Origin of the sequence: Azospirillum canadense (assembly GCF_025961225.1) — a bacterium.
Classification (GTDB): Bacteria; Pseudomonadota; Alphaproteobacteria; order Azospirillales; family Azospirillaceae; genus Azospirillum; species Azospirillum canadense.
The window spans coordinates 2,613,965-2,668,751 of the sequence record NZ_JAOQNG010000001.1; the positions used below are offsets into that span (position 1 = coordinate 2,613,965).

The following is a 54,787-nucleotide window of genomic DNA, read 5'->3' on the forward strand; positions in this document are numbered from 1 at the left end:
CGCCATGTTGCAGACGGTCATGCGGCCTTCCATGGACAGACCGCGGATCGCCTCGCCGGCGAACTCGATGACGTGGCCGGTGCCGCCGGCGGTGCCGATCTTGCCGATGATCGCCAGCACGATGTCCTTGGCGGTCACGCCCGCCGGCAGCTCGCCGTCGACGCGGACCAGCATGTTCTTGGCCGGCTTCTGCAGCAGGGTCTGGGTGGCCAGCACATGCTCCACCTCCGACGTGCCGATGCCGAAGGCCAGCGCGCCGAAGGCACCGTGCGTGGCGGTGTGGCTGTCGCCGCAGACGATGGTGGTGCCGGGCAGCGTGAAGCCCTGCTCCGGCCCGACGATGTGCACGATGCCCTGGCGGACGTCGTCCATCGGGAAGTAGCGGATGCCGAAGTCGCGCGCGTTCTTGTCCAGCGTCTCGACCTGGATGCGGCTTTCCTCCTCGACGATGCCCTTGGAGCGGTCGGTGGTCGGCACGTTGTGGTCCGGCACGGCAAGCGTCGCCTCCGGGCGGCGCACCTGACGTCCGGCAAGGCGCAGCCCCTCGAACGCCTGCGGGCTGGTCACTTCATGGACCAAATGGCGGTCGATGTAGAGGATGCAGGTGCCGTCGTCCTGGCGGTGGACGACATGGCTGTCCCAAATCTTGTCGAACAGGGTGCGCGGCTTGGACATAGCAATTCTCTCTTGCGGCAATTCTCTCTCGCGGACCACTGACCGGACGAACGAAGCGTGCGGTAAGAGGGCCGCACAATAGCGATCTCTTACCGTCAGGACAAGCCGCGGCTGCGCGGCGCGGTTGCCAAAGCGTTCCGCGCGGCTGGATGCGGACCCGCCCCTTGTGCTAGCGTCCGGTCCCGTCCACACCGCAAGAAGGGTCTTCCCGTGACGGACCGCACTGTCCGCTGTGAGCGCTGCGACACGCCCCACCCGGCCGACCTGCCCGGCTGCCCGAACTGCCGGCGCATCCGCCAGACCAACATCGCCATCGCCACCACGCTGATCATGCTGGTGGTCCTGGCTGTCGCGGGCTGGTTCGGCGTGCAGGTCCTGACCGGATTTTCTCTATGAAAAAGCTTTAATGCCCGCCGACGCCTGTCCTGGGCGAGAATGGGGCAACCTGTTCCACCGGGATTGCGGATCATGAGCGACGCCACGGGCTGCCCCTATTGCGGGGAGGAATACGGGCACGGCCCGAACGACTGCCCGCTGTGCCGTTCGGCCCGCCGCAAGGATATCGTCATCCGCTGCGTCATCGGGCTGATGTTCATCGTCCCGATGCTGACGCTGTTCGTGACCATCTTCCTGGACAGCGGCGTCGGCCAGAAGATCTTCTCGCTGGACTGAAGGGACGCGGATCAGCCGTCCCGGGAACGCAACCCTCCCCCGCCCGCCCGCGCCCTAGGATGCGGCAAAACAATGGGCGGGAGGGACAGCCATGGCCGACCAGGCCGTGCCGCGCGCTGCGGAGGGCCGCAGACCCGGAGTTACGGGCCCCGGCGCCGTGGTCTACGCGCAGCTTGCGGGCATCGTGCTGTTCTGGGGCGCCAACTGGCCCCTGATGAAGACGGCCCTGTCCGACATCGGGCCGCTGACCTTCTGCGCCCTGCGCATGATCGGCGCCGCCGCGGTGGTGGCCGTGCTGTCGCCCTTGCTGAAGTTCCCGCTGCTGCCCCGGCGGGGGGAGCGCTGGCCGCTCGCCCTCGTCGGGTTGCTGCAGATCGCGGCCATGATGGACTTCGGCGCCGTCGGCCTGCGCGTCGTGCCGCCCGGACGGGCGTCGGTGCTCGCCTACACCATGCAGATGTGGGCCTTGCCGCTCGGCGTGCTGCTGGCGGGGGAGCGCTTTACCGGCCAGCGCGTGGCCGGCGCGCTGCTCGCCTTCGCCGGCGTTCTGGTCTTCTTCAACCCGGCGCTGGTCGACTGGGGCAACGGGGCGGCGCTGGTCGGCAACGGGCTGCTGCTGACCAGCGCCTTCTGCTGGGCGCTGGGGGCGACATTCTACCGCCGCCGCGCGGGCGGCTGGCGGACGCCCTTCTGGACGCAGACCTTCTGGCAGATCGCGCTCAGCGGTGCGGTGACGGCACCGCTGGCGCTGGCGGCGGAGCACGCGCGGCCGATCCACTGGACCCCCGCGCTCGGCACCGTCCTGGCCTTCAACTGGCTGGTCGCCACGGGCCTCTGCTATTGGTGGTGGTCGAAATCGCTGACGGCGATGCCCGCGGCGCAGGCCGGGCAAATCGTCTGCCTCGTCCCCATCACGGCGCTGGTTTTGAGCGCCCTCTTCATGGGCGAGCCGCTGAGCGTGGGCGTGCTGGCGGCCGTCGCGCTGATCGGGGCCGGCATCGTCACCACGATGCGAGCCCCGCGCTAGAACCGGGTCTAATGCTTCAGCTTGGCCGCCTCCGTCACGAAGCTGCGCCAGATCTCCGCGGGCACGGTGCCGCCGGTGACGCCCTTCATGGGGCGGTTGTCGTCGTTGCCGACCCAGACGCCCACGGTCATGCCGTTGGCGAAGCCGACGAACCAGGCGTCGCGGTCGTCGTTGGTGGTGCCGGTCTTGCCGCCGGCCATGCCCCCGGCGACCGCGTTGGACACCCGCGCCCCCCGGCCGGTGCCGTCGCGCAGGACGCCGGCCAGCAGGGTCCGCATGGCCGCCGTGGTGTCGGCCTCGATGACCCGCTCCGGCGGACGCTTGCCGTAGGCGTAGATCTCGCGCCCGCGCGGGTCGGCGATGCGCTGGAACAGATGGCCGTCCACCTTGTAGCCGCCGTTGGCGACGGCGGCGTAGGCCTGCGTCAGCTCCATCAGCGACACCTCGCTGACGCCGAGCGCGAGACCGAGGTCGGCGTCCAGCGGCGATTCGACGCCCAGCCGGCGGGCCACCGCCGCCACCTCCTCCGCGTGGCCGCGAGTCAGGCGGGCCGACGCGGTGTTGCTGGAATGGGCGAAGGCCTCGGCCAGGGTCAGCTGCTCCGGGTAGCGGCCATCGACGTTGCGGATGGCACGGCCGTCGGTGAATTCCATGCGCGAGCCGTCGACGGTTGAGGCCGGCGTCATCCCCCGCTCCAGCGCCGCCAGATAGACGAACAGCTTGAAGGCGGAGCCCGGCTGCCGCTGCGCCTGGACCGCGCGGTTGAAGTGGTCGCGCCGGGCCGAGGAGTCGCGGCCACCGATCATCGCCAGGATCTCCCCATCGCCGTCCAGCGCGACCAGCGCCACCTCCGCGTCGCCGACCGCCTTGGCGCGGCGCGCCAGCACCGTCTCCACGCTGCGCGCGGCGGCGATCTGCAGATCGCGGTCGAGCGTCGTGCGCGCCGTGAAGGTCGGGCCGGGACGCGCCACATCGGCGTAGCGTTCACTGGCGAAGCGGTCGAAGCGCGCCTTCGCCGTGCCGCGGAAGTGGCCGGTGGACAGAGCCGCCGTCTTGTTCGCCGCGACCAGCATCACCCGCTGGCGCTTGGCCGTCTCCGCCTTGCGCTTGGTGATGAAACCGACGTCGGCCATGGCGTCGAGCACGATTCCGGCCTTGGCGTCCGCCTTCTCCGGGTCGGCGAAGGGGTTGAGGCGCGACGGGGCGGGCAGCAGGCCGACCAGCATCGCCGACTCCTTCAGCGACAACTGGGTGGCGGATTTGCCGAAATAGACGCGCGCGGCGGCGTCCACGCCATAGGCGCCGAAGCCGAAATAGGCGCGGTTCAGGTAGAGGTAGAGGACGTTCTTCTTGCCCAACTGCTCTTCGAAGTCGTTGGCGCTGTAGATCTCGTACGCTTTGCGCGCCCAGCGGTCGTAGTCGTTGAGAAAGATGATCTTCATCGTCTGCTGGGTCAGCGTGCTGCCGCCCTGGCTGAAATGCCCGGACGTCACCGCCACGGCCAGAGCGCGGGCAAGGCCCTGGTAGTCGATCCCGTCATGCTCCAGGAAGCGCCGGTCCTCCTTGGCGATCAGTCCCTGGATCAGGTGCTTGGGCAGCTTGTCCAGCGGCAGCGTATCGCCGTAGGTTTCACCGGCAGAGCCGATGAAACGCCCCTGCCGGTCGAGGAAGCGCACCCCCTGCCCGCGGTTGTGCGCCAGCACGTCGTTCACGGAGCGGTACTGCTCCCCGAACAGGTCGAAAGCGCGGGCGGGAGCAGACAGGAAACCGGTGATCAGGGGAATCGCCAGAGCCAGCGACAGGGCGGCGCGGCGAAGCGCAGGGAATGGTCGGAGAGATGGTCGGGGCATGGACCCGTGTGGGCCTTTCCTAAAGGCGCGTGAGGCGCCACAGGTCGGCCCGTGACACGGATTCCACAATCCTCCTACCCCCTAATTTCAAAACGGCGCCATCAGCCTTTGCAAGGCACCGATTGCGTGACTACGACAGCGGGACGTTCTTCTTCGGGTGAGGTCGTCGATGGTGGCGCGTCTGCTTGCGGTGCTGGTCCTGCTGTGCGCGGCGGCGCTGCCGCTTTCCGGTCGTGCGGAGTCGATCCGTCAGGATCCAATGCGCATTCCCGCAAGCTTCCCCGGCCTGCTCGGCACCAGCAAAGCGGTGCTGGAGGCGCTGGTGGTCCGGCCGGATGGCCCTGGCCCCTTCCCGCTCGCCGTCATCAACCACGGCTCGCCGCGCGATCCGGCGGTTCGCGGCCAGATGTCGCCGAATGGCATGCTGCCGCAGGCCCGCGAATTCGCCCGGCGCGGCTGGGCCGCGGTGGTGGTCATGCGGCGCGGCTTCGGCGGAACCGAAGGCGATTGGGCGGAGGGCAACGGGCCCTGCAAATCCCCCGACTACAAGACCGCCGGGGAGCGCGGGGCGGAGGACATCCGGCAGGCCATCCGCTTCCTGGCGCAGCAGCCCTACATCGACCCGAAGCGGATCATCAGCGTCGGCGTCTCGGCCGGCGGATTCGCCACGGTGGCGCTGACCGCCGACCCGCCGCCGGGCCTCGTCGCCGCGGTCAGCTTCGCGGGCGGCCGGGGATCGCGCGCCGACGACGAGGTCTGCGCGCCGGAGCGTCTGGTCGACGCCTTCCGCGGCTTCGGCCGGACCTCGCGCGTGCCCATGCTGTGGGTCTATGCCGAGAACGACCATTTCTTCGGGCCGCGCTTGGCCAGGGACTTCCACGCCGCCTTCACCGGCGCCGGCGGGCGGGCCGAATTCGTCGCCGCACCGGCCTTCGGCAAGGACGGGCATTCCCTGTTCTCCGGCCCTGGCATCCCGCAGTGGGCGCCCACCCTCGACCGCTTCCTGACGGAGCGGAATCTCACCCCGCGCAAGACCCTGATCGACCTGCCCACGGCCGCCCTGCCGCCCCCGCCGGGCCTGTCGGAGCGCGGCCGCGCCAGCTTCCAGGAGTATCTCGCGGCGGCTCCCAACAAGGCCTTCGCCGTCTCCACCGACGGCGCCTTCGGCTGGCGCACCGGTCGCCGCAGCGAGGAGGACGCCCGCGACGGCGCCCTGGAGAACTGCGCCAAGAACGCAAAGCGCACGTGCCGGGTGGTGTACGTCAACGAGGAAGCGGAGTGATGGGGTAGGTCGTCGCGTTGGGCCCCCACCCAACGCAACCACGCACCAGCCCCAATGTTCTGAACCAACAAAAAAGCCCGCCGTAACCGGCGGGCTCTTTTGAGATTCTTGGAGAGAGCGGCACCGAAGCGTCACCTCGGGGCGAGCACCATCACCATCTGGCGGCCTTCGAGCTTCGGCATCTGCTCGACCTTCGCCAGTTCGTCCAGCTCGTCACGGACGCGGACGAGAACGTTCATGCCCAGGTCCTGGTGGGCCATCTCGCGTCCGCGGAAGCGCATGGTCACCTTGACCTTGTCGCCTTCCTCAAGGAAGCGACGGGCCGAACGCATCTTCACGTCGTAGTCGTTGTCATCGATGTTCGGCCGGAGCTTGATCTCCTTGACCTCGATGATCTTCTGCTTCTTGCGCGCCTCGGCAGCCTTCTTCTGCGCCTCGTACTTGTACTTGCCGTAGTCGAGGATCTTGCAGACAGGCGGCTCCGCCTGCGGAGCGATCTCGACGAGGTCGAGACCCGCATCTTCGGCGGCCATCAGCGCATCACGCAACGAAACGACGCCCACCATCTCGCCATCGGCACCGACGAGACGGACGGAGCGTGCCGTGATCTCCCGGTTGACCCGCGGTCCATCGCGGGTGGGAGCGGCTTCGGACGGTATCCTGGCTATGGACGCTTCTCCATGACTGAAAACCCGCCGGGGCGCGACCCCCCGGAGGGAGGCCCGCCCGAACGGCGCGGTCTGTTAAAACGGCGAATCGAAAGCGGCGGCGCCCGCAGGGGACCTCGCCTCTTCCGCTAGTTTATTGAGCGCAGCGTCAAGGGCAAGAACTTCCTGATCCTTACCACCGAGAGTACGGAGGGCGACCGTCCGTTCTTCCGCCTCGCGCTTGCCCACGACCACCAGGACGGGAATCTTCTGAAGGCTGTGTTCGCGGACCTTCAGGTTGATTTTCTCGTTGCGGGTGTCGAGTTCGGCACGGATGCCGCGGCGCTTCAGGAGATTCAGCACCTCCTGGCCGTAGCCGTCCGCTTCGCTGGTGATGGTGCAGACCACGGCCTGGACAGGGGTTAGCCACATCGGGAACTTGCCGGCGTAATGCTCGATGAGCATGCCGATGAAGCGCTCCAGCGAGCCCAGGATGGCCCGGTGCAGCATCACCGGACGGTGCTTGGCCCCGTCCTCGCCGATGTAGGTCGCATCCAGCCGTTCCGGCAGCACGAAGTCGAGCTGCAGCGTGCCGCACTGCCAAGTGCGGCCGATGGCGTCGGTCAGGTGGAACTCCACCTTCGGGCCGTAGAAGGCGCCCTCGCCCGGCAGTTCCTCGAACTCCAGCCCGGCGGAGCGGAGCGCGGTGCGCAGCCCCTCCTCCGCGCGGTCCCAGGTGTCGTTGGAACCGGCGCGGACGTCCGGGCGCAGAGCCAGCTTCACCGCGATCTTGTCGAAGCCCAGATCCCGGTACACGCCGAGCTGGAGCTTGAAATAGTCCGCCGCCTCGGTCGGCACCTGGTCTTCCGTGCAGAAGATGTGGGCGTCGTCCTGGGTGAAGGCGCGCACGCGCAGGATGCCGTGCAGCGCGCCCGACGGCTCGTTGCGGTGGCAGGCCCCGAACTCCGCCATGCGGATCGGCAAGTCGCGGTAGGAGCGCAGGCCGTGCCTGAAGATCTGCACGTGGCCCGGGCAGTTCATCGGCTTGATGCCCAGCATCTTCTCGCCGTCGTCGGCGGAGACCTTGAACATGTTGTCGCCGTACATGTCCCAGTGGCCCGACGCCTTGAACAGCGAGCTGTCGATCAGCTGCGGCGTCTTCACCTCGACATAGTCCGCCTGCTGGAGCTTGGTGCGGATGTAGGTTTCCAGCGTGCGGAACAGCGTCCAGCCCTTCGGATGCCAGAAGACCGAGCCGACGGCCTCCTCCTGCACGTGGAACAGGTCCAGCTCCTTGCCCAGGCGGCGGTGGTCGCGCTTCTCCGCCTCCTCCAGCTGGTGCAGGTAGGCCTTCAGCTCCTTCTCGTCGCGCCAGGCGGTGCCGTAGATGCGCTGGAGCATCGGGTTCCGGCTGTCGCCGCGCCAGTAGGCGCCGGCCACCTTCATCAGCTTGAAGCCCTGCCCGACCTTGCCCGTGGTGGGCGCGTGCGGGCCGCGGCACAGGTCGAGCCAGTCGTCCTGCCGGTAGATGCTGATGTCCTGATCCGCCGGGATCGCCTCGATCAGCTCCGCCTTGTAGAGCTCACCAAGCTTCTTGAAATAGGCGACCGCGTCGTCGCGGGTCCAGACCTCGCGGACGATCGGGATGTCCTTGGCCACGATCTCGCGCATCTTCGCCTCGATCTTCTCCAGATCGTCGGGCGTGAAGGGCTCCTCGCGCGCGAAGTCGTAGTAGAAGCCGTTGGCGATGGCGGGACCGATGGTCACCTGCGTGCCGGGATACAGCTTCTGCACGGCGTCGGCCAGCACGTGGGCGGCGTCGTGACGGATCACCTCAAGCGCATCGGGATGATTGCGCGTGACGATCTCGATCTTCGCGTTGGTAGTGACGGTGGTGGTGACATCCTTCACCTCGCCGTCGATCTTGACGGCAAGCGCATCCTTGGCAAGGCGCGGCCCGATGGAGGAGGCAATCTCAAGCCCCGTCACCGGCCGGTCGAACTCCCGCACGCTGCCGTCGGGCAGCGTGATGGCGATGTTGGACGTCACCGAAGTCACCATTTGACTGTGTTGCATCGCACCCGGCACATGCCGGGAGGCGAAACTTCTAATGTCCACAGGTCGCCTGTCAAGCGCGGCAAGCCCTGTTTCAGGGCAAAATGGCCGTGAAAGCGGCGGATTTCAACGCGCTGTGGCGTCCCGGTCGAGGTCTAGGCTGGCTTGCGCGCCGGACGCGGCTCGCCGAACAGGTAGCCCTGGCCGAAATCGAAGCCGGCGCCGGCCAGTTCGGCCATCTGCTCCTCGGTTTCGATCTTCTCGACGATGACGTCGATGGCCTCCCTGTCCAGCCGGCGGCGCAGCGCCTCGACGCGCGGGGCCAGGGTGGGGTCGAGCAGCAGGGCACGGTCGAGCTTCAGGTAACGGAACTCGTGCCGCACCAACGTCTCCACGTCGATGTCCGGGTCGGTCACCTGGTCCATGGAGAAGCGGAAGCCGATCCGCGCCAGCTGCGACAAAATGCCCAGGGTCACCGCCCCGCCGGCGCGCAGTTGCTCCTGGCTCAGCTCGAACACCAGCTTGGGCACCAGCGCCTGATTCTGCGCCATCAGCTGCAGGAACTCCTTCATGAAATCGGCGTCACTGAGCGTGGCGGCGGAGATGTTGGAGAAGAAGCCGATGGCGTGCTGGCGCTTCTCCGTCTCGCGGATCAGCTGGACGCAGCGGACCAGAAGCAGGTTGTCGATGGTGGCGATCAGCCCCTCGCGCTGCGCGATGTCCAGGTAGCGGTCGGGCAGGATCAGCGCGCCGTCCGGTTCCCGCACGCGGGAGAAGGCCTCGTAGAAGCGGTGCTTGCGCTGCGGCAGGCTGACCACCGGCTGAAGGTGGATGTCGATGCGGTCGGCCTGCAACGCGTCGCGCACCGCCTCCAGCACCAGCGCGTCGTCCATCGGCGGCGCCTCGACGATGGACTCGGTTAGGGGCTCCCCAGGCGGCTCCTCATACCGCGCCTGCGGCGCCTGCGGGACCGGGAAGGGCGCGGGCGGCGGATCGGACCGGCGCTTTTCGGTCAGGCGGGTGACCAGCGATTGCAGGAGCTTCACCTCCTGGATCACCGTCTCGTACTGGCTTCCGTCGCCGGTCGCCCGCCCCTCCTCCAGCCGGGCGAGCCGCCGGCCGTGGTCCTCGGCCAGGGTGCCGACCACATGCTCCAGGATGTCCAGGCGGCTGGCCGCCGTGCGCTCGGCGCGGCGGTGTGCGGCGATCTCGTGGGCCAGCGCGCCGGCCAGCACGACCACGACCCCGGCGAGGCCGGCGACCTCCGGGCCGGCATCCGGCCGCAGGACGGCGACCGCCGCACCGACCGCGACTCCGGCGGCCAGCGTGGCGACTCCATAGAGGATGGCCGTCCGCATGCGCCCGTTCCCCCGGATCAGCGGTGGTCCGCCCCCACGGCGTCCGCCAGCCGGGCGAAGCCGTCGCGGCGCAGCAGGTCGGCCAGCCCGGCGTTGATCACCGGCACCAGCGCCGGCCCGGCGTAGACCAGCGCGGAATAGAGCTGTAGCAGCGACGCGCCAGCGCGCACCTTGGCGTAGGCATCGGCGGCCGACGCGATACCGCCCACCCCGACCAGCGGCAACTTGCCGCCGGTCAGCTTATAGATCTCCCCCAGCACCTTGGTGGAGGGAGCGAACAGCGGCTTGCCCGACAGGCCGCCGGCCTCCGACCGCAGCGGCTCCGGGATCGACACCGGGCGGGCGATGGTGGTGTTGGAGACGATCAGCCCGTCGATGCCCGACTCCAGCGACACCGCGGCGATGTCGCCCTTGTCCTCGTCGGTCAGGTCGGGGGCGATCTTCAGCAGGACCGGCGGCGCCTTGGCGAGTTTGCAGGACGCCCGCGCGTCGAGCACGCGGCCGAGCAGCGTGCGCAGCGGCTCCCGCCCCTGCAGCGCGCGCAGGCCCGGCGTGTTCGGCGACGACACGTTGACGACCAGATAGTCGGCAAGCGCCGCAACGCGCTTGACGCCCAGGACGTAGTCGTCCGCGGCCTCCACCGTGTCCTTGTTCTTGCCCAGATTGGCGCCGACGATGCCCGGCGCCTTGCGCCCGTGCGCCAGCCGGCGCTCCAGCCTCTGGGCGAAGGGCTCCAGCCCCTCGTTGTTGAAGCCCATGCGGTTGATGACCGCACCCTGCTCCGGGATGCGGAACAGGCGCGGCTTTGGGTTGCCGGGCTGCGGCCGCGGCGTGACGCTGCCGGCCTCCACGAAGCCGAATCCGAGCCGCAGCATGGCGTCCACCACCTCGGCGTTCTTGTCGAAGCCGGCGGCGAGCCCGACCGGGTTGGCGAAGTCCAGCCCGAAGACCGTGCTGCGCAGGATGGGGTCGTCCGTTCCCCGGACCGCCGGCATCAGCCCGGTGGACAGGCCCTTGAGGGTCAGGCTGTGCGCCGTTTCCGGATCGAAGCTGCGCAGGATCGGGCCGACGATGGGAAACAGGTCGATCACGGGACGATGTCCTCAGGAGACGTGGGAAAGCTCGGCGGGAAAATATGGCGGCCGTCCGGACCCAGCGGCAGCGGGTCGGCGCGCAGAACCGCCGGCACCGGCAGGGCGGCGTAGAGGTGCGGGAACAGCTGGCCGCCGCGCGACGGCTCCCACCGCAGGGCTTCGCCCAGCGTGTCGCCGTCCACGGTCAGCAGGACGAGCCCGTCCTGTCCCGCGCGGTGCTTGGCCGCGCTCTCCACCACTTGGGCGGCGGTGGAGAAGTGGGTGAAGCCGTCCGCCGCGTCCTGCGAGGAGCCGGGGTAGGAGCCGGAGGAGAGCGCCCGCTCCCACTCGTCGGCCCGGCACATATGGTAGATGATCCGATCGGTCATGGCGGCGGGGACATTACCCCAAAGCGCATCGGGCCAAAAAGCAAATCGAAGAATGGGGAGGCCGGCGCGGGAGGATGCCTTTCCGTCTGCGTTGCAATTTGCAAACGCCGTGGCGGAAACGCAGCGGCAAATTGCGGATGGCCGCGGCCCCGGCGCCCGCCGGATCCCACGGAATCCGCGCGAAACGGCGAGAAAGCGACAGATTTTCTAAAATGCCGGAGATTTTGGCGGGTTGGCATTGGGCTTGCTGTGATGGCAGCAATAAATGGAGGTCGCCATGAACGCAATCGCACTGACCGTGATGAAGGACCGGCACGCCGACGGCGCGCTCGACTCGTCCGTGAACATGCTGGGTGCCGCCCCCCTCGGCCCGATGGCCGAGGCGAGCCACACGCCGGTCCCGCTGAAGCCGACGGCGGCGATGCTGGCCGCGGGATCGCGCGCCGGCGGCGTTTCGGTGGAGACCGCCTGGAAGATCTACCTCGCGATGATCAAGGAAGCGGCCTGAGGCCCATCACGGTCCCGGTCATTCCACGTCGTTGTAGAACAGCAGGGCCCCGAACTCGGCGCAAGCGCTGCGGCCATGCGCCCAGTCGGGACTTTCGCCGGCCCGGTGGACGTGGGTCGCCCCAAAGGTCGGATCGGCCAGCTGGCCCGCCACCGCCCGGCGCGCGATGCGCCGGCAGGCGGCGAAGGCCGGATCGTCGGACGTGACGGCCTCATGGCTGCCACCCCATCCGGCGAACTGGCCGGGCTTGCGGCAGACGGCGACGACATCGCCGCCCCACCACCAGCCGCCGCGTTCCCGCGCCCGGCGGACGCGGTTCATGACCAGCGCCGCCAGCGCTTCCATGGCCCGCACGGGCTCGCCCCGCGCCGCGCCCCACAGGGCACGGGCCAGCGTGTCCACGGCCTCGGATCGGTGGTTGTCCTGAACGGCATTCACCGCGGCGATCGCCGGCTCCGGCCGCAGCGCACGGGCGCTCATCGGCGCCCCCCGTCGGAGAAGCAGCCGCTTTCCAGCTTGGTCTCGATGCGCAGCAGGTGGTCGGTCAGGCGCTGCTCCACGTCCTTCAGCGTGGCGAAGGACACGTAGGTCTTGGCGACCTCCAGCTTGTAGGCGGCCAGGCTCTCGCGCACCTGCGCCTGGGCGTTCTCGGCGCGCACGCGCAGGTCCTCCAGCGCGGATTCGGAATCGTTGCGCAGCCGGGTGATCAGCCAGAACAGCCCGCCCATCACGGGCAGTTCCACGGCCGAGATCCACCAGACCAAGTCGACGGTCTCATGCATTGGGTTTCTCCGGTGCATAGGAAAAGAAAAAGGCCGCCTCCCGGGTGGGAAGCGGCCTTGCGGTTTCTGGGGCGGTGTTAAAAGGCTGCATCACACCTCCCACCCCGACGACGGCGCCACCACTGGCACCGTGCCGCGCCAGTCCGGGCGGCGGTCCAGTGCGGTTGAGCGGTCGAAGCGAAAGGGTTCGCAGGACAGGGCGCCGGCCACTGCATCGAGCCCATCGTCCCTGCCCCCGGAACGACCGTTGTAGCGGGCATCCGGCGACCAATCGCGCATCTCGCGGACGAAGGCCGTCTCCCACACGCGGGCGTGGGCGAACAGGCGCTGGTCGGCGAGCAGCGCGTCGAAGGCTTCCTGGATGCGGGCGGCCTTGTTGCGGTTGCTGCTCCGCTCCACGACGGCGGCCGCGACCTTCGCCTTCTCCAGCGCCTTGCGCAGCAGGCCGGGCAGGAAGCGGCCGATGCCGTTGGTTTCCACGTGTATCGACGGCAAATGATGCTCCTCCAGGAAGCGGACCACCTGGGCGCACTGCTGCTCCGCCTCGGTGTCCGGGTTGCCGGGGTTCACCGTCAGGTACAGCACCCGGTGCAGGTAGAAGCGCCCGTCCTCCCCGCCGAAGACCGCGGCGACCACGCTGGAATCGCCGGGCTTGCCGCCCTCGGCCGCCGGCCGCGCGAAGGCCGGATCCCACCAGCAGGAGGCCGAGGCCAGCCGCACTCCGTTCAGCGTCAGCACGGCGCGGCCCAGCGATTCCCGATAGTCCAGCACCCCGTCGTAACGGCCGAGCTTGTCGAGGTCGAGGAAGCCCTCCGCCTCGTTTACGGGCCGCAACAGCATCTGGCTGGTGAATTTGTTGGGCCCGGTCGCCTTGCGGATGCGGTTGACGTGCGCCTCGTCGAAGCGCCGGGGCCAAGCGAAGGTGCGCTTGCCGTCCGGCCCCTCCGTGTAGACCGGCAGAACCAGCCGGGCGAAGCCGTCCAGGAAGGGCCGCATCTCCCCCGCTTCCGGCCGCGGCTCGTCGGCGTAGATGGAGTAGTAGCTGTGCGGCGTCCCGACGTAGAGCTGCACGCCGCCCGGCACCAGCAGGTATTCGATCTCCGCCAGCTTCTCCCGCAGGTCGGCGCGCTTGCCCGGGCTGCCGGAGCTGCGCGGCACCTCCACGTCGTCGCAGATCACCACGTCGGCGCGGCTGCCCGTGACGTTGCCGCCGATCCCCGCCGCGACCATCGAGGCATCGCGCAGCTCCTGCGGGCGGACCACGGTGAACTGGTCGGCGGCCCACTGGTCGCGCTCCTTCGCCGGGGGCTTCAGGTGGCGGGTGTCGGGGTGCCGCTCAATGATGCGCTTGACGTTGCGCACCATCTTCTTGGCGAGCTTCAGGTCGGCCGCCAGCACCAGCAGGCGCCGGTTCGGATCCTGGTACAGCATCCAGGCGGCGAACAGCCCGACCAGCGACGACTTGCCCGCCCCGCGAAAGGCCATCAGCAGCATCCGCCTGTCCGGACCGGCGCATTGCTGCTCCAGCCAGACGGCGATGCGGCGGTGGTGGCGCGGCGTGACGAGGTCGGACAGCTTGTTCCAATCGTGGACGAAGGCGAAGAAGCCCTTCTTCCTCTCAAGCGTCCCCTTCTCAGGCACCCCCGTCATGGCACCCGCCCCAGGATGTGCCAGGCCGCGCCATTGGACATCACCGTCACCGCGCTGCCGGTGGCGGCCAGCGTCACCGCCGCGTTGTCCGGCCCGCCGCCACCCGCCTTGGTGACGGTGACGGTGTTGCCGGAGACGTCCGACTTCTTGATGGTCAACGTGCGCCCCACCGCGTGCGACGCGCTGGGCGCCGGCAGTTGCACCGTCACCGCGCCGCCGTAGGCGCTGACCAGATACAGCGACTGGTTCAGGTCGGGCTCGAACGTGCCCGGCTGGTCGCGGAAGCCGGCGTTGCTGGGCAGGCTGTTGCCGGCGACGATCCACCAGCCGGCCCCGTTGGACACCAGCGTCACGAAGTCGTACCGGTTGCCGAGCGCCACGCGGCGCCCGTCCGGCCCCGGCCCGCCGTCCTCGGTGATGGTCAGGACGTGGGCCGACGCGTCGGTGCGCTTCACCGTCACCGTGTTCCCGTTGGCCGAGCCCGCCGCGGGCAGCCGGAACTCCACGTCGCCACCATAGGCGCTGACCAGATAGACGGAGCTGCCGAGGTTCGGCTGCACCAGCCCGCCGGCGGGCGGCTCCACATACTCCGTGTCGTAGCGCAGCGTTTCCACGACCAGCTCGCGGACGCGGCTGCGCATCAGGCGGTTCTTTTCCGGATAGCCGGCGTTGACCGCGGTGTATTGCCCGCCGGAAAGGTCGTAGATGGCCGGCCCGGCCGACATGGACAGCAGGTTGACGATGGCCGTCTCCACCGACCCGGCATCCAGCTGCACGTTCGGCACGCCGCCCAGCGACTCGGCGTAGAAGTTCAGGATCAGCGTCTTGTCCGTGTTGGCGCCGACGCGGAAGCAGGCCAGCGCCATGGTGGACAGGTTGGCCTCGCAGTCCTGGAACGTGTTGTTGTACTTGCCCTGCTCCACGTAGAAGCCGCAGCCGCTGATCGGGGCGGACAGCGAGTAGACCCGTACCATCGAAAAGCGGTTGGCGTTCGGCGTGTCGCCGTCGCCGCTGCGCGTCAGCCAGACCCCGTGCACCGCCGGCCGCGCCACCAGCACGCGCGACACCATGTTCCAATAGCAGGGCCGGTTGGGGTCCGTGTAACCGTCGAAGAGCAGCCCGACCCGCGGCTCCCACAGCGTCAGGTCGCTCAGCGTGTTGTGCACGCAGGGGCCGTCGCGCCCGAACAGCCGGACGCCGGCGTCCCCCTGCTCCAGCCGCAGCCCCGACACGGTCGCGTAGCCGTCCGGCAGGTGGATCAGGTCGAAGCCGTCCGAAGCCCCCTTGATGACCGACGACTGCCCGGCCCCGGCCAGCGTCTTGCCATAGGCCACGGTCAGCGTGTTGGTGATCTTGTACGTCCCCGGCGGCACATGGACCGCACTCGCGCTGGTCAGCGCCGCCTGGATGGCGATGGTGTCGTCCACCACACCGTCGCCGACCGCGCCGAAGTCCTTCACCGACACGGCGTCGGCCAGCTTCTCGCGGATCGGGCGGCGAACGGCGCCGGCCCCCGGCGCCACAAAGGTCGACAGCGCCTCCTCGTCCACCGGCGCGCGGGTGGTGGGGTTGCCCGCGCTGTCGAAGGCGAGCAGCCGGCCGGCGCGCACCGCGCGTTCCGGCAGCAGGTTGGAGGCAGGCAGGTCGGTGTCGGTGTAGCGCAGTATCAGCTCCTGGTCGCCGGCCACCTGCTGGAGCGCGGCGGTGAGCTGGTCGAACTCCCGGTTCAGGCTGGAGGCCGGCAGCGGCCCGCTTTCCAGGAAGTCGCTGGTGCGCTCGATGGGCAGGCGGCGGCGCAGCAGAACGGGCGTGTCGACGGCGGGCGGGGCCGCGAAGGTCACCGTCCCGCCGTCCGTGTTCCCGGCCCCGGCGACGGCATAGCCGGTCGCTTGCAGCGCAGCGCCCAGGAAGACCTGGAGATCGCCCGCCGCGAAGATCGGGAACGGAAAGGGGAATCTCACCTGCGCGCCGTCGGCGAGATACTGCACGCGCGGAGTCCCGCGCGGAATTTGAATGGTCGTGGGCATGAAAGGGCCCTTCTTGGCGGGGAAGGCCCCTCTCCCGCCGGGGGCGGGAGAGGGTTGTAGCGCTCAATAGAACTTGCTCATGAACTCCAGACGCTGGCGGTCGGCGAGCTGTGCCTGTTCGAGCAGGTTGCGGCGACGGGCGTTGTCCAGCTCCTGCTGGATTGCCTGGCGCTTGATTTGGTCGATCTGGCCAGCGTCCTGGCGCTCCATCGCGCTGTCGTTGACGGCGCCGAGCAGGATCGCCTCGCCGGAGCCGTCGGCGGCGCTGACACCGCTGGCCCCCAGCGTGGCACGGGTGCGGGCCATGGTGCGGCGCAGGGCGTCCACCCGCCGCCGCTCCTCCGCCGCCGCATTGGCGTTGATCTGGGCGAGCTGGGCCGGCGCGCTCCCCTGCTTGTCCGCCATATCAGTGGCTTGGTTGGAGCGCAGCTGGTCAGCGGCTTGGTTCTGACTCTGCGCCAGCCAGTCCATCTCGCGGGTGCGCTGCTGCTCCGCCTCGACGCGGGCCTGCTCGTCCTTCTGGCGCTGAAGCTCTTGGTCCTGGCGACGCAGCGCGTCCTCGCGCTGCCATTCCAGCTGCTGCTTCTGCGCCTCATAGGCGTATTTGCGCTCATCGACTTCCCGCTGCGCCTGCGCGCTCGTCGAGGAGTCGGTGAACTTGCCGACCGTGCCCGCGACGGTGCTCACCGCTGGCAGGGCCGTGGTCACGAGGGATGTGATGCCACCCATCAGTCGTTCACCTTCAATTCCATGGTCACGGACAGCAGGGTGAAGGGCAGCGGCGCGTCCTGGCGGATGCGCCACAGCGGCCGGTCGAAGTCGCGCCGCCAGCCGAGCGTGCGCAGCTTGCGGTCGCCGGAGATGCGCGCCGGCACGCCGCCCGCCGGCTGCGGCCCCGTCCGGTGCAGCGGCAGCTCCTGCAGGCCCCGCCCCAGGTCGGCGCTGAGCGCCGCCGTCTCCTCCAGCCGGAAGGTGACGGACACCAGCCGCACCGGGTCCGGCACGCTCCCCTGGCCGAGCAGGCTGACCGGCAGCGGCTCGACCAGATGGGTGTAAGGCAGCCCGGCCTCCACACGACGGGCCGGCGGGTCGAGCACGATCTTGCCGGCGGCGACGGTGGCCTGCCCGCGCACCACCCCGTCGGCCACCACCGACAGGGTCCGCCCCTCCAGGTGGTCAAGCCCGCTCCACACCGCGGTCGCCGTGTCGTGGTCGCCGACCAGCGCCGCGTCCAGGTTCAGGTCGTCGTCGAAGCGCTCGACGCTCCAGCGCCCGGCGCGGTCGATCAGCGCGTAGACCTCGTCCCCGACCACAGCGACGGAGCGCACAGCCCCGTCCGTCTCCAGCCGGGTCCAGGCGGTCACCTGCTCCAGCCGGTAGACGGTCAAGGCACCCAGCGAGCCGTCCTCCATCGCCACGAACATCAGCCGGCGGCTCTGGTCGTAATCCTGGTCGCGCGGGTTCACCACGAGGTGCCGCGCCAGCAGGGCGAGGTCGTTGGCTTGGTAGGCGGCCTCCGTGTCAGTGTAGAGGAACTCGCGGATCTCCTTGCCGTTGCGCGACACGAACAGCGTCGCGCCGTCCACATCGCGCGGCGGGACGGAGCGGTCGACCGGCGAGCCGATGCGCGTCTGCCGCGTCACCTGGATGTTCTGCGGCGTCAGCGGGTCGCCCGACACCATGTACTCCGCGCCCGAGGTGAAGAGCTGCAGGTGCCGCCCGGAGAAGACGGCGCGGATGGCGTTCACCTGGTCGGACAGGATGCCGAACTCGATGGCCTCGTCGTCCTTGCCGGTGCCGAGGTCGAAGTTCCACAGGTCGGCGGAGCGCGACAACCAGAGCCGGTTCGGCAGGTCGCGCGACCCGCCGACGACCAGCCGGTCCTGGTGGAACGCCGCCGACACCGGCCAGCCGCGCAAGGGGGAGAAGGACTGCTCGTCCCACACCGTGGCCACGTTCGTGTTGGGCAGTGCCTCCACCACCGTGGCGTTGACCTGGGTGGCGGAGACGACGCCGGTCACCCTCAGCTGCTTGCCTTGGATGCGCAGCCGCGTGCCGTCGTGCTTCGGGTCGAAGACGGCGGCCGAGGCCGTGACCGTGATGGCACCCGTGGTGCCGGACGGGGTCAGCGTCACGGCCGCGTCGGCGAAGCGGTAGAAGGGCATCAGCACCTTCTCGCCGTCCGTCCCATAGGACCAGTCCGACAGCGTCCAGTGCCCATCCGCGCCGCCGCGCGTCAGCTTGCGCGGCGGCACGTCGGGGTGGCAGACCAGCAGCGTATCCGCCGACTGCGTCCAGGTGATCTGGCGAAGCTGCGCCGCGGTCCAGGGGGCGTCCGCCGTAGCGACGCGCACGTCGTCCTCGTAGACGTCGATCTTGCCGTCGGAGAAGACCAGCAGGTAGGTCTGCTCCGTGTTGAACTCGAAGGCGACCAGCCGCCCGTCGCCCCGCGCTCCGTCCACGAAGGCGAGGCCGGAGCGGCGGGTGATCCCGCCCGTGGGGTGAATGAACAGGTTGCGCAAGGACAGCGCCCCATTGTCGTAGGCGCGCAGGTCGCCGCGCCCGAGCAGGCGGCGCGACACCTCGCCCGCCGTGAAGTTCGTCTTGATCTGGGTGACCCGCGGCATCAGCCCCTCGCGTCGATCAGGGTGAAGTCTTCGAAGCCCGGCTGGCTGTCCTGCTGCCTGTCGATCTGGCGGGCGCGGCGGAACTCCGCCTCCGCCAGCCGTTGCAGCAGGTCGGCGCGGCTGGAATTCTCGGTCAGGGGGATGCAGAACTCCGCGGCCAGACGGGCGATCAGCGCCTGGTCGAAGAAGGGAGGAAAGTCCTCCTCCGCCGGGCGGCCGATATAGGTGAGCGTCACCGTGTCGCTGTCCGCCTGCAGCGTCCGCCCGGCGATGCGGCAGTCGAGCCCCCGCCCCCGCCCGCCGGCCCCGGCGCCAAGCGCGCGCAGGAAATCGGCCGGCAGCTGGAAGGCGGCGGAAAAGTCCGCGACCGGCCCGTCGGCGAGCCGCGGCAGCGTGGCCTGCCGCGTGGCGAAGCTCCAGGGGTTGGCCGACAAGAGCGCGTCGCGCGCCGGCTCATAGAGGGCGTCGGCCACCTCCGCCTCGGCGGTGCCCTCGTCGAAGGCGGTGATCGCCGTCGCGCCGATCTTGATCAGCGCGCGGCTGCACAGCCCGACCGCGGTCAGTGCCATGGGTTCGATCCTTCGAAGGAATGAAGGGATGGAAAGGGGCGGCCCGCTGGAAACGGAACCGCCCTTGCCGGATCAGCTGATGTTGCCCATCAGTCGACGTTGCTGCTGCCGAAGGGCGTGATGTTGGTGGCGTCCACCACGCCGGCGGCATTGGAGCCGACCACGAACACGCCGGTGACCGGCGCGCCGTCGGTGTCGGTGTTGGCGAGGATCATGTCGCCGACCCGCAGCAGGTCGGTGGCGCCGTTGAAATAGCCGCGGGTGTCCACCTCGGTCGCGAGGTCGACGGTGGTGTAGTGCCAGAGCGTGAAGCCGTTCGCGTAGGCGAGCACGCTCAGGTCCTTCGAGGCGTAGGCCATGGGAAGAACTCCTGGAATGGGGGGATGAGTGCGCGAAAGCGCGAGGCGCGCGGCCGCGTCAGCTTTCCAGGCAGCGCAGCGTGACGACGCCGGCCGCGTCGATCAGGGCGGCGCCCTGGCTCATCATGTTGTTGACGAAGTGCGCGGCGCGGTCGCCGTGCCAGCTGATGTCGGTCTTCACGTCGGCGCCGGACGCGTGGCCGACCGCCGTCTTGTGGAACCAGTGGCACAGCCGCACGCCGCCCGCGGCCTTCAGGCCGGAATGCGGCATCCACAGCGTGCCCAGCCAGCGCTTGGCCTGGGTGCCGCGCCAGGGCAGCTCGTCGGGGCCCACATACTGGGTGCTGGCGAACTCCTCGATGCCGAGGAGCTGGCTCCACTGCTTCCAGCCGACGACGGCGTAGCGCTGGCCGTCGTCCGGCACGTCGGCCTCGCCCAGCAGCTCGAAGGCTTCCAGAACCTTGTTCTTGGTCAGGCCGTCGCTGGCGGAGCCGGCGTAGTTGGTGGACTTGTCCAGCTCCGCGATGATCAGCTCGTCGGTCTTGCGGCCCAGCGCGTAGGCGCCGGCGTTGGCGATGATCTGGCGCTCGTCGATGTTGGTCTTCAGCTCGTCCAGCCGGTCGACCCAATCGCCGGCGTAGAAGTCGTACAGCGTGCATTCCACCGGGGTGTGGTCCAGGTTCATGACCGGCACCGCGCCGTGGCGCGCCTTGGTCGAGGCCGTGCCCTTGCCGACCTTCTGGAAGACGGTGGACGCGCCCTGGACGTTGTTCTTGGTGCGCACCGTGTTGCGCAGCTTGGAGCCCATGCGCTGGTAGGCCTCGTGCACTTCGCGTTCGAACTGCTTGACGAAGGCCTGGGCGATCGAGGTGGACATGTGACTTTGATCCTTTCGCGTTCAGCGGGATCCCGTCCGGCGGGAAGCAGTCCGCCACCCGGTTGTCGGCCATGCCCAAGGGCATGCCCGGCCGCGGGCGAAGCGCGAAAAAGAAAAGGGCTGGCCGGGCCTTTCGGTTGTCCGGCCAGCCCTTTCCAGGACAGGCGTGAGGGGAGTTGGGAGGTGCCGCCGCCCGTCATGAGAGGGGAGACACTTCGGGCGTTGGCAAGTCCGTTTCTAGGACTTTACGCCATTCATGTCAAGATTTTTTTCCTGTTACGCCCGCTGCTTGATCCGCTTCACCAGCAGGTCGGCGGCCTGGGCGGCCGGGGCGGGGCGGCCGGTCAGCCAGCCCTGGACGAGCGTGCAGTTGTGGTGGCGCAGGAAGTTGGCCTGCTCCGGCTTCTCCACCCCTTCGGCCACCACGTCCAGGCCCAGCATGTCGGCCATGGCGATGATGGTAGAGACGATGCCGTTGTCCTCGCGCACGGACGGCACGCCGTTGACGAAGGAGCGGTCGATTTTCAGCGTCGTCACCGGCAGCCGCTTCAGGTAGCTGAGCGAGGAGTGGCCGGTGCCGAAGTCGTCCACCGCCACGCGGATGCCCATGGCTTTCAGCGCGGCCAGCACCTCCAGCGCGTGGTCCATGTCCTGCATCACCGCACCCTCGGTGATTTCCAGCTCCACGAGGTCGGGCGACAGGCCGTGCCGGTCGATGATGCGGCGGAAATCCTCCGCCGAATGGTGCCGCAGGTGGCGGGGAGAGATGTTGACGGCCACCGGCACCGGGTCCAGCCCGTCGTCCAGCCAGGCGCGCAGCTGCCGGCAGGCCTCGTCCAGCACCCAGTCGCCCAGCGGCACGATGAAGCCGGTGTCCTCGGCGACCGGGATGAACTCGCCGGGGGAGATCATGCCGTGGCCCGGCTTTTCCCAGCGCAGCAGCGCCTCGAACCCCTCCAGCGAGAAGTCGATCAGCGACACCTTGGGCTGGTAGTGCAGCTGGAACTGCCCGCCGGCCAGCGCCGTGCGGAGGTCGCGGTCAAGCGCCAGGTGGCGGTGCGCCTGGTCGGCCAGCTCCTTGCGGAAGAAGGCGTGGCGCCGCCCGCCCAGCCGCTTGGCGGCGTACAGCGCGGTGTCGGCGGCGCGGATCAGCTCCTGCGCGCTGTCGGCGTGGTCGGGATAGAGCGCGATGCCGATGGACGGGGTGACGTAATGCTCCGTCCCCATCAGCAGGACGGGCTCGTCGAAGGCGGCCAGGACGCGCCCGGCGATCATCGCCGCCTCCTCGCCGTCGCGAACCTCCTCCAGGATCACCGCAAAGTCGTCCGTGCCGATGCGACCGACCGTGTCACTCGCCCGCACCGTCACGGCAATCCGCGTCGCCACCTCCTGCAGCAGCAGGTCGCCGGCGTGGTGGCCCATGGTGTCGGTGATCAGCTTGAAGCGTGACAGGTCCAGGCACAGCACGGCGAAGCAGCGCGCGTGGCGGCGCGCCCGCTCGATCGCCGACTCCAGCAGCGATTCGACCAGCGCCCGGTTCGGCAACCCGGTCAGCCGGTCGCGCGTCGCCAGCCGCAGCAGCTCCCGTTCGTGGCGCAGGCGCTGCGTCATGTCGGCCAGCGCGCAGACGTAGCTGCGCCGCCCGTGCACGTCCAGGCAGGACACGGTCAGCGAGACCTCGGCCCGGCCACCCAGATCCTGGTCCCCGCGCTCGATGCCCAGTTCCTCGGCCCGTTCGGTCCGGCCGCACCCCCCTCCGCCGTCCTTTCCACCCTGCCCGCCCAGCAGCGCGGCGACGCGCTCGCGGTCCGCCTCGGCGAACAGGGTGGTGAAGCGCCGGCCCAGCAGCTGCGCGCCCGGCACGCCGAACAGCGCCACGGCGGCCGGGTTGTGCTCCTCCACCAGCCCGTCCTCGCCGACCAGCACGATGGCTTCGCCGACGTTGTTCATGATGCCGAACAGGCGCTCGTCGCGCTCGATCAGGGCACCGGCGGCCCGACGGAAGAACTCCATGGCGCGGGCCATGGCGCCGAACTCGTCGGCGCGCTCGCGGCCGGGGATGTCGATGGCGGTGTTGCCCTGGGTCAGCTGCTCCATGCGCGCCGACAGCGCCTCCACCGGGCCCAGCACCTGCTCCGACAGGAAGACGGACAGCGGCCAACTCAGCACCAGCAGCACCGCCAGGAACAGCGTGAAGGCCAGCGCCTCCACCGCGAACTCGCGGTCGATGTCCTCCGTCTCGGACATGGCCGCGACGGTCCAGCCCCACGGGGCGAACACCACGCTTCTGAGGATGGCCGCCTCGTCCGTGCCATCCGGCGACCAGTGCGCCGGCACGCGCCCGTCGGTGAACACGCTGACATGGAACGGGTCGCGCCCGAGCGCCCGCAGGGCCAGCCGCGCCTGGGACTGGGCCTCCTCCCGCCGCAGCGAGCCCGCCTCCACGGCGGCGTTCATTTCGGCGAGCATCGCGTGGGCCGAGTCGACCAGCGCGGTGGTCAGGCGCCCGCGTTCGGAGATCAAGCCGCTGCGCAGCATGTACAGTGCGGGGATCGCTGCCATCAGGCAGCCGATCAGCCCGATCCAGGTCAGCCAGCGAATCTTGCGGCGCAACGTCATGGGAAGTCCGGCAGCCCGTCCACGCGTGCGGCCGGTTGCATCCGGCCGGTTGTCTTTGCGTAACGGAGCCTCGCTTTTTTATGTCATATGCGCAACAACCAAGTGGCCGCCGCAAACGTTCGCGCCATTATTTTGCCGAATACCGCGGCATTTTGACACATTCGCCACATACCCCCCGGAGCGGCCGCCGCTCCGGGGGATGCGTCGGCAGCGTCAGCCCGCGTTGGGGTACAGGCGCTGGAAACCCTCCGTGACGCGCGCCACGACCGCCGGGTCGCGCTCCCGCCAATAGCGCGGGTCGCGCATCAGGGCCTGAAGCTCGCCCTCGCCGCCGCCGGGCGCCGGGGCGGCGGGCATCGACAGGGCCGACGGCTCGGTCCCCGACATCATGCGGTACATCGCCATGACCCCTTCGTAGGTCGTGGACAGCCCCTCCACCGCCGCCCGCGGCAGGGCCTTGCCGGCCCAGGCGAGAAGCTGGCGCGACACATCCCGCCAGCGCTCCTCGCCGCCGAACTGGGTGACCAGCCGCTCGATCTCGCGCTCCGCCTGGAACTCGGCGGCGACCTCCTGGATCAGCGGGACCATCCGCTCGGCGGCGAGGTCGTAGACCAGCTGCGCCTGCTCCGGCGTGAAGCCGGCCTCGTGCAGGCGGCCGTTGATCGCCGTGTCGGGGTGGAACAGCCCGTGGTCGCAGGCGATGCAATAGCCCTCCGGCCCGTCCGGCACGCCCAGCATCTTCAGCAGGGCCGGCCGGTCGGGCTCGACCGCGGGAGCGTCGGCCAGGGCCGCGGGAGCGGCGGGAGGAGCGGACAGGCGCCGCTCCAGCTCCAGGTAGGACTTCAGCAACGCGTCCACGCGCACGGCCCCGGTTTGCGGGTCGCGGAACTTCTCCGGCACCGACGGCTCGGGCGCGGTGGTGCCGGGGACGGGGGAGGTCAGCAGGTTTTCGGCCATGGGGGACTCCGGTCTGTGGAAGGAAGGGGGATTAGGCGCCCTGCCCGCGAAAGGTTCCGCGCGCGGCTCCGCGGGCAACGAGGGCGAGGATTACGGCGACCAGCTGGCGCTGGCCTTCGAGGTGGCGCAGCGCCGCGTCGGGCGCGTCGGGACCCAGCGCGCGGCCCAGCGTCATCGCCCGCAGGGTGTTCAGCACGCGCTCCCCGTCCGGCCCGGCGAAGCAGCGGGCGAAGGCGGGCGCCGGGTCATTGGCCAACAGGTCCGCCGGCGGCCCCGCGGGGGACGCGTCGAGCGCCCCCCATCCATCGCGGTCAGGCATGGGAAGCCTCCTGCGTGGATGCCGGCGGCGTGTCGGCGCGGATCAGCGTGGCCGGCACGCCGAAGGCTTCGCCCAGCCAGCGCGCGGTGGCCGCCGCGTCCACCGTGGCCATCGCCTCGGAGCCGAGTTGCTGCGCCGTCTCCAGCCAGTGCAGCGTCGCCTGCACGTCGCGCTGCGCCTGCGCCTGGGCAAGCGGGGAGCGCTGCTGCAGGGCGACGATGCGCCCGTCCACCGCCAGATCCGGGATCTCGCCGCGCCGGCGCAGGATGGCGACGGCGCGCAGCAGCAGTGGGTTCAGCAGCTCCGCCTGCAACCGCCCGAAGGTCGCGCCGAGCAGCCGTGCCATCTCCGACGAGCGCTCCAGCACCTCCGTCGCGGTCATGCGTGGTTGGTCGAGCGGGGCCAGCCGGTCGGTCAGCAGCGCATGGCGGATGCGGGCGCGCAGATCGTCCAGCACCAGCTGCGACACGTCGAACCGGCCGGGGTTGGCCAGCGGGGTCAGCCCGGCGGAACCCACCGCCTTCGGGATGATCGTCCCCGGCATCAGCCGGATCGTCGCCGGGTTCAGCACCCCGTCGTCGTCCGCCTGCCAGATGCCGGTGACGGCGACCGAGGCGTTCTTCAGGACCAGCTCGACCACCTTGTTGGCCGTCTTGATGTCCGGCAGCGCCTTCATCACCGGCGACCGGCCATAAGTCTCGCCGGGCGCCTTCAGCCAGCGGAAGTTGATGAAAGGCGACTGGGCGAACCGCCCCTCGGCCAGCCGGCGGGGCTCGGCCAGCCCGCTGTCCAGCACCACGCTCCAACGGTAGGCGAGCCCGTCGGGCAGCACGGCCTCGACCAGCGGGAAGCGGCTGTCGGGCTCATCCGCGCCGCGCTTGCGCACCTCGTCCGGCAGATCGGCGCCGGGGAAGCGGCGTTCCAGCTGGGCCAGCGTCGGTTCGCTGCGGCGGTAGGTGCCGTCCAGCCGGCCGTCCGCCCCCTCCTCCAGCACCACCTCGGCCAACGGCACGGCAGTGAAGCGCAGGCTAGTGGGGGCGCCGGGTGCGGCTTCCTCCATCAGCAGGGAGGCAGTGCCGACGGTGACGAGGTCGAGGAAGGCTTGGTGGATCTCCACCGCGAAGTTGGAGCGGTCCAGGTGCGCCTGGACGATGCCGGCCGCGCGGTCGAGCATCGGGGCAACGCGGTCGCGCTCCGCATCCGACAGGGTCGGGCCGGGCACCAACCCGAACCAGCGCGACCAGGGCGGGGTCAGCTCCGCCAGCAGGCTGGAGGCCAGCTGCTCCACCGCGTCCGGCGCGGTGCCGTCGAACAGCCGGTCGACCCGCCGTTCGCCGGGCGTGCCGGTGCCGCGGAAAGGCTGCCCGTTCGGCAGCGCGTGGTCGTAGCAGTCCTGCCAGTGGCTTTCCCACACCGACCGGCGCTCCCGCGCCGCGCGGTAGCGGTCCAGCAGGGCCTGCGCCTCGGTCTCCGCCTTTGCCGCGGTCGTCCCGCCGGGAGCCCCCGTCGGCCGGGCCATGGTGATGGAATCGCTCATGCGCTCATTCCCCCAGCAGGCGCTTGCGCAGCGGCTGCAGCGTGTTGGTGTCGAGCACGCCGCGCCAGGAGGTCTGCACCGTTCCGATCAGGCTGCGCGCGCGCCGTTGCAGCAGTTCCTCCGCGGCCTTCGCCGTGTCCTGCTCGGCCGGAGTCGCGGCGGGGGGCGCGGGGGGCGTGTCCGACGCAGCCGGGGTGTTGATGGCCGGGGTATCGGTGGCCGGGTTGGTGGGAGCCGGCGCCACGGGGGTCGGGGCGGCCTCCACGGCCGGCGGCGTCGTCGCCCACCAGGGCGGTGTGGATGGCGTTGCGACCGGGGTGGGTGCCGGGGTGATTGCCGGCGTCGCCACGACCGGCGTCGGGTCGGGCGCTGGGGCCGGGGCCGGTGCCGGGGTCGGCGCCGGGGCCGCAGTCGGCGTGGCAACGGCGGTCGCCGTCGCGGACGGCCGGGGAGCCTTGAACAGGTTCGCCATGGGCGGTTCTCTCCTGCTGGGAAGCGGGTGTGCGGGAATAGGGGCGGTCAGACCGCCGCGGCGGCGCCCAGCCGGCGGTAGAGCTGCCAGGGCGTCAGCACGCCCGGCGCGTGGAGGCCGAGCAGGCGCTTGACGGCCTCTACGCAGGTGAAGGGCGCCCACGGCGCCGGGCGGGTCAAGCCGCGGCGCAGCGGCGCCGGGGCGACCGCCATGCCCTTCTCGCGGAACCATCCCGGCAGGTCGTAGGCAGCGGGCAGATCCAGCACCTCCACGTCGGTGAAGGGCGCCAGAGGGTCGACCAGCACCCAATAACGGCCGTCGTTCAGGATCGCGAAGCAGTGGCGGAATCCCGGCCGCAGCAGGCGCAGCCACCACAGCTCCGCGTCGCCGCGGAACACCACCCAGGCGCGGCGGCCCGTTCCGTCGGCGCCCGGCAACGGGTCGCAACTCATTGCACGATCCCCTTCTCGCGCAGCACCGGGGCGAGCTGGGCGAAAGCCTCCCGCCACAGCGTGTGGGCACGCTGCTCCCGGCGGCGCTCCGGGTCGGGGGCCATCAGCCGGCGGCCGTAATGGACTAGCACGTGCAGGTGGTCGCGCAGCAGCAGGCGCCGGCGGTACAGCCGGTCCACCGCGCGCAGCACGTCGGACGGTTCGCACGGACGCTGCACCAGCCCCTTCCCGGCGGTGACGCGGGCACCGGCCGCCTTGGCCTCCTGCGCCTGCACCGACCAGAACCACGCCTCCTCGGCGCTGCCGAACGGAACACCGCCGACGTCGAATTCCATGGGGAACGCCGCCCCGGGAGAGACCATCTGTGGAGAAACCATCGCGGGCCGGCTGCGGAGGGTGCTGCGGTGAAGATCCATGCGTCGAAGCCTTCCGGTTGAAATGCACGCTCTGCGTTCGCGGGTTCCGACTCACTCGCGATTCGGACCGCCCAGGCGCCGTGTTGCGCGGCAAGCGCGAACGTCTGTTCACGTTATGTACTGATTTTATTCCTCGGTCAAGGAAAATATGAAAAGGTTCCTAGGGACGGGGCGCGGGGTTTATGAGATTATCGTCCCATGCTGAAACACGCGGACATCTGGCGGGCGATCGACCGCCTTGCAGCCCAGAACGGGCTGTCGGCCTCAGGGCTCGCGCGGCGCGCCGGGCTCGATCCGACGACCTTCAACAAAAGCAAGCGGACCACCGGCGACGGGAAGCTCCGCTGGCCCTCGACCGAAAGCGTCTCCAAGGTGCTGGAAGCGACCGGCGCATCGCTGACGGAGTTCGTGAGCCTGGTCGGCGAGTCGGCTGGCCCGGGCTCGCTGCAGCGGGTGCCGGTGATCGGCTACGCCCAGGCGGGCAACGCCGGCTTCTTCGACGACGCGGGCTTCCCCTCCGGCGTGGGCTGGGACGAGCTTCTGTTCCCCAGCATCGGCGACCCGCACGCGTACGCGCTGGAGATCGCCGGCGACAGCATGGACCCGGTTTACCGCGACGGCGACACCATCATCGTGTCCCCGGCGGCGCAGATCCGCCGCAACGACCGCGTGGTGGTGCGCACCAAGGGCGGCGAGGTGATGGCCAAGCAGCTGATGCGGGAAACGGCGACGAAGGTGGAACTGATGTCCATCAACCGCGCCCACCCGGACCGCAACATCCCGCGCGCCGACGTGGCCTGGATGGCGCGGATCATCTGGGCCAGCCAGTAAGGGCGGCTGCCCAAGGGCAACCGATCCTAGGTTATTTTTCCTTTATTTGACTTGACACGGGGCTGTGGCACGCGCAGCATGCGCGACCATGTCCCGCGATGCCCCGCCGTCGTCCGCAAGCGCCCACTCCAAAATTCCCAACGGCCCGGGCCTTGATGAACTGGAGCGCGGCCATGACGGCCCGCCGCCGCGCCGCTCCCTGAAAACCGCCCTGCTCGGCGGCGGCGAGCGCCACGCCGCCCTCGTCCGCTCCGCAACGCGCTCTCTGCACGACCGCTTGGCCGCCGAGGCACGGCAGGGCGCCGCGCGCCGCCGCGCCGCCCTGCCCGCCGACGGTGCGGCGGCCGACGCGTGGTTGTCGCGCCTCTCTCGCACCCTGGCGCACCACCGCCACGCGGCTTGCGCCCTGGCGGCGCCCGCTTTCGAACCGGCTTACTGAGCCGCGTCGGGTTTGCTGTCCGCCACCACCGGCGGAACGGTCACCACCGGCTCCGCGGCGACCTCCGGGTTGGACGCCATCAGGGCGACCGCCGCCGTCTCCGTCCGCTTCGGCACCGCCGCCCTGCGCGCCGCGGGCGTCTTCTTCGCAGCGGTCGGCTTCCGGACCGGCGCGGCCTTCTTCGCGGCAGCGGGCTTCCCGGTCACCGTCTTCTCGACCACCGCATTCGCGGCGGGCGTCTCGACAGGAGCGGCCTCCGCAGCCGGCGCCTCCGCCGCCGCAGCCTTCTCCGCGCTCTTCTGTGCCTTCTTCAGCGCCTTGCCCTTGGCGAAGCCGGCCTTGCGCAGCGCGGACTTCAGTTCGTCCCAGGCGGCGCGGATGTCGACCGCGAAATCCTTGGCCTCCTCGTCGCGGTGCGTGCGGAAATACTCCGCGGCGGCACGCATCTGGGCGGGCAGGGTTTCGGCCCCGGCGCGCACCGCCTCGTTGCGCAGCAGGTTCTGCCGGTTGGCGAGGTAGGTGGCGATTTCCGCCAGTTCCTCCGGCGTGCAGGCCTTGTGCAGCTTGTCGGTGACGGTGGGCGCCGCCTTATCGATCTTGCCCAGAACTTCGGAACGCCCGCGCTTCACCTCCGGGTCGTAGGTGGTGCGGATGACCTGGATGACACGGCGCCGTTCGCGGAATTGCATGATGTGACTGTCCCCCTCCAATCGTGGGGCGCCGACAAACCCGGCGCCCCACATTCAACGGAATCATGCCCGCTTCCGGGCCGCCTTATCAAGCCGGCGGATGGGCCGCATACAGTCCTCGCTTCGGCCGTATGCTCAGCGGAAGGCGAACTCCCAATACAGCGCGCGGGCGCGCGCGGCGAGCGGCCCGGCCGGCAGGGAGCGCCCCTCCACCCGCGTCACCGGCACCACCTTGGCGTAGTTCCCGGTGGAGAAGACCTCGTCCGCCTCCAGCACGTCGCGGGTCGACAGGGTGGCCTCCTCCACCGCGACGCCGTCGTCGCGCAGCAGCCCGATCACGCGCTGGCGCGTGATGCCGTTCAGGAAGGTCCCGTTCGGCACCGGCGTGCGCACCACACCATCCTTGGCGATGAACAGGTTGGCTGTGGCGAACTCGGCGACGTTGCCGATGGGGTCGGTCATAATCGCGTTGTCGAAGCCGCGCTCCCGAGCCTCCTTCAGGGCGAGGCCGGCGTTGGGATAGAGGCAGGCGGCCTTGGCCTCCGTCGGCGCCATGGCCGGCGCCGGGCGGCAGCGCGTGGACAGGCAGGCGGTGAAGCCGGACACGCTGGGCAGCGGCGCGTCGTAGACCGACAGCACGAAGCGCGTGCTCTCCGGGTCGGGCGCCACGAACCCCTCCTCGGCGTAGAACATGGGGCGGATGTAGAGTTCCGCCTCCTTGGGAAAGCGGCGGATGCCGTCCCAGCACAGTTCCTCAATCTCGCCCGCGGTCAGCATGGGGGACAGGCCCATCACCTGCGCCGAGCGGACGACGCGCGCGCAGTGCCGGTCCAGATCCGGGGCGACGCCCTGGAAGGCCCGCGCACCGTCGAAGACGACCGAGGAAAGCCAGAGCGCGTGCGTCATCGGGCCTACGATCGCGGGATTGCCCGCAACCCATTCGCCGTGGATGTAGCTCAACGCCTGACCCGCCGTGTTTCCCATGATTTTCTCCCTTCGATGATTCGGCCCTTTCGATATCGGGCCCATGGATGATCGAATCTTTCTCTCCCCCGAAAAGGATACCCCCTCATCGCCGCCGGTCAACGGGCGCAGACGGGCCAGTTGAACGGTTGAGTCCGTGACCCGCCGATCACTTCAGGGAGATTTCGACCATGGGCTGGACGTCACCGACCGCAACGCCGCAGCCGCTGCGCTCCGCACCGCCGCACCCGCCGCCGGGCCAGGACGCCCCCGCGCCGGCCCCGTCCACCGACAACCCGGACCTGCCGACCCCTGGCCCGCAGGACGGCGGCCTGTCGCCGATCCCCAACGACGACCTTCCGCCGTCCCGTCCGACGGATCCCGACTTCGCGTAGAGTTTCTTCACCACCAAGGCACCAAGAATCCCCGCGCCCGGCTCGTCGCGGACTCTTGGTGTTTTGGTGGTGAATTCTATGCCCCAAACGCAACGAGGCGCCCCCTCTCGGGAGCGCCTCGTTGTCTTCCGACACGAACCGTGAAGCGATGGATCAGCGGCGCTGGACCATCAGCTTCTTGATCTCGGCGATGGCCTTGGCCGGGTTCAGGCCCTTCGGGCACGCCTTGGTGCAGTTCATGATGGTGTGGCAGCGGTACAGGCGGAACGGATCCTCGAGGTTGTCGAGGCGCTCGCCCGTCATCTCGTCGCGGCTGTCGACGATCCAGCGGTAGGCCTGCAGGAGGATTGACGGGCCGAGGTAGCGGTCGCCGTTCCACCAGTAGCTGGGGCAGGAGGTCGAGCAGCAGAAGCACAGGATGCACTCGTAGAGGCCGTCCAGCTTGGCGCGGTCCTCCGGCGACTGCAGGCGCTCGCGGCTCGGCGCCGGGGACTGCGTCTGCAGCCACGGCTTGATCGAGGCCAGCTGGGCGTAGATGTGCTTCAGGTCGGGGACGAGATCCTTCACCACCGGCATGTGCGGCAGCGGGTAGATCTTGACGTCGCCCTTGATGTCCTCGATGGCCTTCAGGCAGGCCAGCGTGTTCAGCCCGTCGATGTTCATCGCGCAGGACCCGCAGATTCCCTCGCGGCAGGAGCGCCGGAAGGTCAGGGTCGAGTCGATGTTGTTCTTGATGTAGATGATCGCGTCCAGGACCATCGGCCCGAACTTGTCCAGGTCGACGATGTAGGTGTCGACCCGCGGGTTCTGCCCGTCGTCCGGCGTCCAGCGATAGATCTTGAAGCTCTTGGCCCGCTTGGCGCCGTTGGCGGCGTTGATGGTCTTGCCGACGCCGACCTTGGAATTGGCGGGCAGGTTGAATTCGACCATGGTTCGTATCCTTGCCTTGCTCGTGGCCGCCTTAGTAGACGCGGGCCTTGGGCGGGAACACCTGCACCTCGTCGGTCAGGGTGTACATGTGGACGGGGCGGTAGCCGATCTTCGTCTCGCCCTTGTCCGACACCCCGATGACGGTGTGCTTCATCCAGTTCTCGTCGTCGCGGTCCGGATAGTCCTCGCGGGCGTGAGCGCCGCGGCTTTCCGGACGGTTCTTCGCCGAGTGCAGCGTGGCGACGGCCTGGTACAGCAGGTTGTCCAGCTCAATCGCCTCGACCAGGTCCGAGTTCCAGACCAGCGAGCGGTCGGAGATCGCCATGTCGCCCTTCTTGGCGAAGGTCTGGTCGATGAGCTTGACGCCCTCCTCCAGCACCTCGCCGGTGCGGAACACCGCGCAGTTGTTCTGCATGGTGCGCTGCATTTCCAGGCGCAGTTCCGACGACTTGATGGAGCCCTTCGCGTTGCGGATGCGGTCGAAGCGCTCCAGCGCGAAATCGGTCGCGGCGGCCGACGACGACACCGACTTGCCCTTCTCGACGATCTCGGCGGCGCGGATGGCGGCCGAGCGGCCGAACACCACGAGGTCGAGCAGCGAGTTGGAGCCCAGGCGGTTGGCGCCGTGCACCGACACGCAGGCGGCCTCGCCGATGGCCATCAGGCCGGGCACCACGCGGTCCGGATCGTCGGCGGTCGGGTTGACCACCTCGCACCGGAAGTTGGTGGGGATGCCGCCCATGTTGTAGTGCACCGTCGGCAGAACCGGGATCGGCTCCTTGGTGACGTCCACGCCGGCGAAGATCTTGGCCGTCTCGGCGATGCCGGGCAGGCGCTGGTGGATGATCTCCGGCGGCAGGTGCTCCAGGTGCAGGTGGATGTGGTCCTTGTGCGCGCCGACGCCGCGGCCCTCGCGGATCTCGATGGTCATCGAGCGCGACACGACGTCGCGGGACGCAAGGTCCTTGGCCGACGGGGCATAGCGCTCCATGAAGCGCTCGCCGTTGGAGTTGGTCAGGTACCCGCCCTCACCGCGCACGCCCTCGGTGATGAGGCAGCCGGAGCCGTAGATGCCGGTCGGGTGGAACTGCACGAACTCCATGTCCTGCAGCGGCAGGCCGGCGCGCAGCACCATGCCGCCGCCGTCGCCCGTGCAGGTGTGGGCCGAGGTGGCCGAGAAGTAGGCGCGGCCGTAGCCGCCCGTGGCCAGCACGACCAGCTGGGCGCGGAAGCGGTGGATGGTGCCGTCGTCCAGGTTCCAGGCGACCACGCCCTTGCAGACGCCGTCTTCCATGATCAGGTCGAGCGCGAAATACTCGACGAAGAACTCCGCCTCGTGCTTCAGCGACTGCTGGTACAGCGTGTGCAGGATTGCGTGGCCGGTGCGGTCGGCGGCGGCGCAGGTGCGGTAGGCCTGGCTCTTGCCGTAATGCGCGGTCATGCCGCCGAAGGCGCGCTGGTAGATCTTGCCTTCCGGGGTGCGCGAGAAGGGCACGCCGTAGTGCTCCAACTCGATGATCGCCGGGATGGCCTCGCGGCACATGTACTCGATGGCGTCCTGGTCGCCCAGCCAGTCCGACCCCTTGACGGTGTCGTACATGTGGAAGCGCCAGTCGTCCTCGCTCATGTTGCCCAGCGCCGCGGAGATGCCGCCCTGGGCGGCCACGGTGTGCGAGCGGGTCGGGAAGACCTTGGTGATGCACGCCGTCTTCAGGCCCTTCTCGGCCATGCCGAAGGTGGCGCGCAGGCCCGCACCACCGGCACCGACGACGACGACGTCATAGGAATGATCGATAATATCGTAGGCGGCCATGGCTCGTCAGGCTCCGAACGAAATCTTGAGGACGGAGAACACGCAGGCCGCGGCCAGCGCGTAGCACACGAACTTGACGGCGAGGACGCTCAGCACCTTCGCCAGTTCGTTGTGCACATAGTCCTCGATCACGACCTGCAGGCCGCTCTGTGCGTGATGGAAGGTCATCGCGGCCGTCAGGGCCATCATCACCGCCGAGAAGGGCGACTTCATCCAGGCGACGAAAGCGGTGTAGTCGGCGCCCAGGTGGCGGATGACGCCGAACACGAACCAGATGGTCAGCGGGACCAGCGCGATCGCGGTCACGCGCTGGTGCCACCAGTGCTCGGTGCCGTACTTGGCGGAGCCCAGACCGCGCGCCTCGGCCAGCGGGCTGCGCAGGGACTTCTTGGAAAGATTGGCTGCCATTGTCCGTCTCCTCACCACACGGCCAGGCCGATGATCCAGGCCAGGATGGTCAGGCCCAGCGACGCGCCGGCGACGATCTTGCCGCCCAGTTCCGCTTCCTTCAGCTCGAACGAATAGCCGGCGTCCCAGACCAGGTGGCGGATGCCGGCGGCCAGGTGGTAGAACAGCGCCCAGGTCCAGCCGAACATCAGCAGCAGGCCGAGGCCCGAGCCGATGAACTTCTGCGCACGCGCGAACGACTCCGGCCCGGCCGCGGCGGCGACCAGCCACCAGGTCAGCAGCAGCGTGCCCACGGCCAGCCCCACGCCCGTAATGCGGTGCGTGATCGACAGCGCCATGGTCCATTCGAATTTATAGACTTGAAGATGCGGGGAAAGCGGCCGACCGCTGCCGTTTGCCATTGCGTCGTCCTCTGTTCGGCGGCCGGTCGCGGCAAGGAGGGCTTTTGCCGCGACGGCGGGTGGTGCGAGACCGAAAGTTTTAGGCCCTGCTGTGATTGGCGCATTGAATTACGCTTCTCGCGCACCCGAGTCAACGGCGGGGACTTAGCCGTGATCAAAATGGCGCACCGCGGGAAGTGTCTGAAAACAAAGGCCGATTGCTTGGGCGTGGTATTACCAGCATTTCTTCTGGCGTTCACGCTTCCCTTGCCGTGACTGCAAACCCGCCCCGGCCACGCTGTGCGGGGCATGGCCGCCAACCCGCCCGCAACGCGGGGGTGACACCCATGTCCGCCGTCGCAATCCAAAATGGGACATCGGGGCCGGACATTCAACGGCATGCAGGGCGGCATTGCGGGCGGAATCCCGGACACCGGTAAACAATGATTCTGAGATCAAGCCGAAAGCAGGACTTTTCAAATCCATTACCATCCATGACCGGTGCCAGGGAATACATCGCCGCGCCAAGTCAATCCGGCGCGATCTCCTTCCAATGGCGCCAAGGATCGAAACCAATTCAGAAAAAGGACATTCCCATGCCGGTCAACGCCGCGCTCTATACCATCACCGCCAGCAACGAATGGCGCAAGAAGGCCGACAGCAGCGCCGAACGGGGCGACAATCTCCTCAACCACGCGGAACGCGCGCTGCTGGAGGCGAACCTGACCAACCTCGGCGGCAAGCCCGGCCTCATCGTGCAGAACGCCTACCCCTGCACCGGGAAGGGCAACAAGACGGGCTGCCACCAGTATTTCATCGAGAAGTCCCGCGGCGGCCTGAACATCATCCTGAAGGTGACCGGGGACCAGGGCGGCTACGGCGCCGAGCACGGCTTCACCCAGGGCAAGGCGCCGGTGCCCGCCATTATCTACTACAGCGCCGGCACCAGCCAGATCATCACCATGACCTCGGCGAACAAGACGCCGCCAGCCGTCTTCGCGACCGTCCCGAACTTCGACTACATCGCGCTCTGACGGCGGACGGGAGGGGACCGGCCGGGCGGCCGCGCCGGTCCCGTCTTTTCATGCCGGGGCTACTTGTCGAACCGCCGGACATTCTCCAGCATCATCGAATACATCTGGGTGATCAGTTCGGCGGGACGCAGTCGGCCGAAGGGGATGTTCTCCTTGGCCCATTCCACCAACCCGTCCGGCGGCTTGATCGGGGCGACTTGATAGCCGGCCTTCTTCAGCGCGGTCATCACCGACCGCGCCTGCTTGGTGTAGTCCTCGTTGAAGAAGGACTTGTCCGCGTCCTTGATCGCCTTGGCGATGATGTCTTCGAGCGGCGTGGTCATGAGCCGGCGGGTCAAGTCGCGGTCGTTGAAGGCTGTTCGTGCACCGTCTCACAACGCGGGCGCTGTTGCAATTCCGTCGGGAACCGCATACCTCAAGCCCTCTTTGCACCGAATTTATCATAGGGATCCACCGCCATGGGCTACAAAGTCGCGGTCGTCGGCGCCACCGGCAACGTCGGACGGGAAATGCTGGCCACGCTCGCCGACCGGAAGTTCCCGGCCGACGAGGTGATCGCTCTGGCGTCGGAGAACTCGACCGGCAAGGAGGTCTCTTACGGCGAGGACCAGGTCCTGAAGGTCCTCGACCTCGCCAAGTTCGACTTCAAAGGCGTGGACATCGTGCTGTCCTCCCCGGGGGCGAAGGTGTCGGCGGTGCACAGCCCGCGCGCCGCGGCGGCCGGGGCGGTCGTCATCGACAACACCTCGCACTTCCGCATGGATCCGGACGTGCCGCTGGTGGTGCCGGAGGTGAACCCGGAGGCGATCGCCGGCTATCGCAAGAAGGGCATCATCGCCAACCCCAACTGCTCCACCATCCAGATGGTGGTGGCGCTGAAGCCGCTGCACGACCGCTTCAAGATCCGCCGCGTGGTGGTCTCCACCTACCAATCGGTGTCCGGAGCCGGGAAGGACGGCATGGACGAACTGTTCAGCCAGACCCGCGCCATCTTCGTGAACGACCCGGTGCAGAAGTCCACCTTCACCAAGCAGATCGCCTTCAACGTCATCCCGCACATCGACCAGTTCATGGACGACGGGTACACGAAGGAGGAGTGGAAGATGAACGTCGAGACCAAGAAGATCCTCGACCCCAGGATCAAGGTGACCGCCACCTGCGTGCGCGTCCCGGTCTTCATCGGCCATTCCGAGGCCATCAACATCGAGTGCGAGGAGCCGATCACCGCGGAGGAGGCCCGCCAGTTGCTGCGCAAGGCGCCGGGCGTCCAGGTGATCGACCAGCGCGACAACGAGGGCTACATCACCCCCGTGGACGTCGCCGGCGACGACCCGGTCTTCGTCAGCCGCATCCGCGAGGACTACACGGTGGACAACGGCCTGTCCTTCTGGTGCGTGTCCGACAACCTGCGCAAGGGCGCCGCCCTCAACGCCGTGCAGATTGCCGAACTGCTGGTGAAGAACTACCGGCCGGAGTGATTCGACGGAATGGCCCGTAGGTTGGGTGCAGCGCCAGCGAAACCGAACAGTGTTCGCTGGACGACGATGTCGGGTTGCGCTTCGCTCCACCCAACCTACGGGTTTTAAAAGACTACTTCACGAACAGCCGGTACAGCGCGGCGTGGTCCAGGCCGCCGTCGCCCTGGTCGGCCAGCATCTCGAACAGCTCCAGGCTCAGGCCCAGGGCGGGAAGCTGGATGCCGGACTGTTCGGCCAATTCCTCCGCCTGTTTCAGGTCCTTGATCTGGGTGACCACGCGGCCACCGGGGGTGAAGTCGCCAGTCACCATGCGCTGGCCATGCAGGTCGAGGATGCGCGACTCGGCGAAGCCGCCGCGGATGGCGTCGCGCACCTTGGCCGGTTCCACCCCCGCCGCCTTGGCAAGCGCCAGGGCCTCGGCCACCGCGCCGATGGACAGGGCGACGATGACCTGATTGGCCATCTTAGCGACCTGCCCGGCCCCGCTGTCGCCCACGTGGGTGATGCGCTGGCCCATGGCCTGGAACAGCAGCAGGGCGCGGGCGAAGGCGTCGGCCGTCCCGCCGGCCATGATGGTCAGGCTGCCGGCCTCCGCCGCCACGGTTCCACCGGACACGGGCGCATCCACCCACTCCGCCCCCTTGGCGCGCACGGCCTCGGCGAGGCGGCGGGTCGGCTCGACCGCCGTGGTGCCCATGTCGATGACCAGATGGCCGGGACGCAACGCGTCCATCAGCCCGGCCGCCACCGCCTCCACCGCCACGGTGTCGGACAGCATCAGCACGACCGTGTCGGCGCGGGCGGCGACCTCTGCCGGGCTGGCGGCGGGGCTCATGCCCTCCGCGGCCAGTTCTTCGACCGGGCCGGGGCTGCGGCTGTGGACGACCAGCGACGCCCCGGCCTTCGCCAGGTTGCGCGCCATCGGCCGGCCCATCAGGCCGAGCCCGATGAGGCCGACCGTCCGACCCTTCAAATCGACGCTCATCCGGTCAGGGACGCGCGTGGCGGGCGCGGGCGCCGCGCTCGATGGCCGCGGCGCAGAGCCGGTCGACGCCCAGCTTGTGCCGGATCATCTCCAGCATGCGCAGTTCCTCCTGCGAGGCGGCGGGGTCGGCCGCGGCGATGTCGCAGGCCAGCGCGTAGGCCGTCTCCACGAGCTTGTGCGGGGTCGCGTCCTTGATGATCTGGAGGGTCGTCTCCAGCCCATCCTGGTCGGCCAGCAGGCCGGAGCATTCGCGCGTAACGTCGGTCAGCCGGTCGATGTCGAAGTCCTTGAAGACCGGCAGATAGCGGACGTTCTCGCCGATGGCCTCAAGCTCCGCGTCCGTCATGTCGCCGTCGCACGCCGACACCAGCACCATGACGTAGATGAGGGCGCTGTGGTGGTTGATCATCGGAACTCCTGCGGGTTGGGGCCCTTGCTGGTTGGGGCATTGCCAATCTTGCCCGTGCCTTCCCCCGCGTCAAGGGAGCCATGCCCAAGGTGGAGGTCCCTGTTGCTCGACAGTGGGCCGCCCTCCCCCTTAAGGTCAGCGCCATGTCGGTCGTCTTCAACGTGGCGCTCCCCGTCTTCGCCATCATCCTGGCGGGCGTCCTCTCCGGCAAGGCGAAGATCCTCGGCCCCGCGTCGTCGGAGGCGCTGAACAAATTCGTCTACTTCATGGCCCTGCCGCCGGTGCTGTTCCTGGGCACGGCGCGGCGGTCGCTGCCGGAGATCTTCAACGGCCCCTTCATCGGCGCCTTCCTGGGCTCCATGCTGGCGGTCTACGCGCTGGGCGCCATCCTCGGCCGGGTGATCCACCGGGAGCGGACGCAGATCCAATGCATGCAGGGGCTGAACGCCTGCTTCTCCAACACCGGCTACATGGGCATCCCGCTGTTCCTGGCCGCCTTCGGCCCGGACCACCTCGCCCCCGCCATCCTCGCCACCGTGATCATGAGCGCAATCATGGTCGGCATCGCGGTGATCTGGCTGGAGTTCGCCAACAACCGCGCCGATGGCCTGTCCAAGGCGCTGCGCGACGTCGGCCGGGCGCTGGCCAAGAACCCGCTGATCATATCCACCCTGCTGGGCCTCGCCTGGTCGGTGCTGCTGTCCGGCGTGCCGGTGCCGCGCCCCATCGCCACCTATTGCGACCTGATCGGCGCCGCCGCCGGCCCCTGCGCCCTGTTCGCCATCGGGCTGTTCCTCGCAACCCAGTCCATGAAGGCGAACCTTCTGGAGGTCGGCTGGATCAGCGCCCTGAAACTGGTCGTCCAGCCGGCGCTGTGCTGGCTGCTGATCCGCACGCTGTTCCCGCTGGATCCCTTCTGGGCCGGCTCCGCCATCATCCTCGCCGGCCTGCCGACCGGCGCCCTGACCTTCGTGGTGGCAAGCCAGTACCGCATCTACGTGGAGCGCACCTCGTCGGCGATCCTGATGTCGACGATCGCCAGCGTGGTGACCCTGTCCGCCCTGCTGGCGCTCTACGCGCCGGCGGGGTGAGGGCACCCGCTCACCACCCCCGCAAGAACTCCGCCGTCTCCGCCACCGCGTCCTTGATGCCCACCCGGCGCACCTCAACCCCCTCCGGAAAGGCGCCGAACAGGCGGCTTGGCATCATGGGGTCGAGCAGGACGAAGACGCCCGTGTCGTCGGCCCGCCGCACGAGGCGCCCAAACGCCTGCTTCAGCCGCAGCCGCGCGATCATGTCCTCGTAGCGCCGCCGCCCGAAGGCATCCCGCCGCGCGCGGTGCAGGATGTCCGGGCGCGGCCAGGGCACGCGGTCGAACACGATCAGGCGCAGGCTCCGCCCCGGCACGTCCACCCCGTCGCGCACCGCGTCGGTGCCCAGCAGGCAGGCGTGCTCCTCCCCCCGGAAGATGTCAATCAGGGTCGCCACGTCCAGCGGGTCGACATGCTGGGCGTAGAGCGGGATGCCCGCCCCGTCCAGCGGCTCCACGATGCGGTCGTAGACGGCGCGCAGGCGGCTGATCGCGGTGAACAGGCCGAGGCCGCCGCCGCCGGCCGCCTGGAACAGCGTGCGGTAGGCGGCGGCGACCTGCCCCAAATCGTCCTTGCGCACGTCGGTGACCACCATCACCCGCGTGCGGTTGGGGTAGTCGAAGGGCGAGGGCACCTGCGCGCGCAGCGCCGGCTTCGGCAGATGGCTGGCGCCGCTGCGGTCCTCGGCCGCCCGCCAGTCCAGCTCCACGTCGCCCGTGCCGTCGGTCAGCGTGGCCGACGTCACGACCATCCCGTGCGCCGGCCCGGCCAAAGCCTCCGCGAAGGGCACGGTCGGGTCGACCCAGTGGCGGTAGAGCCCCACGTCCACGTCGCGCCCGTCGATCCGCTCCACCGCGAACCAGTCCACGAACTGCGGCGGCGTCTCCACGGCCAGCGTCTTCAGCATCGACCGCCAGGCCTCCACCGTCAGCACGCCGCGCCGGGTCAGGCTGCGGGCCATGGCGTCGATCCGCCGGCGCTGGTCGCTGTCCAGCTCCGCCGTCTCGTCCTCCAGCCTTGCGGCGAGCCGCTTCGCCAAGCCCGCCAGCGGCTCCGCCAGCCGCACCAGCGCGCCCTCCAGCGCCTCGCCCGCCTCCAGCAGCCCGTCCACCGGATAAGCCTTGTCGGCCTCCAAACTGTACGGCCCGCCCTGCCCCGCCGTCCGCGCGTAGACCTGCCGGCGCGCCATCAGCAGGAACTTCTCCGTCGCCCCCTGCGGGTTGTCGGCGGACAGCCGCGCGCCCCAGCCCTCCGCCGGCAGCACGCGGGCACCCAGCATGACAGCGTCCATCAGCTCCTGCGCGCGGTCGTCGCTGGCGATCAGATCCTCGATGCGGCGCTTCAGCCCGCGGGCGCGGCTGCGCCCCTCCTCCGCGCCGAGCAGCCAGCGCCGCAGCTCCTGCGTCTCCCGCCCGGTCAGGTGCCCGGCGAAGGCGCCATCGGCCGCGTCGAAGACGTGGTGCCCTTCGTCGAAGACGTAGCGGCTGGGCAGCGTCGGCTCCTCACCCCCGCCCAGCGCCGCCTGCACCATGACCAGCGCGTGGTTGGCGATGACCACGTCGGCCTTGCGGGCGCGCCGCACGCTCTTCTCGATGAAGCAGCGGGCGTAGTGGTCGCAGGCCGAATAGATGCACTCGCCCCGCCGGTCGGCGAGGCCCAGCGTCCGCGCCCGCCCGGCGATGTCCACCAGCCATCCCGGAAAGTCGCCGCCGGTCAGGTCGCCGTCGCGCGTCGCCGCAGCCCAGCGCGCCATCAGCCCCACCCCCACCGACCCCCCACCAGAAACCGATGGCGGCTGCATGGGCAAGCCGCGCACGGCCTCCTCCAGGTTCAGCAGGCACAGGTAGTTCTCGCGCCCCTTGCGCAGCACGACCTTGCGCGCCTTGGTCGCCGGCTCGGGATAGAGGCGGTCCAGCTCCGCGTCGATCTGGTGCTGAAGGTTGCGGGTGTAGGTGGAAATCCACACCGTGCCGCCGTTCTTCTCCGCCCACACCGTGGCCGGCGCGAGGTAGCCCAGCGTCTTGCCGACGCCCGTCCCGGCCTCCGCCAGCACCACGTTCGGCGTGTCCGGGGCGGTGCGCGGGGCGAAGGCGGCGGACACGGCGCTGGCGTAGTCGGCCTGCTGCGGCCGCGGCTCCGCCATCTTGCCGGGCACGGTCGCCGACAGCATCTCGGCCAGCCGCCGTCGCGCCTCGTCGGGCTCCACCGGGTGGTGGGCGGGCGGCGGCTCCGGCGGGCCGTCCTGCCATTCCTTGATGCGCGTCCAGACGCGCAGGCCGGAGCGTCCGGCCCCCTTCTCCGGCCCGTCCGGCTTGCCGAGCGCGGCCAGAACGGCCGGCGCCCAGGGCCAGCCGGCCCGCCCCATCTCCCACGCAAACGCCACCGGATCGGACGCTTCCTCCCGCCCCGGCGCGCCCAGCAGGCCGAGCAGCCGCCGCACCGCCCGTTGCAGCGCCAGCGCGTCGGCGTCCAGCCCGTCGGGGATGGGCAGGTCCAGCGCCTCCGCCAGCCCGCGCGGGGTCGGCACGCAGAAGCTCGCCGGCTTCACGAAGGCGAACAGCTCCAGCACGTCGAAGGCGGTGAAGGGCTCCATCCCCAGTCGCCGCGCCATGGCCCGCGCGTGGCAGACCAGCGGCGGCTGGCGGCGCACCCGCATCGCCACGGCGGCGGGCGACAGCTCCTCCACTTCGCCGTCGGCGGTCAGCAGCACGACCTGCCGCGCGCCGGCCACCAGCGCGGGCGCGTCGTCGAGCCTGAAGGAGGGGGGAGGCGGCGCGAAGGTCGGATCCATGCGGCGCAGTATAGAGGCCCCCGGCCCGCCAATGCGAGGAACAAGCTCGTGTTGACCTTACGGCCCCGCCCGCCCGACAGTGGCGCCCCGCCCACGGTCGGAGCTTGACGGCATGCACTTTTCGTTGCGGCGCATCCTGCGCGGACTGGTGGCGCTGGTCCTGGGGCTGGCGGCTTTCAGCGTCGGCTGGGCGGCGCTCTACCGCTTCGTGCCGGTGCCGGCCACGCCCCTGATGCTGATCCGCGCTGTGGAAGGCGCCGGGCTGGAGCACGACTGGGTGCCGCTCTCCGCCATCTCCCCCCACCTCGCCCGCGCGGTGATCGCGTCGGAGGACACGCTGTTCTGCGGCCACGGCGGCTTCGACTGGGTGGCCATCGAAGGCGCCTTCGAGGACAACGAGGAGGGCGCCCGCCTGCGCGGCGGCAGCACCATCAGCCAGCAGACCGCGAAGAACGCCTTCCTCTGGCCCGACCGCAGCTGGACCCGCAAGGGTGTGGAGGCCTGGTTCACCCTGCTGATCGAGCAGCTCTGGCCCAAGCGCCGCATCCTGGAGGTCTACCTGAACAGCATCGAATGGGGCGACGGCGTCTACGGCGCCGAGGCCGCGGCCCTCCACCATTTCAAAAAGCCCGCCTCGTCCCTGACCCGCCGCGAGGCCGCCCTCCTCGCCGTCGTGCTGCCGAGCCCGCGCAAATGGTCCCCGAATCCGCCCGGCGCCTACGTCGCACGGCGCGCGGGGATCATCGAGCGGCGCATGGCGATCGTGGAAAGGGATGGGCTGGCGGAGTGTGTGCGGTGAGAGCCCGTGAGAAAACAAACACCCTGAATCATCAATTCCGCCTTCATGCGCCCGAGGTTCAAGCCTCCGCCCGCCCCATGACCGCACCCACCATCCCATCCAGAAAACTCTGCGCCTGGATGTCCCGCAACCCCGCCGCTTCGAACAGCCCGACGCCGTCCTCCAGCGCCACCGTTCGCGCGCTGCGGGACCATTGGACCAGGGCGGCCTTGGAAAAGCCGGTCAGTCCCCAGGCGGCGGCGCGTTCCGGCGCCAAAACCAGCAGGTTGGGCGTGGGGAACAGGGCGGACACCGTGCCACCGCCGCGAGCGGCGCGGACCATGCTGCGCAACGCTGCCACACGGTCGGACACGACGTTCAACAGGGACGCCGCCAGCACGAGATCGAACCGCCCGGCGGCAACCGGCAGGTCCGGCAGGCTGCCCGCCAGGATGGTCGCGGTGGGCGTGCCGGTCACGCGGCGGCGGGCGCTGCGGACCATGGCGGGGGAGCGGTCGATGCCGGTCACACCGCAGCCCCGCTCGGCCATCGCGCGGCACAGGGCGCCGGGGCCGCAGCCTACCTCCAGCACGCTGAGGCCTGGGCGCAGGCCGGTCCAGTCGACCCAGGACCGAAGCATCCCGCCGTACCAGGGCAGCGCGTCCAACGTGGCGAACAGGCGCGGCGCGTCCGCCGCCAGCAGGGCCAGCAGGCCGATGCGATGCAGCGCGTCACGCATGGTCGACTCCCAAGGGGCTGGTCCGCAGGGGGCCGGCCCGCAAGGCTGACGCTGCGGACGGCCGCGGGCGGACCAGCAGCAGGGCGATGGCAAAGACGGCGGCGTTGACCATCGGAAAGGCCGCAGCGTCCAGCGGCACGGCACCGGCGGCGACGTGGAAGGCGCCGGTCGCGAAGTCGATCGCCTGGATCGCCACCATGCCGTCCAGCCACAGGCGATGGCGCGGCAGGTCGCGCAGGATCATCAGCATCACCGCGCCGTACACCAGGAACCAGGCCGACAGCATGGCCAGGATGTAGTTGACCCCCTGACTTGGGACGGCGATCCCCATGGTCTCGTACATGGCGGTGGGGAAACCGAGAAAGGCGATCCCGAGGATCAGTTGCGAAACGCCGACGAGAACAGTAACGGCGCAGGCCGCGCGGGCTTTCAGCATGGATTGCGGTCCTTCCGGAGTGGCGGCCCTGTGGCAGGTCGCGGGTTGACGCGACCATAGCCACCACGCTATCCATTCGGATAGTAGGTACCTTTTGGTAACTATGAAACAGTCGTTCGACCGGGACAGGATGCCGCATGACCGATCAGCACGAGGCCCAGCACGAAACTGCGGACTGCACGCCCGAATGCCCGGTGGCGCGCACCGCCGCGATCATCGAAGGGAAATGGACCACCCTGATCGTGCGCGAACTGCTGCCCGGCACGAAGCGGTTCGGCGAGATGCAGAAGGCGCTGCCCGGCATCAGCCCCAAGGTTCTGACCGAACGGCTGCGCATGCTGGAGGATCAGGGGCTCGTCGCCCGGACCGTTCACCCCTGCGTGCCGCCGAAGACCGAATACACCCTCACCCCGCTGGGGCTGGAACTGCGCGGCGTGATCCAGGCGATGGCCGAGTATGGGATGCGGCTGGGCAACCGCTGAGCGGCGCGCGCCATCCGAAAGCTGGGCCGTTCACCAGCGACCAAAAGTGGTGACTCCCCCCGAAATCTCTCTTGATGCCCCGGAACGCCCGGGATCCCGGCCTGTTCGCTGTCAACAACGCCGACGCGATAAGTCGGATGGTCAGAGGCGGGAGATAGCTTATGAAAGTGATGATTGTGGAGGACGACGCCCTGGCGGCGTTGTCCGTCGAAACCGTTCTGCGGTTCTGCGGGCATCAGGTGGTCGGGCCTTTCGCCTCGACGGCCGAGGTCATGCGCGCCGATCACGGCGGGCGGATCGACTTGGTTCTGATGGACATCAACCTGGAAGGACAATCCTCTGGGTTGGACTGCGCCCGCGTGCTGCACAAGCGCTACGGCCTGCCCGTGGTGTTCATCAGCAGCGACGGGGAGCGGGCCCGATCCGGCCGCGACGTGGCGCTCGGCTCCATGACCAAGCCCATTTCGGAAACGACCATGATGACCGGAATCAAGGCGATCGAGCAGATGCTCCGCGGCAAGACGCCGGCGCACCTGCCGGCCGGCCTTGAGGTGTTCCACTGACGAGCTGTTCCATGACGGAAAGGCGAAGGCGCGCGACGTGGCTCACGCCCCGCCGCCCGCCATCCGCAGGCTGACCACCCCCGCGACGATCAGCAGGATCCCGGCGAGCTTCAGCAGGCTGGCCTGCTCCCCGAAGACCCAGATGCCGATGGCGGCGATGGTCGCCGTTCCCACGGCCGACCAGATGGCGTAGGCGACGCCGACCTCGATCTCCTTCAGGGCCTGGGCCAGCATGGCGAAGGCCACGACGTAGCAGGCCACCACCGCCACGCTCGGCCACAGGCGCGTCATGCCCTCGGACATCTTCATCGACACGGTGCCGACGATCTCGAAGGCGATGGCGACGGTCAGGTAGAGCCAGCTCATTCCGGTCCTCGACGGGAACATTCCCCTCCCGGATCTGCGCGCTCCGTCCCGTTTGGGCAAGTGCGATCAACGTCGTAACGGGCCGCCACCGCATCGGCCGGCGGTTGACGGACGGCCTCGTCCGCCCTAGGGTCCCTGGCTTTCTCACAGATTTCGAGTTTGAAGGGGCTCTACCATGACCGGCGAGCGGGAACTGGCGTTGCAGGCAAAGGCGTGGCCGTTCGAGGAGGCGCGCAAACTCGTCGCGCGCTTCGCGAAAGCGCCGCCGGCCAAAGGCTACGTCCTGTTCGAAACCGGCTACGGCCCCTCGGGCCTGCCGCACATCGGCACTTTCGGCGAGGTGGCGCGCACCACCATGGTCCGCCAAGCCTTCCAGCGGATGAGCGACATCCCGACGAAGCTCTTCTGCTTCTCGGACGACATGGACGGCCTGCGCAAGGTGCCGGACAACATCCCGAACAAGGAGTTGGTCGCCGCCAACCTCGGCAAGCCGCTGACCCAGGTCCCCGACCCGTTTGGCACGCACGAGAGCTTCGGCGCGCACAACAACGCGCGCCTGCGCGCCTTCCTCGACGGCTTCGGCTTCGAGTACGAGTTCCAGTCCTCCACCGACTGGTACAAGTCCGGCCGTTTCGACGACGCTCTGCTCGGCGTGCTGCGCAACTACGACGAGATCATGGCGGTGATGCTGCCGACGCTGGGTGAGGAGCGTCAGCAGACCTACAGCCCGTTCCTGCCGGTTTCCCCCTCCAGCGGCCGCGTCCTCCAGGTGCCCGTCCTTGAGCGCAACGTGGAGGCCGGCACCATCGTCTTCCAGGACGAGGACGGCAAGAAGGTCGAGGTTCCCGTGACCGGCGGCCACGTCAAGCTGCAGTGGAAGCCCGACTGGGGCATGCGCTGGTACGCGCTGGGCGTGGACTATGAAATGTACGGCAAGGACCTGATCCCGTCCGCGGAACTGGCCGGCAAGATCGTCAACATCCTCGACGGCACCGCGCCGCAGGGCTTCAACTACGAGCTGTTCCTGGACGACAAGGGGCAGAAGATCTCCAAGTCCAAGGGCAACGGCCTGACCATGGAGGAATGGCTGGCTTACGCGCCGCCGGAAAGCCTCGCCCTCTACATGTTCCAGAAGCCGAAGTCGGCCAAGCGCCTCTACTTCGACGTGATCCCGCGCGCGGTGGACGAGTATCTGGCCTTCGTCGCCAAGCTGCCGGTGGAGGAGCCGGCCAAGGCGCTGGAGAACCCGGCCTGGCACATCCACAACGGCACGGCGCCGGCGGTGCGTTCCGACGTGTCCTTCAACCTGCTGCTGAACCTGGCGGGCGCGGCGAACGCCGAGACCAAGGACGTCATGTGGGGCTTCATCAGCCGCTACGCGCCCGAGGCGACGCCGGAGAACAGCCCCTTCCTGGACAAGCTGGTCGGCTACGCCGTCCGCTACTACCAGGATCTCGTGAAGCCGACGAAGCAGTATCGCGCCCCCACCGACGCCGAGCGCGCCGCGCTGGAGGATCTGCTGAAGCGGCTGGAGGCCCTGCCCGCGGACGCCGCCGGCGACGTCATCCAGAACGAGGTCTTCGCCGTCGGCAAGGAGCATGGCTTCACCGAGCTGCGCGCTTGGTTCCAGGCGCTCTACGAGGTGCTGCTGGGCCAGACCACCGGGCCGCGCATGGGCTCCTTCATCCAGCTCTACGGCCTGGACGAGACCAAGGCGCTGATCCGCGGGAAACTGGCCGCCTGACGGCGCAATTACGCATCAGAACACAACCGCAGGCCGGCCGAAACGCCGGCCCGCGGTGTTTTGGGAAGACTTCGGGGCCGGCCGTCCAGAGTTCGCCGTGTCCTCGTTTCGGCTGCAACAATGCCGGACTTCGATCGTTCGTGTTTCCACCAATCGCCGCCGCTGCCCCGCATCGTGCAAACCGGCGAGTTCCTGCACAGACCGTGTGCAAACAACATTTTATTCCGCCACCGCCATGCGCACGCTGCACTGCACCAATACCAACTTGGTATTACCATCGCCGGGGCCTGCGGACTAATATCTCTCTCGTTACTGCTTTTGCAGTGCGTTTCCTCCCTAAACTCTCAAAGGCCGCGCCCTCACGGGCTGCGGCCTTTTTTTCTGCCGGAATGCTCCTCGGTGACAAAATCGGGCCGCAGGCCGGCGCATTAGCGCCCCGTTAACCGGCGTGGCGTTGGATGAGCCCATGCAGTCGCGCAAGGCCAGCGCGGCGCGACCCGGGCCGGCGGGCGCGCCGGACCCGGATGAAGACGGCACCTCGCGGGATTCCGGCGACGGCGTGGCGCCCGAATTGCTGGATTACCTGTTCGAGACTCCCTTCTCCCAACGCCCCTCCCCCGCCGCGGTCGGCCGCCGGGTCGGCACGGCCCTGGTCGAATCGCGGCTGGCCGGCATGGGCGACGCCAGCGTTCGGGTCCTGCTGGCGCGCAAGCTGTGCCGCCTGCTGCCCGACCTGCCGCCGGACGACCACGACACCGTGACCACGGTCGCGTTGCGCGCGCTGGAGCAACTGACCCGCGACCACGTGACCCATGTGCGCGCGGCGCTCGCCACCGCCATGAAGGACATCGCCTGCGCGCCGCCCTCGGTCGTGCGGTCGCTCGCCCGCGACGTCGAGCGGTCGGTGGCGGAGCCAATCCTGCATTACTGCGCCGGCCTGACCGATGACGACCTGCTGGACATCGTCGCCACCCACCCCGCGGGCTGGGCGCTGACCGCCATCGCCCAGCGCGACCGGGTCAGCGGCCCGGTGTCTTCCGCCATCGTCGGGACGGGCGATCCCGAGGCGACCGGCGTGCTGCTGGACAACAACGGCGCCATCATCCCGGAGGACACGCTGGAGGCGCTGGTGGAGAACTCCGCCAGCCGGCCCCGCGACTGGCAGGAACGGCTGGCCCGCCGACCCGCCCTGCCCCGGCGCCTCGTCCTCCGCCTCGCCGACGTCGTGGACGCCTCCGTCCTGGACTTGCTGCTCACCCGCGCCGACGTCGACGTCGCCACCGCGGCGGAGGTCGCCGCTGTCACCCGACGCCGCGTGGACTGGGTCGAGGAGCGTGACGCCACCGAGTCGCCGCAGCGCCGCGCCCTGCGCCTGCACAGCCGGGACGGGCTAGACGAGACGGTGCTGGGCGACGCCCTGTCCTGGAACGAAGTGGATTTCGTGCGCGCGGCGCTGGCCCTGCGCGCCGTCGTCCATCCCACGGCGGTGGACGACATCCTGGCGTCGGGCGACCCGCGCGCCGTGACGGCTCTGGTCTGGCGAGCCGGCTATTCCATGCGCTGCGCCATGCAGGTGCAGGCGCGCGCCGCCGCCATCCCGCCGCGCGCGGTGCTGAACGCGCGGCAAGGCACCGCCTACCCGCTCTCGCCGGCGGAGATGGTCCGGCACCTCGCGCTGTACGGGGTGCAGTGAGGGACCGCACCCCGCAGAACGGTCTTGTTACTGCTGCGGAGTGATCCCCGCGGGGCGGCGCGAGCGGCGGTCGCCCGGCATCGGCTCGCGCGGACCGCCGGCCGGGCCGTAGAGGTCGGGGTTGTAGGGCGGGTTGGCGTTGGTGTCGGTCATCTTCGGCGGGGTGACGATCTCCTCCCCGGTGCCGGCGTCGAACTGGATCACCGCCTGTTGGCGGACCTGCTCGCAGATCTCGCGCTTGCGGGCGATCTCCGGGTTGGTGCCCTGGCTGAAGGCCCAGAGCGGCGCGACGATGCCGCTGCGCTCCCCCGACGGGATCGACGTGAAGGTGTAGTTCATCACGACGCGGCAATAGGACAGCGTCGCCGCCGGCTGCGCGTCGATGACCGGAGCCTTGGCAAGGGCCGCGTCATAGTCTGCGACGGTTTGTCCCAGCGCCGCGCCGCCTCCGCCGAGGGCCAGGACGGTGGACAGGAAAAAGGCCGGTGCGAAGCGGCTCATGCTCGGAATCTCCCGTTTGGAACAATCGTCATCAAAGCGTGAAAAGTGTAGCGGATCGACGGCCGAACGCCAAATTCCTGTTTGCGGTTCCGGCCATTCGCCGTAATCGATGCTGAGTTCCGCGACCGTGCTTGCGGTCACGCTTGCCCTCGGCGCGGAATCGCGCTAGGAACCGGCCTCGAAATCTCAGGGCGCTGGATCCCTAGGACGCTAAACTCAATCGGTTCTGTCCTCCGCTGAATGGGGGACGCTCACGCTTAGGGAACGCTCCATGGCTCGCAAGAAGATTGCGCTCGTCGGCGCCGGCCAGATTGGCGGCACGCTGGCTCTGCTCGCTGCTCAGAAGGAACTCGGCGACGTCGTCCTGTTCGACATCGCGGAAGGCATGCCGGAAGGCAAGGCCCTCGACCTCGCCGAAACCTCCCCGGTCGAAGGCTTCAACGCCAAGCTCAGCGGCGGCAACGACTATTCGGTCATCGAGGGCGCCGACGTCGTGATCGTCACCGCCGGCGTGCCGCGCAAGCCGGGCATGAGCCGCGACGACCTGATCGGCATCAACACCGGCGTCTGCCAGACCGTCGGCGAGAACATCAAGAAGTACGCCCCGAACGCCTTCGTCATCGTCATCACGAACCCGCTGGACGTGATGGTGTGGGTGCTTCAGCAGGCGTCCGGCCTGCCGCCGGAGCGCGTGGTCGGCATGGCCGGCGTGCTCGACTCGGCCCGCTTCCGCTACTTCCTGGCCGATGAGTTCAAGGTCTCCGTCGAGGACGTCACCGCCTTCGTGCTGGGCGGCCACGGCGACACCATGGTCCCGCTCGTCCGCTACTCGACCGTTGCCGGCATTCCGCTGCCGGACCTGGTCAAGATGGGCTGGACCACGCAGGAGAAGCTGGACGCCATCGTGCAGCGCACCCGCGACGGCGGTGCGGAGATCGTCAAGCTGCTGAAGACCGGCTCGGCCTTCTACGCCCCGGCCGCGTCCGCCATCCAGATGGCCGAGTCCTACCTGAAGGACCAGAAGCGCGTCGTTCCGGTCGCCGCCTACCTGACCGGCCAGTACGGCCAGAACGACCTCTACGTCGGCGTCCCGACGATCATCGGCGCCGGTGGTGTCGAGAAGATCATCGAGATCGACCTCTCCGCCGAAGAGAAGAAGATGTTCGACCACTCGGTCGACGCTGTGAAGCAGCTCGTCGAGGTGGTCAAGAAGCAGCAGGCTGAGAAGGCCGCCTCCTAAGGCGGCCTGTTTTCTGTCTGCTCTTGGCCTGCGGCTTTATTGCCCGGGACGGACGATTGCACCGTCCGTCCCGGGTGGTACAGTAACCGCGGTCCTGCGCGCCAAAGGGCGTAAGCCTTTCCTTGGTCTTTCGCCTTTGCGCGCCGGCATGCAGGAAACGCCTGCTCTTATTCCGCCCATCGTCAGCCGACCAAAAAAACAGATGGACGCCCGATGAATATCCATGAGTACCAGGCCAAAGGCCTGCTGAAGAAGTACGGCGTCGCGGTTCCCCGCGGCGGCGTCGCCTACACGCCTCAGGAAGCCGAGACCGTGGCCCGCGAGCTGGGCGGCCCGGTGTGGGTCGTGAAGTCCCAGATCCACGCGGGCGGCCGTGGCGCCGGCCGCTTCAAGGACAACCCCGAGGGCAAGGGCGGCGTCCGCGTCGTCAAGTCCATCGAAGAGGTCGGCAAGAACGCCGGCGAGATGCTGGGCCACGTCCTGGTCACCAAGCAGACCGGCGCGGAAGGCCGGGAAGTCAAGCGCATCTACGTCGAGGAAGGCGCGGACATCAAGCGCGAGCTGTACCTCGGCCTGCTGATCGATCGCGCCACCGGCCGCGTCACCATCATGGCCTCGACCGAAGGCGGCATGGAGATCGAAGAGGTCGCCCACAACACGCCGGAGAAGATCATCAAGGTCGCCGTCGATCCGGCGACCGGCGTCCAGGGCTTCCACACCCGCAAGATCGCCTTCGCGCTGGGCCTGGAAGGCAAGCAGGTGGGGGCCGCCGCCAAGTTCATCACCGCCGCCTACCAGGCCTTCATCGACCTGGACTGCGCCATCGTCGAGATCAACCCGCTGATCGTCACCGGCGCCGGCGACATCCTGGCGCTCGATGCCAAGATGAGCTTCGACGACAACGCGCTGTTCCGTCACAAGGACGTGGAAGAGCTGCGCGACGAGGCCGAAGAGGATCCGGCGGAGATCGAGGCGGCCAAGCACAGCCTCAACTACGTCAAGCTCGACGGCAACATCGGCTGCATGGTGAACGGCGCCGGCCTGGCGATGGCCACCATGGACATCATCAAGCTGTACGGCGGCGAGCCGGCCAACTTCCTCGACGTCGGCGGCGGCGCCACGAAGGAGCGCGTCACCGCGGCCTTCAAGCTGATCCTGTCCGACCCGAACGTCGAAGGCATCCTGGTCAACATCTTCGGCGGCATCATGCGCTGCGACGTCATCGCCGAAGGCGTGGTCGCCGCTGCCCGCGAGGTGCACCTGCACGTTCCGCTGGTCGTCCGCCTGGAAGGCACGAACGTCGAGCTGGGCAAGAAGATCCTCAGCGAGTCCGGTCTGCCGATCCTGTCGGCCGACAACCTCGCCGATGCCGCCGACAAGGTGGTCAAGGCCGTGAAGGAGGCCGCGTAAGATGGCTGTTCTCGTCGATAAGAACACGAAGGTGATCTGCCAGGGCTTCACCGGAGCCCAGGGCACCTTCCATTCGGAGCAGGCGATCGCCTACGGCACGAAGATGGTCGGCGGCGTCACCCCGGGCAAGGGCGGCACCAAGCACCTCGACCTGCCGGTGTTCGACACGGTGGCCGACGCGGTCGAGAAGACCGGCGCCAACGCGTCGGTGATCTACGTGCCGCCGCCCTTCGCGGCCGACGCCATCCTGGAGGCGATCGACGCCGAGATCCCGCTGGTGGTCTGCATCACCGAGGGCATCCCGGTGCTCGACATGGTCCGCGTCAAGCGCGCGCTGGGCAACTCCAAGACCCGTCTGATCGGGCCGAACTGCCCGGGCATCATCACGCCCGACGAGTGCAAGATCGGCATCATGCCGGGCCACATCCACAAGCGCGGCAAGATCGGCATTGTCTCGCGCTCCGGCACGCTTACCTATGAGGCGGTGGCGCAGACCACGGCCGCCGGGCTGGGGCAGACGACCTGCATCGGCATCGGCGGCGACCCGGTCAACGGCACCAACTTCGTGGACAGCCTGGAGCTGTTCCTGAAGGACCCGGAGACCGAGGGCATCATCATGATCGGCGAGATCGGCGGCGACGCCGAGGTCAAGGGCGCGGAGTTCATCAAGGACTCCGGCACCAAGAAGCCGGTGGTCGGCTTCATCGCCGGTCGCACGGCGCCTCCGGGCCGCCGCATGGGCCATGCGGGTGCGGTGATCTCCGGCGGCAACGACACCGCCGACTTCAAGATCGAGTTCATGAAGTCGGCCGGCATCACCGTCGCCGACAGCCCGGCCAGCCTGGGTTCCACCATGCTCAAGGTCTTCAAGGGCTGATTTAGGCAGGCAAAAGCGGGGGACTTGCTCCCCCGCACGCCCTGCCACGGGTCCGGTGGCCCTTGGATCCCGCGAAACATGGGATCCAAGGGCCGCTTGCCCCCGGCAGGGACGAATAAAAACACTCAGAGGGAACCGGGCGAAACGCCCGAGGCAATGACATGTCGGTCAATCTGGAGAAGACCTCGTTCCTGTTCGGCTCGAACGCCGAATATGTTGCGGAGTTGTACGCGCGCTTCCTGAAGGACCCCTCCTCGGTGGATCCGAGCTGGAACGGCTTCTTCAAGGAGCTGGACGACGACTCCCGCGCCGTGCTCACCGAACTGAACGGCCCGTCCTGGGGCCTGGAGGACGGTCTGGGCAACGGCACGCTGGACCCCGTCGCGGCCTCGTTCGAGGCGCCGGCCCCTGGCCCGGCCAACGGCAACGGCGCGCTGGTCGCCCACACCCAGCAGGTGTACGGCGGCATCAGCCACCAGCAGCTGCGCGCGGCCACGCTGGACAGCATCCGCGCCCTGATGCTCATCCGCGTCTACCGCGTGCGCGGCCACATGAACGCGCATTTCGACCCGCTGCAGCTTGAAAAGCGCGAGCCGCACCCGGAACTGGACCCGGCGACCTACGGCTTCGGCCCGGGCGACATGGATCGCCCGATCTTCCTGAACTATTCGCTGGGCCTGGAATCGGCGTCGCTGCGCCAGATCCTTGAGATCCTGCAGAAGACCTACTGCGGGAACATCGGCGTCGAGTTCATGCACATCCAGGACCCGGAAGAAAAGGCCTGGATCCAGGAGCGCATCGAGGGCGGCCGCAACCACACCGACTTCACGGTGAACGGCAAGCGCGCCATCTACGAGCGCCTCATCGCCGCCGAGGGCTTCGAGAAGTTCCTGCAGCTGAAGTACACCGGCACCAAGCGCTTCGGCCTTGAGGGCGGCGAGTCGATGATCCCCGCGCTGGAGCAGATCCTGAAGCGCGGCGGCCAGCTCGGCCTGCGGGAAGCGGTCGTCGGCATGGCCCACCGCGGTCGCCTGAACGTGCTGACCAACTTCATGGGCAAGCCCTTCGCAGCGGTCTTCTCGGAGTTCCAGGGCAACCCGTCCAGCCCGCAGGACGTGCAGGGCTCGGGCGACGTGAAGTACCACCTGGGCACCTCGTCGGACCGCGACTTCAACGGCAACATCGTCCACCTGTCGCTGACCGCCAACCCCTCGCACCTGGAGTGGGTGAACCCGGTCGTGCTGGGCAAGGTGCGCGCCAAGCAGGCGCAGCGCCATGACCTGGAGCGCGAGCAGGTGATGGGCGTGCTGATCCACGGTGACGCCGCCTTCGCCGGCCAGGGCATCGTGGCCGAGACGCTGGGCCTGTCGGAGCTGCGCGGCTACCGCACCGGCGGCACCATGCACTTCATCATCAACAACCAGATCGGCTTCACGACGAACCCGACCTACTCGCGCTCGGGCGTCTACTGCTCCGACATGGCGAAGATGGTGCAGGCGCCGATCTTCCACGTGAACGGCGACGATCCGGAATCGGTCGTCCACATCAGCCGCATCGCCACCGAGTTCCGCCAGAAGTTCAAGCGGGACGTCGTGATCGACATGGTCTGCTACCGCCGCCATGGTCACAACGAGGGCGACGAGCCGGGCTTCACCCAGCCGCTGATGTACAAGAAGATCCGCGCCCACGCGACCACGCGCGAGCTGTACGCCAAGCAGCTGGTGGAGGAGAACGTCCTCACCCAGGCCGAGTCCGACCAGATGGTCCAGGACTTCATGAAGAAGCTGGAAGGCGAGTTCGAGGCCGCCAACTCCTTCAAGCCGAACAAGGCCGACTGGCTGGAAGGCAAGTGGTCGGGCTTGGAGGCCGCCAAGACCGACGACGAGCGCAAGGGCAACACCGGCGTGGCGCTCGACGTGCTGAAGGAAGTCGGCTTCAAGCTCTGCGACTATCCGAAGGACTTCGCGATCAATTCCAAGATCGCCCGCCAGCTGGAGGCCAAGAAGAAGTCCCTGGAGACCGGCGAGGGCATCGACTGGTCGACCGCCGAGGCGCTGGCCTACGGCACGCTGCTCGTCGAGGGCAACGGCGTCCGCCTGTCGGGCCAGGATTCCGGCCGCGGC

General features: G+C 69.0%; 57 protein-coding genes (2 of these 57 cut by a window edge). 20 read left to right on the plus strand and 37 right to left on the minus strand.

The features are described 5' to 3' along the window. A protein-coding gene (leuC, locus tag M2351_RS12425) for a 3-isopropylmalate dehydratase large subunit (RefSeq protein ID WP_264656366.1) crosses the window boundary here: on the minus strand, positions 1-675 show its 5' portion. The gene continues 729 nt to the left of window position 1, outside the view; only the first 675 of its 1,404 coding nucleotides appear in the window; the start codon lies at positions 673-675; the stop codon falls past the left edge of the window. A gap of 210 nt (positions 676-885) precedes the next feature. Here leuC and M2351_RS12430 point away from each other — a divergent pair, with 210 nt between their 5' ends. The 3 genes from M2351_RS12430 to M2351_RS12440 all read left to right on the plus strand — a co-directional run bounded on the left by M2351_RS12430 (position 886) and on the right by M2351_RS12440 (position 2,374). After that, positions 886-1,071, plus strand: coding sequence for a hypothetical protein (locus tag M2351_RS12430; RefSeq protein ID WP_264656367.1), 186 nt, complete (start codon positions 886-888; stop codon positions 1,069-1,071). 72 nt (positions 1,072-1,143) lie between these two features. After that, the gene (locus M2351_RS12435; RefSeq protein WP_264656368.1) at positions 1,144-1,347 is read left to right on the plus strand and encodes a hypothetical protein; all 204 of its coding nucleotides are present in this window, start codon (positions 1,144-1,146) and stop codon (positions 1,345-1,347) included. 91 nt (positions 1,348-1,438) lie between these two features. Continuing rightward, entirely contained in the window at positions 1,439-2,374 is a 936-nt protein-coding gene (locus tag M2351_RS12440; RefSeq protein WP_264656369.1) for a DMT family transporter, read from the plus strand. A gap of 8 nt (positions 2,375-2,382) precedes the next feature. Here M2351_RS12440 and M2351_RS12445 read toward each other — a convergent pair whose 3' ends face one another. Then, entirely contained in the window at positions 2,383-4,224 is a 1,842-nt protein-coding gene (locus tag M2351_RS12445; protein ID WP_264656370.1) for a transglycosylase domain-containing protein, read from the minus strand. Positions 4,225-4,393: 169 nt separating this feature from the next. On the opposite strand from M2351_RS12445, the gene M2351_RS12450 reads away from it, so the two are divergent. After that, positions 4,394-5,506: a CocE/NonD family hydrolase gene (locus tag M2351_RS12450; RefSeq protein WP_264656371.1), complete on the plus strand. Its 1,113-nt coding sequence runs from the start codon at positions 4,394-4,396 to the stop codon at positions 5,504-5,506. Between the two features lie 131 nt (positions 5,507-5,637). Here the strand turns inward: M2351_RS12450 and infC are convergent, their stop codons facing one another. The 5 genes from infC to M2351_RS12475 all read right to left on the minus strand — a co-directional run bounded on the left by infC (position 5,638) and on the right by M2351_RS12475 (position 11,028). Next, positions 5,638-6,165, minus strand: coding sequence for a translation initiation factor IF-3 (gene infC / locus M2351_RS12455; protein ID WP_209767066.1), 528 nt, complete (start codon positions 6,163-6,165; stop codon positions 5,638-5,640). Positions 6,166-6,249: 84 nt separating this feature from the next. Next, positions 6,250-8,214, minus strand: coding sequence for a threonine--tRNA ligase (gene thrS, locus M2351_RS12460; RefSeq protein ID WP_264656876.1), 1,965 nt, complete (start codon positions 8,212-8,214; stop codon positions 6,250-6,252). Positions 8,215-8,363: 149 nt separating this feature from the next. Then, complete coding sequence (locus tag M2351_RS12465) at positions 8,364-9,566, minus strand: EAL domain-containing protein (RefSeq protein ID WP_264656372.1); 1,203 nt, start codon at positions 9,564-9,566, stop codon at positions 8,364-8,366. Between the two features lie 17 nt (positions 9,567-9,583). After that, positions 9,584-10,657, minus strand: coding sequence for a quinone-dependent dihydroorotate dehydrogenase (locus tag M2351_RS12470; RefSeq protein ID WP_264656373.1), 1,074 nt, complete (start codon positions 10,655-10,657; stop codon positions 9,584-9,586). After that, complete coding sequence (locus M2351_RS12475) at positions 10,654-11,028, minus strand: DUF952 domain-containing protein (RefSeq protein ID WP_264656374.1); 375 nt, start codon at positions 11,026-11,028, stop codon at positions 10,654-10,656. The genes M2351_RS12470 and M2351_RS12475 overlap by 4 nt, the downstream gene beginning before the upstream one ends. A gap of 277 nt (positions 11,029-11,305) precedes the next feature. Here M2351_RS12475 and M2351_RS12480 point away from each other — a divergent pair, with 277 nt between their 5' ends. Continuing rightward, positions 11,306-11,536: a hypothetical protein gene (locus tag M2351_RS12480; protein ID WP_209766939.1), complete on the plus strand. Its 231-nt coding sequence runs from the start codon at positions 11,306-11,308 to the stop codon at positions 11,534-11,536. Positions 11,537-11,554: 18 nt separating this feature from the next. On the opposite strand, the gene M2351_RS12485 is transcribed toward M2351_RS12480, so the two are convergent. The 16 genes from M2351_RS12485 to M2351_RS12560 form a co-directional block, all read right to left on the minus strand. Next, on the minus strand, positions 11,555-12,016 hold the full coding sequence (locus M2351_RS12485; protein WP_264656375.1) for a cell wall hydrolase: 462 nt from the start codon (positions 12,014-12,016) through the stop codon (positions 11,555-11,557). After that, a complete protein-coding gene (locus M2351_RS12490) occupies positions 12,013-12,318 on the minus strand; it encodes a hypothetical protein (protein ID WP_264656376.1) in 306 nt (101 codons plus the stop codon). The genes M2351_RS12485 and M2351_RS12490 overlap by 4 nt, the downstream gene beginning before the upstream one ends. A 90-nt stretch (positions 12,319-12,408) precedes the next feature. Then, positions 12,409-13,968 (minus strand): phage terminase large subunit, encoded by a 1,560-nt coding sequence (gene terL / locus M2351_RS12495; protein WP_264656377.1) that lies wholly within the window; start codon positions 13,966-13,968, stop codon positions 12,409-12,411. Then, on the minus strand, positions 13,965-15,995 hold the full coding sequence (locus tag M2351_RS12500) for a glycosyl hydrolase family 28-related protein (protein ID WP_264656378.1): 2,031 nt from the start codon (positions 15,993-15,995) through the stop codon (positions 13,965-13,967). The genes terL and M2351_RS12500 overlap by 4 nt, the downstream gene beginning before the upstream one ends. Positions 15,996-16,058: 63 nt before the next feature. Continuing rightward, positions 16,059-16,724 (minus strand): hypothetical protein, encoded by a 666-nt coding sequence (locus M2351_RS12505; RefSeq protein WP_264656379.1) that lies wholly within the window; start codon positions 16,722-16,724, stop codon positions 16,059-16,061. Next, complete coding sequence (locus M2351_RS12510) at positions 16,724-18,622, minus strand: hypothetical protein (RefSeq protein ID WP_264656380.1); 1,899 nt, start codon at positions 18,620-18,622, stop codon at positions 16,724-16,726. The genes M2351_RS12505 and M2351_RS12510 overlap by 1 nt, the downstream gene beginning before the upstream one ends. Next, positions 18,622-19,191 (minus strand): hypothetical protein, encoded by a 570-nt coding sequence (locus tag M2351_RS12515; RefSeq protein ID WP_264656381.1) that lies wholly within the window; start codon positions 19,189-19,191, stop codon positions 18,622-18,624. The genes M2351_RS12510 and M2351_RS12515 overlap by 1 nt, the downstream gene beginning before the upstream one ends. An 89-nt stretch (positions 19,192-19,280) precedes the next feature. Then, positions 19,281-19,550, minus strand: coding sequence for a hypothetical protein (locus M2351_RS12520; RefSeq protein ID WP_264656382.1), 270 nt, complete (start codon positions 19,548-19,550; stop codon positions 19,281-19,283). 58 nt (positions 19,551-19,608) lie between these two features. Next, a complete protein-coding gene (locus tag M2351_RS12525) occupies positions 19,609-20,427 on the minus strand; it encodes a phage capsid protein (RefSeq protein ID WP_264656383.1) in 819 nt (272 codons plus the stop codon). A 276-nt stretch (positions 20,428-20,703) separates the two neighbouring features. After that, positions 20,704-23,046, minus strand: a complete 2,343-nt coding sequence (locus M2351_RS12530; RefSeq protein ID WP_264656384.1) for an EAL domain-containing protein — start codon at positions 23,044-23,046, stop codon at positions 20,704-20,706. 213 nt (positions 23,047-23,259) lie between these two features. Next, the gene (locus M2351_RS12535) at positions 23,260-24,003 is read right to left on the minus strand and encodes a capsid assembly protein (protein ID WP_264656385.1); all 744 of its coding nucleotides are present in this window, start codon (positions 24,001-24,003) and stop codon (positions 23,260-23,262) included. A 31-nt stretch (positions 24,004-24,034) separates the two neighbouring features. After that, a complete protein-coding gene (locus M2351_RS12540; protein WP_264656386.1) occupies positions 24,035-24,322 on the minus strand; it encodes a Bbp19 family protein in 288 nt (95 codons plus the stop codon). Continuing rightward, a complete protein-coding gene (locus M2351_RS12545; protein WP_264656877.1) occupies positions 24,315-25,841 on the minus strand; it encodes a portal protein in 1,527 nt (508 codons plus the stop codon). The genes M2351_RS12540 and M2351_RS12545 overlap by 8 nt, the downstream gene beginning before the upstream one ends. A 22-nt stretch (positions 25,842-25,863) precedes the next feature. Then, positions 25,864-26,331 (minus strand): hypothetical protein, encoded by a 468-nt coding sequence (locus M2351_RS12550; RefSeq protein WP_264656387.1) that lies wholly within the window; start codon positions 26,329-26,331, stop codon positions 25,864-25,866. Between the two features lie 47 nt (positions 26,332-26,378). Next, entirely contained in the window at positions 26,379-26,783 is a 405-nt protein-coding gene (locus M2351_RS12555) for a hypothetical protein (protein WP_264656388.1), read from the minus strand. Then, a complete protein-coding gene (locus M2351_RS12560) occupies positions 26,780-27,118 on the minus strand; it encodes a hypothetical protein (RefSeq protein ID WP_264656389.1) in 339 nt (112 codons plus the stop codon). Before M2351_RS12560 ends, M2351_RS12555 begins: the two co-directional genes overlap by 4 nt. Before the next feature lie 279 nt (positions 27,119-27,397). Between M2351_RS12560 and M2351_RS12565 the strand changes: the two genes are divergently transcribed. After that, positions 27,398-28,030 carry a S24 family peptidase gene (locus M2351_RS12565; protein ID WP_264656390.1) on the plus strand — a complete coding sequence of 211 codons (633 nt, stop codon included), beginning with the start codon at positions 27,398-27,400 and terminating at the stop codon, positions 28,028-28,030. Positions 28,031-28,118: 88 nt separating this feature from the next. Next, positions 28,119-28,469, plus strand: a complete 351-nt coding sequence (locus tag M2351_RS12570) for a hypothetical protein (protein WP_264656391.1) — start codon at positions 28,119-28,121, stop codon at positions 28,467-28,469. Here the strand turns inward: M2351_RS12570 and M2351_RS12575 are convergent. Both M2351_RS12575 and M2351_RS12580 read right to left on the minus strand, forming a co-directional pair. Then, the gene (locus M2351_RS12575; protein ID WP_264656392.1) at positions 28,463-29,158 is read right to left on the minus strand and encodes a hypothetical protein; all 696 of its coding nucleotides are present in this window, start codon (positions 29,156-29,158) and stop codon (positions 28,463-28,465) included. The two genes, M2351_RS12570 and M2351_RS12575, sit on opposite strands and share 7 nt — an antisense overlap. Positions 29,159-29,293: 135 nt before the next feature. Beyond that, a complete protein-coding gene (locus tag M2351_RS12580; protein WP_264656393.1) occupies positions 29,294-30,142 on the minus strand; it encodes a branched-chain amino acid aminotransferase in 849 nt (282 codons plus the stop codon). A 170-nt stretch (positions 30,143-30,312) separates the two neighbouring features. Between M2351_RS12580 and M2351_RS12585 the strand changes: the two genes are divergently transcribed. After that, positions 30,313-30,516, plus strand: a complete 204-nt coding sequence (locus tag M2351_RS12585) for a hypothetical protein (protein ID WP_264656394.1) — start codon at positions 30,313-30,315, stop codon at positions 30,514-30,516. A 153-nt stretch (positions 30,517-30,669) separates the two neighbouring features. On the opposite strand, the gene M2351_RS12590 is transcribed toward M2351_RS12585, so the two are convergent. Genes M2351_RS12590 through sdhC form a run of 4 tightly spaced genes read right to left on the minus strand, consistent with a single transcriptional unit; the run spans position 30,670 to position 34,068 of the window. Beyond that, the gene (locus tag M2351_RS12590) at positions 30,670-31,446 is read right to left on the minus strand and encodes a succinate dehydrogenase iron-sulfur subunit (protein WP_209766958.1); all 777 of its coding nucleotides are present in this window, start codon (positions 31,444-31,446) and stop codon (positions 30,670-30,672) included. Positions 31,447-31,477: 31 nt separating this feature from the next. Continuing rightward, on the minus strand, positions 31,478-33,259 hold the full coding sequence (sdhA, locus tag M2351_RS12595) for a succinate dehydrogenase flavoprotein subunit (protein WP_264656395.1): 1,782 nt from the start codon (positions 33,257-33,259) through the stop codon (positions 31,478-31,480). A 6-nt stretch (positions 33,260-33,265) separates the two neighbouring features. After that, the gene (gene sdhD, locus M2351_RS12600; protein WP_264656396.1) at positions 33,266-33,667 is read right to left on the minus strand and encodes a succinate dehydrogenase, hydrophobic membrane anchor protein; all 402 of its coding nucleotides are present in this window, start codon (positions 33,665-33,667) and stop codon (positions 33,266-33,268) included. Positions 33,668-33,678: 11 nt separating this feature from the next. Beyond that, a complete protein-coding gene (gene sdhC / locus M2351_RS12605) occupies positions 33,679-34,068 on the minus strand; it encodes a succinate dehydrogenase, cytochrome b556 subunit (protein WP_264656397.1) in 390 nt (129 codons plus the stop codon). Positions 34,069-34,643: 575 nt separating this feature from the next. Here sdhC and M2351_RS12610 point away from each other — a divergent pair. Then, on the plus strand, positions 34,644-35,081 hold the full coding sequence (locus M2351_RS12610; RefSeq protein ID WP_264656398.1) for a hypothetical protein: 438 nt from the start codon (positions 34,644-34,646) through the stop codon (positions 35,079-35,081). A 59-nt stretch (positions 35,082-35,140) separates the two neighbouring features. On the opposite strand, the gene M2351_RS12615 is transcribed toward M2351_RS12610, so the two are convergent. Continuing rightward, the gene (locus M2351_RS12615) at positions 35,141-35,419 is read right to left on the minus strand and encodes a hypothetical protein (protein WP_246500652.1); all 279 of its coding nucleotides are present in this window, start codon (positions 35,417-35,419) and stop codon (positions 35,141-35,143) included. Positions 35,420-35,539: 120 nt separating this feature from the next. Between M2351_RS12615 and M2351_RS12620 the strand changes: the two genes are divergently transcribed. Then, positions 35,540-36,559 (plus strand): aspartate-semialdehyde dehydrogenase, encoded by a 1,020-nt coding sequence (locus M2351_RS12620; RefSeq protein ID WP_264656399.1) that lies wholly within the window; start codon positions 35,540-35,542, stop codon positions 36,557-36,559. A gap of 112 nt (positions 36,560-36,671) precedes the next feature. Here M2351_RS12620 and M2351_RS12625 read toward each other — a convergent pair whose 3' ends face one another. Further along, positions 36,672-37,544 carry an NAD(P)-dependent oxidoreductase gene (locus M2351_RS12625; RefSeq protein WP_264656400.1) on the minus strand — a complete coding sequence of 291 codons (873 nt, stop codon included), beginning with the start codon at positions 37,542-37,544 and terminating at the stop codon, positions 36,672-36,674. 4 nt (positions 37,545-37,548) lie between these two features. Further along, entirely contained in the window at positions 37,549-37,953 is a 405-nt protein-coding gene (locus M2351_RS12630) for a tellurite resistance TerB family protein (RefSeq protein WP_264656401.1), read from the minus strand. A 143-nt stretch (positions 37,954-38,096) separates the two neighbouring features. Between M2351_RS12630 and M2351_RS12635 the strand changes: the two genes are divergently transcribed. Further along, complete coding sequence (locus M2351_RS12635) at positions 38,097-39,044, plus strand: AEC family transporter (protein ID WP_264656402.1); 948 nt, start codon at positions 38,097-38,099, stop codon at positions 39,042-39,044. Between the two features lie 10 nt (positions 39,045-39,054). Here M2351_RS12635 and M2351_RS12640 read toward each other — a convergent pair whose 3' ends face one another. Continuing rightward, complete coding sequence (locus M2351_RS12640) at positions 39,055-41,835, minus strand: ATP-dependent DNA helicase (protein WP_264656403.1); 2,781 nt, start codon at positions 41,833-41,835, stop codon at positions 39,055-39,057. 112 nt (positions 41,836-41,947) lie between these two features. Between M2351_RS12640 and mtgA the strand changes: the two genes are divergently transcribed. Continuing rightward, a complete protein-coding gene (mtgA, locus tag M2351_RS12645; RefSeq protein WP_264656404.1) occupies positions 41,948-42,634 on the plus strand; it encodes a monofunctional biosynthetic peptidoglycan transglycosylase in 687 nt (228 codons plus the stop codon). A gap of 58 nt (positions 42,635-42,692) precedes the next feature. On the opposite strand, the gene M2351_RS12650 is transcribed toward mtgA, so the two are convergent. Together M2351_RS12650 and M2351_RS12655 are read right to left on the minus strand one after the other, a co-directional pair. Then, positions 42,693-43,352 (minus strand): class I SAM-dependent methyltransferase, encoded by a 660-nt coding sequence (locus M2351_RS12650; RefSeq protein WP_264656405.1) that lies wholly within the window; start codon positions 43,350-43,352, stop codon positions 42,693-42,695. After that, positions 43,345-43,788: a hypothetical protein gene (locus M2351_RS12655; protein WP_264656406.1), complete on the minus strand. Its 444-nt coding sequence runs from the start codon at positions 43,786-43,788 to the stop codon at positions 43,345-43,347. Before M2351_RS12655 ends, M2351_RS12650 begins: the two co-directional genes overlap by 8 nt. 137 nt (positions 43,789-43,925) lie before the next feature. Between M2351_RS12655 and M2351_RS12660 the strand changes: the two genes are divergently transcribed. After that, positions 43,926-44,270, plus strand: coding sequence for a winged helix-turn-helix transcriptional regulator (locus tag M2351_RS12660; RefSeq protein WP_264656407.1), 345 nt, complete (start codon positions 43,926-43,928; stop codon positions 44,268-44,270). A 161-nt stretch (positions 44,271-44,431) separates the two neighbouring features. Continuing rightward, positions 44,432-44,833, plus strand: coding sequence for a response regulator (locus M2351_RS12665; protein WP_264656408.1), 402 nt, complete (start codon positions 44,432-44,434; stop codon positions 44,831-44,833). Positions 44,834-44,875: 42 nt separating this feature from the next. Here M2351_RS12665 and M2351_RS12670 read toward each other — a convergent pair whose 3' ends face one another. Further along, positions 44,876-45,199, minus strand: coding sequence for a DMT family transporter (locus tag M2351_RS12670; RefSeq protein WP_264656409.1), 324 nt, complete (start codon positions 45,197-45,199; stop codon positions 44,876-44,878). A 175-nt stretch (positions 45,200-45,374) separates the two neighbouring features. Here M2351_RS12670 and M2351_RS12675 point away from each other — a divergent pair, with 175 nt between their 5' ends. Then, positions 45,375-46,943 carry a lysine--tRNA ligase gene (locus M2351_RS12675; protein ID WP_264656410.1) on the plus strand — a complete coding sequence of 523 codons (1,569 nt, stop codon included), beginning with the start codon at positions 45,375-45,377 and terminating at the stop codon, positions 46,941-46,943. A gap of 466 nt (positions 46,944-47,409) precedes the next feature. Further along, positions 47,410-48,636, plus strand: coding sequence for a DUF2336 domain-containing protein (locus tag M2351_RS12680; protein WP_264656411.1), 1,227 nt, complete (start codon positions 47,410-47,412; stop codon positions 48,634-48,636). A gap of 27 nt (positions 48,637-48,663) precedes the next feature. Here the strand turns inward: M2351_RS12680 and M2351_RS12685 are convergent, their stop codons facing one another. After that, positions 48,664-49,137: a hypothetical protein gene (locus M2351_RS12685; RefSeq protein ID WP_264656412.1), complete on the minus strand. Its 474-nt coding sequence runs from the start codon at positions 49,135-49,137 to the stop codon at positions 48,664-48,666. Positions 49,138-49,408: 271 nt separating this feature from the next. Here M2351_RS12685 and mdh point away from each other — a divergent pair, with 271 nt between their 5' ends. The 4 genes from mdh to M2351_RS12705 all read left to right on the plus strand — a co-directional run. Further along, positions 49,409-50,377, plus strand: coding sequence for a malate dehydrogenase (gene mdh / locus M2351_RS12690; RefSeq protein WP_014241628.1), 969 nt, complete (start codon positions 49,409-49,411; stop codon positions 50,375-50,377). A gap of 213 nt (positions 50,378-50,590) precedes the next feature. Then, a complete protein-coding gene (sucC, locus tag M2351_RS12695; RefSeq protein ID WP_264656413.1) occupies positions 50,591-51,787 on the plus strand; it encodes an ADP-forming succinate--CoA ligase subunit beta in 1,197 nt (398 codons plus the stop codon). Between the two features lies 1 nt (position 51,788). Beyond that, the gene (gene sucD, locus M2351_RS12700) at positions 51,789-52,664 is read left to right on the plus strand and encodes a succinate--CoA ligase subunit alpha (protein WP_209766979.1); all 876 of its coding nucleotides are present in this window, start codon (positions 51,789-51,791) and stop codon (positions 52,662-52,664) included. Between the two features lie 161 nt (positions 52,665-52,825). After that, positions 52,826-54,787 carry the 5' portion of a 2-oxoglutarate dehydrogenase E1 component gene (locus tag M2351_RS12705; protein ID WP_264656414.1) on the plus strand. Its footprint extends 960 nt past the window's final position, so 1,962 of the gene's 2,922 nt are visible here — the first part of the coding sequence; it begins with the start codon at positions 52,826-52,828; its stop codon lies beyond the right edge, outside the window.

Coding starts and splice junctions, on each gene's coding strand:
- M2351_RS12435 (WP_264656368.1), top strand. CDS start 1,144: ATGAGCGACGCCACGGGCTGCCCCTATTGCGGGGAGGAATACGGGCAC.
- M2351_RS12440 (WP_264656369.1), top strand. CDS start 1,439: ATGGCCGACCAGGCCGTGCCGCGCGCTGCGGAGGGCCGCAGACCCGGA.
- M2351_RS12445 (WP_264656370.1), bottom strand. CDS start 4,224: ATGCCCCGACCATCTCTCCGACCATTCCCTGCGCTTCGCCGCGCCGCC.
- M2351_RS12450 (WP_264656371.1), top strand. CDS start 4,394: ATGGTGGCGCGTCTGCTTGCGGTGCTGGTCCTGCTGTGCGCGGCGGCG.
- thrS (WP_264656876.1), bottom strand. CDS start 8,214: ATGGTGACTTCGGTGACGTCCAACATCGCCATCACGCTGCCCGACGGC.
- M2351_RS12465 (WP_264656372.1), bottom strand. CDS start 9,566: ATGCGGACGGCCATCCTCTATGGAGTCGCCACGCTGGCCGCCGGAGTC.
- M2351_RS12475 (WP_264656374.1), bottom strand. CDS start 11,028: ATGACCGATCGGATCATCTACCATATGTGCCGGGCCGACGAGTGGGAG.
- M2351_RS12480 (WP_209766939.1), top strand. CDS start 11,306: ATGAACGCAATCGCACTGACCGTGATGAAGGACCGGCACGCCGACGGC.
- M2351_RS12485 (WP_264656375.1), bottom strand. CDS start 12,016: ATGAGCGCCCGTGCGCTGCGGCCGGAGCCGGCGATCGCCGCGGTGAAT.
- M2351_RS12490 (WP_264656376.1), bottom strand. CDS start 12,318: ATGCATGAGACCGTCGACTTGGTCTGGTGGATCTCGGCCGTGGAACTG.
- terL (WP_264656377.1), bottom strand. CDS start 13,968: ATGACGGGGGTGCCTGAGAAGGGGACGCTTGAGAGGAAGAAGGGCTTC.
- M2351_RS12500 (WP_264656378.1), bottom strand. CDS start 15,995: ATGCCCACGACCATTCAAATTCCGCGCGGGACTCCGCGCGTGCAGTAT.
- M2351_RS12505 (WP_264656379.1), bottom strand. CDS start 16,724: ATGGGTGGCATCACATCCCTCGTGACCACGGCCCTGCCAGCGGTGAGC.
- M2351_RS12510 (WP_264656380.1), bottom strand. CDS start 18,622: ATGCCGCGGGTCACCCAGATCAAGACGAACTTCACGGCGGGCGAGGTG.
- M2351_RS12515 (WP_264656381.1), bottom strand. CDS start 19,191: ATGGCACTGACCGCGGTCGGGCTGTGCAGCCGCGCGCTGATCAAGATC.
- M2351_RS12520 (WP_264656382.1), bottom strand. CDS start 19,550: ATGGCCTACGCCTCGAAGGACCTGAGCGTGCTCGCCTACGCGAACGGC.
- M2351_RS12525 (WP_264656383.1), bottom strand. CDS start 20,427: ATGTCCACCTCGATCGCCCAGGCCTTCGTCAAGCAGTTCGAACGCGAA.
- M2351_RS12530 (WP_264656384.1), bottom strand. CDS start 23,046: ATGACGTTGCGCCGCAAGATTCGCTGGCTGACCTGGATCGGGCTGATC.
- M2351_RS12535 (WP_264656385.1), bottom strand. CDS start 24,003: ATGGCCGAAAACCTGCTGACCTCCCCCGTCCCCGGCACCACCGCGCCC.
- M2351_RS12540 (WP_264656386.1), bottom strand. CDS start 24,322: ATGCCTGACCGCGATGGATGGGGGGCGCTCGACGCGTCCCCCGCGGGG.
- M2351_RS12545 (WP_264656877.1), bottom strand. CDS start 25,841: ATGGCCCGGCCGACGGGGGCTCCCGGCGGGACGACCGCGGCAAAGGCG.
- M2351_RS12550 (WP_264656387.1), bottom strand. CDS start 26,331: ATGGCGAACCTGTTCAAGGCTCCCCGGCCGTCCGCGACGGCGACCGCC.
- M2351_RS12555 (WP_264656388.1), bottom strand. CDS start 26,783: ATGAGTTGCGACCCGTTGCCGGGCGCCGACGGAACGGGCCGCCGCGCC.
- M2351_RS12560 (WP_264656389.1), bottom strand. CDS start 27,118: ATGGAATTCGACGTCGGCGGTGTTCCGTTCGGCAGCGCCGAGGAGGCG.
- M2351_RS12565 (WP_264656390.1), top strand. CDS start 27,398: ATGCTGAAACACGCGGACATCTGGCGGGCGATCGACCGCCTTGCAGCC.
- M2351_RS12570 (WP_264656391.1), top strand. CDS start 28,119: ATGTCCCGCGATGCCCCGCCGTCGTCCGCAAGCGCCCACTCCAAAATT.
- M2351_RS12575 (WP_264656392.1), bottom strand. CDS start 29,158: ATGCAATTCCGCGAACGGCGCCGTGTCATCCAGGTCATCCGCACCACC.
- M2351_RS12580 (WP_264656393.1), bottom strand. CDS start 30,142: ATGGGAAACACGGCGGGTCAGGCGTTGAGCTACATCCACGGCGAATGG.
- M2351_RS12585 (WP_264656394.1), top strand. CDS start 30,313: ATGGGCTGGACGTCACCGACCGCAACGCCGCAGCCGCTGCGCTCCGCA.
- M2351_RS12590 (WP_209766958.1), bottom strand. CDS start 31,446: ATGGTCGAATTCAACCTGCCCGCCAATTCCAAGGTCGGCGTCGGCAAG.
- sdhA (WP_264656395.1), bottom strand. CDS start 33,259: ATGGCCGCCTACGATATTATCGATCATTCCTATGACGTCGTCGTCGTC.
- sdhD (WP_264656396.1), bottom strand. CDS start 33,667: ATGGCAGCCAATCTTTCCAAGAAGTCCCTGCGCAGCCCGCTGGCCGAG.
- sdhC (WP_264656397.1), bottom strand. CDS start 34,068: ATGGCAAACGGCAGCGGTCGGCCGCTTTCCCCGCATCTTCAAGTCTAT.
- M2351_RS12610 (WP_264656398.1), top strand. CDS start 34,644: ATGCCGGTCAACGCCGCGCTCTATACCATCACCGCCAGCAACGAATGG.
- M2351_RS12620 (WP_264656399.1), top strand. CDS start 35,540: ATGGGCTACAAAGTCGCGGTCGTCGGCGCCACCGGCAACGTCGGACGG.
- M2351_RS12625 (WP_264656400.1), bottom strand. CDS start 37,544: ATGAGCGTCGATTTGAAGGGTCGGACGGTCGGCCTCATCGGGCTCGGC.
- M2351_RS12630 (WP_264656401.1), bottom strand. CDS start 37,953: ATGATCAACCACCACAGCGCCCTCATCTACGTCATGGTGCTGGTGTCG.
- M2351_RS12635 (WP_264656402.1), top strand. CDS start 38,097: ATGTCGGTCGTCTTCAACGTGGCGCTCCCCGTCTTCGCCATCATCCTG.
- M2351_RS12640 (WP_264656403.1), bottom strand. CDS start 41,835: ATGGATCCGACCTTCGCGCCGCCTCCCCCCTCCTTCAGGCTCGACGAC.
- mtgA (WP_264656404.1), top strand. CDS start 41,948: ATGCACTTTTCGTTGCGGCGCATCCTGCGCGGACTGGTGGCGCTGGTC.
- M2351_RS12650 (WP_264656405.1), bottom strand. CDS start 43,352: ATGCGTGACGCGCTGCATCGCATCGGCCTGCTGGCCCTGCTGGCGGCG.
- M2351_RS12655 (WP_264656406.1), bottom strand. CDS start 43,788: ATGCTGAAAGCCCGCGCGGCCTGCGCCGTTACTGTTCTCGTCGGCGTT.
- M2351_RS12660 (WP_264656407.1), top strand. CDS start 43,926: ATGACCGATCAGCACGAGGCCCAGCACGAAACTGCGGACTGCACGCCC.
- M2351_RS12665 (WP_264656408.1), top strand. CDS start 44,432: ATGAAAGTGATGATTGTGGAGGACGACGCCCTGGCGGCGTTGTCCGTC.
- M2351_RS12670 (WP_264656409.1), bottom strand. CDS start 45,199: ATGAGCTGGCTCTACCTGACCGTCGCCATCGCCTTCGAGATCGTCGGC.
- M2351_RS12675 (WP_264656410.1), top strand. CDS start 45,375: ATGACCGGCGAGCGGGAACTGGCGTTGCAGGCAAAGGCGTGGCCGTTC.
- M2351_RS12680 (WP_264656411.1), top strand. CDS start 47,410: ATGCAGTCGCGCAAGGCCAGCGCGGCGCGACCCGGGCCGGCGGGCGCG.
- M2351_RS12685 (WP_264656412.1), bottom strand. CDS start 49,137: ATGAGCCGCTTCGCACCGGCCTTTTTCCTGTCCACCGTCCTGGCCCTC.
- mdh (WP_014241628.1), top strand. CDS start 49,409: ATGGCTCGCAAGAAGATTGCGCTCGTCGGCGCCGGCCAGATTGGCGGC.
- sucC (WP_264656413.1), top strand. CDS start 50,591: ATGAATATCCATGAGTACCAGGCCAAAGGCCTGCTGAAGAAGTACGGC.
- sucD (WP_209766979.1), top strand. CDS start 51,789: ATGGCTGTTCTCGTCGATAAGAACACGAAGGTGATCTGCCAGGGCTTC.